At 40.8% G+C, this 52,027-nt stretch carries 49 protein-coding genes and 8 tRNA genes; 18 read left to right on the top strand and 39 right to left on the bottom strand.

From position 1 onward, the window contains the following. Positions 1-48: 48 nt before the first annotated feature. From C9J51_RS17775 to C9J51_RS17790, 4 genes are all read left to right on the top strand, one after another. Positions 49-125, top strand: a tRNA-Asp gene (locus C9J51_RS17775). A 37-nt stretch (positions 126-162) separates the two neighbouring features. After that, a tRNA-Trp gene (locus tag C9J51_RS17780) sits at positions 163-239 on the top strand. A gap of 954 nt (positions 240-1,193) precedes the next feature. Further along, positions 1,194-1,529 (top strand): DUF1904 domain-containing protein, encoded by a 336-nt coding sequence (locus C9J51_RS17785; protein WP_045038188.1) that lies wholly within the window; start codon positions 1,194-1,196, stop codon positions 1,527-1,529. A 96-nt stretch (positions 1,530-1,625) separates the two neighbouring features. Then, entirely contained in the window at positions 1,626-2,492 is an 867-nt protein-coding gene (locus C9J51_RS17790) for an endonuclease/exonuclease/phosphatase family protein (RefSeq protein WP_045038187.1), read from the top strand. Here the strand turns inward: C9J51_RS17790 and C9J51_RS17795 are convergent. The 3 genes from C9J51_RS17795 to gloB all read right to left on the bottom strand — a co-directional run bounded on the left by C9J51_RS17795 (position 2,489) and on the right by gloB (position 5,561). Further along, the gene (locus tag C9J51_RS17795) at positions 2,489-3,178 is read right to left on the bottom strand and encodes a Yip1 family protein (RefSeq protein ID WP_045040746.1); all 690 of its coding nucleotides are present in this window, start codon (positions 3,176-3,178) and stop codon (positions 2,489-2,491) included. The genes C9J51_RS17790 and C9J51_RS17795 overlap by 4 nt on opposite strands. Next, complete coding sequence (locus C9J51_RS17800) at positions 3,175-4,731, bottom strand: LysM peptidoglycan-binding domain-containing protein (protein WP_045038191.1); 1,557 nt, start codon at positions 4,729-4,731, stop codon at positions 3,175-3,177. Before C9J51_RS17800 ends, C9J51_RS17795 begins: the two co-directional genes overlap by 4 nt. Before the next feature lie 71 nt (positions 4,732-4,802). Then, complete coding sequence (gene gloB / locus C9J51_RS17805) at positions 4,803-5,561, bottom strand: hydroxyacylglutathione hydrolase (RefSeq protein ID WP_045038185.1); 759 nt, start codon at positions 5,559-5,561, stop codon at positions 4,803-4,805. Between the two features lie 41 nt (positions 5,562-5,602). Here gloB and C9J51_RS17810 point away from each other — a divergent pair, with 41 nt between their 5' ends. Next, the gene (locus C9J51_RS17810; RefSeq protein WP_045040747.1) at positions 5,603-6,361 is read left to right on the top strand and encodes a methyltransferase domain-containing protein; all 759 of its coding nucleotides are present in this window, start codon (positions 5,603-5,605) and stop codon (positions 6,359-6,361) included. Between the two features lie 8 nt (positions 6,362-6,369). Here the strand turns inward: C9J51_RS17810 and rnhA are convergent, their stop codons facing one another. Beyond that, positions 6,370-6,834, bottom strand: a complete 465-nt coding sequence (gene rnhA, locus C9J51_RS17815; protein WP_045040748.1) for a ribonuclease HI — start codon at positions 6,832-6,834, stop codon at positions 6,370-6,372. 51 nt (positions 6,835-6,885) lie between these two features. Here rnhA and dnaQ point away from each other — a divergent pair, with 51 nt between their 5' ends. Both dnaQ and C9J51_RS17825 read left to right on the top strand, forming a co-directional pair. After that, positions 6,886-7,605, top strand: a complete 720-nt coding sequence (gene dnaQ / locus C9J51_RS17820) for a DNA polymerase III subunit epsilon (protein WP_045038182.1) — start codon at positions 6,886-6,888, stop codon at positions 7,603-7,605. Between the two features lie 58 nt (positions 7,606-7,663). After that, positions 7,664-8,830: a TIGR03503 family protein gene (locus C9J51_RS17825; RefSeq protein ID WP_082301559.1), complete on the top strand. Its 1,167-nt coding sequence runs from the start codon at positions 7,664-7,666 to the stop codon at positions 8,828-8,830. Between the two features lie 52 nt (positions 8,831-8,882). Here the strand turns inward: C9J51_RS17825 and fadE are convergent, their stop codons facing one another. Then, a complete protein-coding gene (fadE, locus tag C9J51_RS17830; RefSeq protein WP_045040750.1) occupies positions 8,883-11,336 on the bottom strand; it encodes an acyl-CoA dehydrogenase FadE in 2,454 nt (817 codons plus the stop codon). 490 nt (positions 11,337-11,826) lie between these two features. On the opposite strand from fadE, the gene dauA reads away from it, so the two are divergent. The 3 genes from dauA (at position 11,827) to C9J51_RS17845 (ending at position 15,084) form a co-directional block, all read left to right on the top strand. After that, positions 11,827-13,518: a C4-dicarboxylic acid transporter DauA gene (gene dauA / locus C9J51_RS17835; protein ID WP_045040751.1), complete on the top strand. Its 1,692-nt coding sequence runs from the start codon at positions 11,827-11,829 to the stop codon at positions 13,516-13,518. A gap of 101 nt (positions 13,519-13,619) precedes the next feature. After that, the gene (lpcA, locus tag C9J51_RS17840; protein WP_045038178.1) at positions 13,620-14,198 is read left to right on the top strand and encodes a D-sedoheptulose 7-phosphate isomerase; all 579 of its coding nucleotides are present in this window, start codon (positions 13,620-13,622) and stop codon (positions 14,196-14,198) included. Positions 14,199-14,286: 88 nt separating this feature from the next. Beyond that, a complete protein-coding gene (locus tag C9J51_RS17845) occupies positions 14,287-15,084 on the top strand; it encodes a class II glutamine amidotransferase (RefSeq protein WP_045040752.1) in 798 nt (265 codons plus the stop codon). A gap of 80 nt (positions 15,085-15,164) precedes the next feature. Here C9J51_RS17845 and purN read toward each other — a convergent pair whose 3' ends face one another. Together purN and purM are read right to left on the bottom strand one after the other, a co-directional pair. Beyond that, positions 15,165-15,806, bottom strand: coding sequence for a phosphoribosylglycinamide formyltransferase (purN, locus tag C9J51_RS17850; protein ID WP_045038176.1), 642 nt, complete (start codon positions 15,804-15,806; stop codon positions 15,165-15,167). Positions 15,807-15,810: 4 nt separating this feature from the next. After that, positions 15,811-16,851, bottom strand: a complete 1,041-nt coding sequence (purM, locus tag C9J51_RS17855; RefSeq protein ID WP_045038175.1) for a phosphoribosylformylglycinamidine cyclo-ligase — start codon at positions 16,849-16,851, stop codon at positions 15,811-15,813. 201 nt (positions 16,852-17,052) lie between these two features. On the opposite strand from purM, the gene upp reads away from it, so the two are divergent. After that, the gene (gene upp, locus C9J51_RS17860) at positions 17,053-17,679 is read left to right on the top strand and encodes a uracil phosphoribosyltransferase (RefSeq protein ID WP_045038174.1); all 627 of its coding nucleotides are present in this window, start codon (positions 17,053-17,055) and stop codon (positions 17,677-17,679) included. Positions 17,680-17,771: 92 nt separating this feature from the next. On the opposite strand, the gene C9J51_RS17865 is transcribed toward upp, so the two are convergent. Beyond that, the gene (locus tag C9J51_RS17865; RefSeq protein WP_045040764.1) at positions 17,772-19,019 is read right to left on the bottom strand and encodes a uracil-xanthine permease family protein; all 1,248 of its coding nucleotides are present in this window, start codon (positions 19,017-19,019) and stop codon (positions 17,772-17,774) included. Positions 19,020-19,294: 275 nt separating this feature from the next. Here C9J51_RS17865 and C9J51_RS17870 point away from each other — a divergent pair, with 275 nt between their 5' ends. After that, complete coding sequence (locus C9J51_RS17870; protein WP_244907485.1) at positions 19,295-20,452, top strand: DUF2066 domain-containing protein; 1,158 nt, start codon at positions 19,295-19,297, stop codon at positions 20,450-20,452. 91 nt (positions 20,453-20,543) lie between these two features. Here C9J51_RS17870 and C9J51_RS17875 read toward each other — a convergent pair whose 3' ends face one another. From C9J51_RS17875 to bepA, 4 genes are read right to left on the bottom strand one after another with little or no spacing between them, the layout of a single operon-like run. Further along, positions 20,544-20,966 carry a DUF2069 domain-containing protein gene (locus C9J51_RS17875; RefSeq protein WP_045038171.1) on the bottom strand — a complete coding sequence of 141 codons (423 nt, stop codon included), beginning with the start codon at positions 20,964-20,966 and terminating at the stop codon, positions 20,544-20,546. 14 nt (positions 20,967-20,980) lie between these two features. After that, the gene (gene wrbA / locus C9J51_RS17880; RefSeq protein ID WP_181314838.1) at positions 20,981-21,595 is read right to left on the bottom strand and encodes an NAD(P)H:quinone oxidoreductase; all 615 of its coding nucleotides are present in this window, start codon (positions 21,593-21,595) and stop codon (positions 20,981-20,983) included. Then, positions 21,592-21,948 carry an arsenate reductase (glutaredoxin) gene (gene arsC / locus C9J51_RS17885; RefSeq protein ID WP_045040755.1) on the bottom strand — a complete coding sequence of 119 codons (357 nt, stop codon included), beginning with the start codon at positions 21,946-21,948 and terminating at the stop codon, positions 21,592-21,594. Before arsC ends, wrbA begins: the two co-directional genes overlap by 4 nt. A 29-nt stretch (positions 21,949-21,977) precedes the next feature. Then, complete coding sequence (bepA, locus tag C9J51_RS17890) at positions 21,978-23,441, bottom strand: beta-barrel assembly-enhancing protease (RefSeq protein ID WP_107275258.1); 1,464 nt, start codon at positions 23,439-23,441, stop codon at positions 21,978-21,980. A gap of 164 nt (positions 23,442-23,605) precedes the next feature. Between bepA and C9J51_RS17895 the strand changes: the two genes are divergently transcribed. Together C9J51_RS17895 and C9J51_RS17900 are read left to right on the top strand one after the other, a co-directional pair. Then, positions 23,606-23,860, top strand: coding sequence for a sulfurtransferase TusA family protein (locus tag C9J51_RS17895; RefSeq protein ID WP_231579443.1), 255 nt, complete (start codon positions 23,606-23,608; stop codon positions 23,858-23,860). Between the two features lie 5 nt (positions 23,861-23,865). After that, positions 23,866-24,936 (top strand): AI-2E family transporter, encoded by a 1,071-nt coding sequence (locus C9J51_RS17900; protein WP_107180524.1) that lies wholly within the window; start codon positions 23,866-23,868, stop codon positions 24,934-24,936. 74 nt (positions 24,937-25,010) lie between these two features. Here C9J51_RS17900 and bcp read toward each other — a convergent pair whose 3' ends face one another. Continuing rightward, positions 25,011-25,475 carry a thioredoxin-dependent thiol peroxidase gene (gene bcp, locus C9J51_RS17905; RefSeq protein WP_045038168.1) on the bottom strand — a complete coding sequence of 155 codons (465 nt, stop codon included), beginning with the start codon at positions 25,473-25,475 and terminating at the stop codon, positions 25,011-25,013. Between the two features lie 77 nt (positions 25,476-25,552). After that, positions 25,553-26,089, bottom strand: coding sequence for an ACT domain-containing protein (locus C9J51_RS17910; protein WP_045038167.1), 537 nt, complete (start codon positions 26,087-26,089; stop codon positions 25,553-25,555). Between the two features lie 359 nt (positions 26,090-26,448). Here C9J51_RS17910 and dapA point away from each other — a divergent pair, with 359 nt between their 5' ends. Then, positions 26,449-27,327, top strand: coding sequence for a 4-hydroxy-tetrahydrodipicolinate synthase (dapA, locus tag C9J51_RS17915; RefSeq protein WP_045038166.1), 879 nt, complete (start codon positions 26,449-26,451; stop codon positions 27,325-27,327). Between the two features lie 49 nt (positions 27,328-27,376). After that, a complete protein-coding gene (gene bamC / locus C9J51_RS17920) occupies positions 27,377-28,387 on the top strand; it encodes an outer membrane protein assembly factor BamC (protein WP_045040756.1) in 1,011 nt (336 codons plus the stop codon). Between the two features lie 87 nt (positions 28,388-28,474). Here bamC and lipA read toward each other — a convergent pair whose 3' ends face one another. The 12 genes from lipA to leuS all read right to left on the bottom strand — a co-directional run bounded on the left by lipA (position 28,475) and on the right by leuS (position 41,601). Beyond that, complete coding sequence (gene lipA / locus C9J51_RS17925) at positions 28,475-29,446, bottom strand: lipoyl synthase (protein ID WP_045040757.1); 972 nt, start codon at positions 29,444-29,446, stop codon at positions 28,475-28,477. Further along, the gene (gene lipB, locus C9J51_RS17930) at positions 29,443-30,093 is read right to left on the bottom strand and encodes a lipoyl(octanoyl) transferase LipB (protein WP_107237920.1); all 651 of its coding nucleotides are present in this window, start codon (positions 30,091-30,093) and stop codon (positions 29,443-29,445) included. The genes lipA and lipB overlap by 4 nt, the downstream gene beginning before the upstream one ends. 221 nt (positions 30,094-30,314) lie before the next feature. Further along, a complete protein-coding gene (gene ybeD / locus C9J51_RS17935; RefSeq protein ID WP_045038162.1) occupies positions 30,315-30,596 on the bottom strand; it encodes a DUF493 family protein YbeD in 282 nt (93 codons plus the stop codon). 216 nt (positions 30,597-30,812) lie between these two features. Continuing rightward, positions 30,813-31,985 (bottom strand): serine hydrolase, encoded by a 1,173-nt coding sequence (locus C9J51_RS17940; RefSeq protein WP_045038161.1) that lies wholly within the window; start codon positions 31,983-31,985, stop codon positions 30,813-30,815. A 228-nt stretch (positions 31,986-32,213) separates the two neighbouring features. Further along, on the bottom strand, positions 32,214-33,104 hold the full coding sequence (locus C9J51_RS17945; protein WP_045038160.1) for a septal ring lytic transglycosylase RlpA family protein: 891 nt from the start codon (positions 33,102-33,104) through the stop codon (positions 32,214-32,216). 3 nt (positions 33,105-33,107) lie between these two features. Continuing rightward, on the bottom strand, positions 33,108-34,229 hold the full coding sequence (rodA, locus tag C9J51_RS17950) for a rod shape-determining protein RodA (RefSeq protein WP_045040758.1): 1,122 nt from the start codon (positions 34,227-34,229) through the stop codon (positions 33,108-33,110). Beyond that, entirely contained in the window at positions 34,229-36,184 is a 1,956-nt protein-coding gene (gene mrdA, locus C9J51_RS17955) for a penicillin-binding protein 2 (RefSeq protein ID WP_107180525.1), read from the bottom strand. Before mrdA ends, rodA begins: the two co-directional genes overlap by 1 nt. Before the next feature lie 6 nt (positions 36,185-36,190). Next, a complete protein-coding gene (rlmH, locus tag C9J51_RS17960; protein WP_045038159.1) occupies positions 36,191-36,661 on the bottom strand; it encodes a 23S rRNA (pseudouridine(1915)-N(3))-methyltransferase RlmH in 471 nt (156 codons plus the stop codon). A gap of 6 nt (positions 36,662-36,667) precedes the next feature. Then, positions 36,668-36,985, bottom strand: a complete 318-nt coding sequence (gene rsfS / locus C9J51_RS17965; protein WP_045038158.1) for a ribosome silencing factor — start codon at positions 36,983-36,985, stop codon at positions 36,668-36,670. Positions 36,986-37,207: 222 nt separating this feature from the next. Further along, a complete protein-coding gene (gene holA, locus C9J51_RS17970) occupies positions 37,208-38,236 on the bottom strand; it encodes a DNA polymerase III subunit delta (RefSeq protein WP_045038157.1) in 1,029 nt (342 codons plus the stop codon). Further along, positions 38,233-38,886 (bottom strand): LPS-assembly lipoprotein LptE, encoded by a 654-nt coding sequence (locus tag C9J51_RS17975; protein ID WP_045040759.1) that lies wholly within the window; start codon positions 38,884-38,886, stop codon positions 38,233-38,235. Before C9J51_RS17975 ends, holA begins: the two co-directional genes overlap by 4 nt. Positions 38,887-39,027: 141 nt before the next feature. Further along, positions 39,028-41,601, bottom strand: coding sequence for a leucine--tRNA ligase (gene leuS, locus C9J51_RS17980; protein WP_045040760.1), 2,574 nt, complete (start codon positions 41,599-41,601; stop codon positions 39,028-39,030). 169 nt (positions 41,602-41,770) lie between these two features. On the opposite strand from leuS, the gene C9J51_RS17985 reads away from it, so the two are divergent. After that, positions 41,771-42,340 (top strand): zinc ribbon-containing protein, encoded by a 570-nt coding sequence (locus C9J51_RS17985; RefSeq protein WP_045038154.1) that lies wholly within the window; start codon positions 41,771-41,773, stop codon positions 42,338-42,340. An 84-nt stretch (positions 42,341-42,424) separates the two neighbouring features. Here C9J51_RS17985 and C9J51_RS17990 read toward each other — a convergent pair whose 3' ends face one another. The 7 genes from C9J51_RS17990 to mtgA form a co-directional block, all read right to left on the bottom strand. Beyond that, positions 42,425-43,192, bottom strand: coding sequence for a lipid-binding SYLF domain-containing protein (locus C9J51_RS17990; protein ID WP_045040761.1), 768 nt, complete (start codon positions 43,190-43,192; stop codon positions 42,425-42,427). A 122-nt stretch (positions 43,193-43,314) separates the two neighbouring features. Next, positions 43,315-44,868 carry an apolipoprotein N-acyltransferase gene (lnt, locus tag C9J51_RS17995; RefSeq protein ID WP_107275260.1) on the bottom strand — a complete coding sequence of 518 codons (1,554 nt, stop codon included), beginning with the start codon at positions 44,866-44,868 and terminating at the stop codon, positions 43,315-43,317. 3 nt (positions 44,869-44,871) lie between these two features. Further along, on the bottom strand, positions 44,872-45,744 hold the full coding sequence (gene corC / locus C9J51_RS18000; RefSeq protein ID WP_045038152.1) for a CNNM family magnesium/cobalt transport protein CorC: 873 nt from the start codon (positions 45,742-45,744) through the stop codon (positions 44,872-44,874). Positions 45,745-45,826: 82 nt separating this feature from the next. Next, a complete protein-coding gene (ybeY, locus tag C9J51_RS18005) occupies positions 45,827-46,288 on the bottom strand; it encodes an rRNA maturation RNase YbeY (RefSeq protein WP_045040762.1) in 462 nt (153 codons plus the stop codon). Beyond that, positions 46,288-47,385 (bottom strand): PhoH family protein, encoded by a 1,098-nt coding sequence (locus C9J51_RS18010; RefSeq protein WP_045038150.1) that lies wholly within the window; start codon positions 47,383-47,385, stop codon positions 46,288-46,290. Before C9J51_RS18010 ends, ybeY begins: the two co-directional genes overlap by 1 nt. Before the next feature lie 112 nt (positions 47,386-47,497). Then, the gene (miaB, locus tag C9J51_RS18015) at positions 47,498-48,925 is read right to left on the bottom strand and encodes a tRNA (N6-isopentenyl adenosine(37)-C2)-methylthiotransferase MiaB (protein ID WP_045038149.1); all 1,428 of its coding nucleotides are present in this window, start codon (positions 48,923-48,925) and stop codon (positions 47,498-47,500) included. 169 nt (positions 48,926-49,094) lie between these two features. Then, on the bottom strand, positions 49,095-49,823 hold the full coding sequence (mtgA, locus tag C9J51_RS18020; RefSeq protein ID WP_045040763.1) for a monofunctional biosynthetic peptidoglycan transglycosylase: 729 nt from the start codon (positions 49,821-49,823) through the stop codon (positions 49,095-49,097). A gap of 169 nt (positions 49,824-49,992) precedes the next feature. On the opposite strand from mtgA, the gene C9J51_RS18025 reads away from it, so the two are divergent. Then, the gene (locus C9J51_RS18025; RefSeq protein WP_107275259.1) at positions 49,993-51,153 is read left to right on the top strand and encodes a 2-octaprenyl-3-methyl-6-methoxy-1,4-benzoquinol hydroxylase; all 1,161 of its coding nucleotides are present in this window, start codon (positions 49,993-49,995) and stop codon (positions 51,151-51,153) included. A 162-nt stretch (positions 51,154-51,315) separates the two neighbouring features. Here the strand turns inward: C9J51_RS18025 and C9J51_RS18030 are convergent. The 6 genes from C9J51_RS18030 to C9J51_RS18055 all read right to left on the bottom strand — a co-directional run bounded on the left by C9J51_RS18030 (position 51,316) and on the right by C9J51_RS18055 (position 52,026). Further along, positions 51,316-51,400 (bottom strand) — tRNA-Leu (locus tag C9J51_RS18030). Positions 51,401-51,436: 36 nt separating this feature from the next. Then, positions 51,437-51,513, bottom strand: a tRNA-Met gene (locus C9J51_RS18035). Positions 51,514-51,551: 38 nt separating this feature from the next. Next, positions 51,552-51,626: transfer RNA gene (locus tag C9J51_RS18040), tRNA-Gln, on the bottom strand. 41 nt (positions 51,627-51,667) lie between these two features. Beyond that, positions 51,668-51,752: transfer RNA gene (locus tag C9J51_RS18045), tRNA-Leu, on the bottom strand. Positions 51,753-51,833: 81 nt separating this feature from the next. After that, positions 51,834-51,918 (bottom strand) — tRNA-Leu (locus tag C9J51_RS18050). Positions 51,919-51,951: 33 nt separating this feature from the next. Next, positions 51,952-52,026 (bottom strand) — tRNA-Gln (locus tag C9J51_RS18055). Position 52,027 lies beyond the last annotated feature (1 nt).

The following is a 52,027-nucleotide window of genomic DNA, read 5'->3' on the forward strand; positions in this document are numbered from 1 at the left end:
TTATAAAGGTAGAGACAACAAGTTGCATTTATGCTGAATAGACACTGCGGAGTGGTAGTTCAGTTGGTTAGAATACCGGCCTGTCACGCCGGGGGTCGCGGGTTCGAGTCCCGTCCACTCCGCCATTTATTTAAGACACAGTTAAGTCTTTAAAATAACTACAGGGGTGTAGCTCCAACTGGCAGAGCAGCGGATTCCAAATCCGCGTGTTGGGAGTTCGAATCTCTCCACCCCTGCCATCTTCAAGAAAGCCTCGACAGTAATGTCGGGGCTTTTTTACGTTTGTATTATTATGATCGAGTGTGTGGAATGTTAACTGACAGAGCAGCGGATTCGCCATTCCGAAAATCAGCGCGTGTTGGGAGTTCGAGTATCGTAACCCCTGCCATATTAAAGAAGGATCATATCGAAAGATATGAGCCTTTTTGCTATCTGTAATTTATGAATATAGTTCTTACTGACAGAGCAGCGGATTCGCCATTCCGAAAATCAGCGCATGTTGGGAGTTCGAGTATCGTAACTCCTGCCATCTTCAAGAAAGCCTCGACAGTAATGTCGGGGCTTTTTTACGTTTGTATTATTATGATCGAGTGTGTGGAATGTTAACTGGCAGAACAGCGGATTCGCCATTCCGAAAATCAGCGCGTGTTGGGAGTTCGAGTATCGTAACCCCTGCCATATTAAAGAAGGCTTATATCGAAAGATATGAGCCTTTTTGCTATCTGTAATTTATGAATATAGTTCTTACTGGCAGAGTAGCGGATTCGCCATTCCGAAAATCAGCGCGTGTTGGGCGTTCGAGTATCGTAACTCCTGCCATCTTCAAGAAAGCCTCGACAGTAATGTGAGGATTTTTTACGTCTGTATTATTGTAATAGATTAAGTGTGACCGTAATTGGCAGAGCAGCGGATCTCGCCATATCGAAAATCAACACCTGTTGAGTGTTACTTAAATGCTTAAGGTTTATAATTAACGTATTAAAAAGTGACGTTATTAAGTGATATAACTGACTATTCTAATAATGATCTTTTACTTATTATTTAATAGAAAATAAGACTGTGACTTTAGGCGATGTTATTCATGATAATGAGAATATAAAATCGTGAAGATGATGATGAATAATAAAAATTCGAGATCGAATGATGTTCAGTGGTAATCTAATAGAGTAAATAGTCAATTTTTTGGAGTTTTTATGCCACATCTTCGTTTTCGTGCGATTGCATTTGATACCGTAAAACATCTATCAACATCATTAGTTGATGATTTACAGCCATTAATGAAATGTCCTCGTGAAGATTTTACATTAGAGCATATTCCAGCCTCATTTATTTTTGATGGTGAAGTCTCTGATGCTTACCCGTTTGTTGAGGTGTTTTGGTTTGATCGAGGTCAGGAGATTCAAGATCTTGTTGCTGAAACGATTACGGTCGCAGTGAGAAAAGCGGTTGCGGATATTAATCAAGACGTGGCTGTTATTTTTACCGCATTAACAGCTTCAATGTATTACGATAATGGTAAGCACTATTAAGCCATAGTTATTCTGATATTGGTTTTGTTATTTTTAATTTTATGATGATATTATGCCATTGATGTAATGGGCTAAGTTGTCTGTGTAGGCGTTATTATGGCACGTAGAACAAAAACAAAAGTGGTTGCTGGCTTAGGTGTCGTGGCTGGCGCGTTGGGGTTAGGGGCGTTTAATTCATCATTTGATGTAACGATGCAACCTGAAGTGACAAATGAAGTTTTTGCCCCTCATTTCACTTATCGTTGTATTGAAAGTGAAATCGCTCCACCACTTGATAATAATGGTGTATTAACGGTTGCTGTATGGAATATTTATAAACAACAACGACCAAATTGGCGTCAAGCATTAGAATCGTTTTCTCAACAGAGTGATTTGGTGTTATTGCAAGAGGCGAGTTTAAATACTGATCTTAAAAACTATTTAGATGCGCATCATTGGCAAGTTCGAATGGCTAATGCATTTAGGTTTCTTGATACGCCTGCTGGGGTGATGAATTTATCACGAGTATCTTCGCGTCAAACCTGTGCTTATCTGGCGATGGAGCCATGGTTACGCTTGCCTAAATCAGCACTCTTATCACAATTTACATTATCTGATGGTCAAACTCTTGCGGTGGTTAACCTTCATGGGGTTAATTTTGCCATTGGTTTAAATGAATATAAGCAGCAATTAGACAGTTTAAAATCGGTTTTAGAACAACATCAAGGACCGATTATATTAGCGGGTGATTTTAACACTTGGCGTAAAGCACGGATTAAAGTTGTACGATCTTTTGCGCATTCATTGGGGTTAAAAGAAGTGCAATATCATAATGATCAACGAGTACGAGTGTTAGGTAAACCGTTAGATCATCTTTATTATCGTGATTTACAATTGATAAAATCAGAAGCACCTAAAACGGATGCTTCTGATCATAATCCATTATTAGCGACGTTTAAACTAACGCAATCAGTAATGTATTAAGCTGAAATAATGAGTAGTGGCCATACAATCAAGGTTAATAACCAAGGAAGTACCGCGACAATGATTGCTTTGGCACGATCAAGATCAGTCCAAGCACTCACGGCTGCATAAGTTAAAGCGATATACCATGGTGCTAATAACGGCATGGTAGTCGCTAATGCTGCCCAACGATTATTTAATGGTAATTTTAGAAGGCCATTAACACTATTTAAGTCTGCGGCATTAGGCAGAATACTATTGGTGTTAAACACAACATTAATATAACTGGCAATGTCACCGATAAAAGAGGGCAACATAATAAAACAAGCGGCGGCAAGCCATTTTCCGTAGCTGTGTTGATGGTGGCTACTTTTAGTGGCTAACTTTAACCATAACGCCAGTACAAAAATCACCGCTGTTCGGCCGGTGATATCACTAAACACCTCACCTGCAAGTAAGACTTCTCGGGTTAACCAAGCTTGTTGCGTATTACCACCAATATTACCTAGTTGAGCCTGTATTGTTTGTTGTAGCCATGGCATATCAACGTGGTTAAAGTAACTGCCCCATAAAATGAATGAACCTAAAATAATCATTAAATAAGGTAAAATTGCCCATTTCGGTCGTTCATAGATAGCAGCAAAGCATTCTATTGGTGAACGGAAAATATCGATAACCGCGACTATTGGGTTTTTAGATGGCGTCATGCTTGTACCTTACGACGATCAATCACTAATTTTAGCTGTTGACCTTGTTTAATATATTTATTGTTAGCTAGATTATTCCATTTTTTAATCTCAGCAACAGAAACATCATAACGTTGAGCGATAACACTTAAACTATCCCCATTTCGCACTTTGTAATGGATTGTTTTGTGGTTAGCGGCGGTTTTCTTTGATGTCGCTGTTGTCGATACTTTTAAGCGCTGCCCTTGATGTAACACCGCATTTTTACTTAGGCTGTTAAGTTGTTTAAGTTTCACCACACTGGTTTTGTGCTTACGGGCAATATCCCATAAATTATCACCTGATTGCACTACATAATGCTGTGCTTCCACATGGACTGCGGCCCGATGCTGGCGATTTACTAATGAGATGGGTGATGCTGGAATGGTCAGTGATTGGCCAATACGAATATTGGTAGTTTTAAGCTTATTCACTTTTTGAATTGCTTTAATGCTGCTGTGATAACGTTTTGCAATTAGCCCTAGGCTTTCACCTGATTTAACACGGTGATGATGAGTTATCATACTTGCGTTACGGTTTTGTGCTAATTCACGTCTAAAGCGCTTCACTTTATTGATTGGTAATAATAAATGATTAAGACCATTAGGGGCTGTGACACCACGGCGATAAGCGGGGTTTAGATCTTTTAATTCACGGGTGCTAATACCTGCAAATTCCGCCGCAATGGTAAGATCCATTTGTACGCCAGGTTTAACGACAGCGATAACTGGCTTATTACTGATGGGTTCGATGTGGAAACCGTATTTTTTAGGGTGCATGATAATATCAGCAACCGCATACAGTTTAGGCACATAACTACTGGTTTCATTGGGTAAATCAAGCGCCCAATAATCGGTTGGTTTACCTGCGGCTTTGTTTTTACGGATAGCACTAAAAACACGGCCTTCGCCAGTATTATAAGCCGCTAATGCTTGTTGCCAGTTACCATCAAATTTCTTATTTAAATACTCAAGTAAATTAAGTGCTGCGGTGGTAGATTTTACGACATCACGGCGACCGTCATACCAGCTATTTTGTTTTAAGCCAAAACGGCGACCCGTATCAGGAATTATTTGCCATAGACCAGCGGCAGCCATACTTGAGTATGCATGTGGATCAAATGAGCTTTCTACAATTGGTAAAAGAGCCAGTTCTAGCGGCATGCCTCGTTTTTCAACTTGTTCTGTGATGTAGTACAAGAAAGGTTGAGCACGTTGAGCAATAATTTCAAGATTACGTGGGTTCTTTAAATACCAATTTCGGTAATATTGGACACGCTTGTTATTAGGAATTTTTGTGGTGATCTGCATCGCGATGCGATCCCATACATCTTGCTGTTGTTGAGGCGTTAGTTTTACTGTAATCGGCTGTGGTTTTTTGATCACAGGAACAACAGGTACTACAGTTACAACAGGAGTATTAGTTGGTTGCTCAACGACAGTTTTTGTTTGGTTCGTATCGACCTGCGTTGTCTCTTTTGTAGTCTGACAACCTGCGATAACAAGTACACTTGCTAAAAGAATTTTGAATTTCATGACAGTCGTTTGTAGCCAAAATGGTTGGTGATAATACTTGCCCAACCACCTTGGTTACAAGGGAAGAAATGTTAAAACTCGTCTTTCCAACGTCTAAGTGCTGCAAATGTCTCAATATCTGAGCTATCGTACGCTTTATCAGCAACAGAACGTTTAATACTTGGCTGATCGCAACGTAAAAATGGGTTAATAAGTTTTTCATTACTAAGAGTGGTAGGTAACGTGCTTTGACCATTTGCGCGTAGACGATTAACTTGATCACGGTAGCGTTGTAAGTGAGCGTTATCTTGTTCTGCGACTAAGGCAAAAGCGAGATTACCTGCGGTGTATTCGTGAGCACAATAGATGTTCGTTTCATCAGGTAATGATGCTATTTTTTGTAGTGAATTAAACATTTGTGCTGGTGTACCTTCAAAGATACGACCACAGCCAGCAGAGAATAATGTATCACCACAAAATAGTTTTTCATCACCGACATAAGCAACATGGCCTAAAGTGTGTCCGGGGACACTCAGCACCATAAAGCGTTCACCAAAGATATCAACTTGATCGCCATCTTCTACAGGGCGAGTAATACCTGGAATCGGCTCATCATTAGGGCCAACAACTTTGGTCGCTGGAAAGCGACGTTTTAGCTCACTGATGCCACCGACATGGTCATGATGGTGGTGAGTGATGAGGATTGCATCTAGAATTAAATTGTCTTTCTCAATGGCCTCTAGAACCGGCGTGGCATCCCCTGGATCAACAACGACACAATGATTGTCTGGGTTTTGAATCAGCCAGATGTAATTGTCTTTAAATGCGGGTATGCTTTTAACAGTTAACATGAATTTTGTCTCCAGCTCTATCAGGTGTTGAGCAGTATCTTATGAAGCCAGCGCGTACAGTAACACACATTGAAGTTCCTTATACATGGTCGAATGTGATCAATGGTGAATGGGTAGCAGAATTACTACAAGCGCGACTCGATGAGTGGTGCCCTAAATTATTTGGCTATCATATGTTAAAGCTTGGTGGCCTTAGTGCAGAGCTGACCAGTAGTCATTGTAATATTCAACATCAAATTAGTGTTGATAGATTGAGCCCAAAACGGACAATTGTGGCTGATGCTTTAGAATTACCCTTCATTGAAAAATCATTTGATGCGTGTTTGTTGATGCATCAATTGGATTATGCTGTTGATCCTCATGGGTTGTTACGTGAAATTGATCGCGTGATGGTTGATGATGGTTATTTGGTTCTAAGTGGTAATAACCCTTTGAGCCTATTAGGGTTACGAGGATTGTTACCGTGGAATCGTCATCAAGCACCGTGGACGGGAACAATGTATTTACCGTTTCGAATTAATGATTGGTTACGGTTATTAAATTATGAAGTGGTGTATCAAGAAACGTTTGCGATAGTTCCCGCTACTCGGCACCTTGCTTGTGCAGCATGGCTTGAACATGTTTTATCGGAACCATTATCTGCGGTGGGTAGTTTATATTTTATTGTGGCGCGTAAACGTACTTGTCCATTAAAGTTGATTAAACCAACATGGAAATTACGGCGACAATTGGCACCGTTGCGTATTAATTGCCGTACGCAGGTTGAAAAAACATGTACCAAAACGCCGCCACGATCGTAAATTTAAGCCTAGTTTGGTTGATAACCCGTGTCTGCTTGCGTTGGATTTTCAGCACCAGTACGCGCTAAAACATCACAACGTTCATTTTCTGGATGACCAGCATGACCTTTAACCCAATGCCATTGAACCTGATGACGTTGGGTTTCTTGATCAAGCTGCTGCCAAAGATCAGCATTTTTTACGGGTTTCTTATCCGTAGTTTGCCAACCTCGCTTTTTCCAATTATGGATCCATTGCGTAATTCCCTGACGCACATATTGACTGTCAGTGGTAAGATCAACACTGCATGGTTGTTTTAAACTTGCAAGTCCCATTATTGCAGCAAGCAATTCCATGCGGTTATTAGTGGTCATTGAATAACCGCCACTAAGCTCTTTTTCGTGTTGTTTATATCTTAATACCGTGCCATAGCCGCCGGGACCTGGGTTACCTAAACACGATCCATCGGTGAAAATTTCTACCTGCTTTATCATTGTGGGTAGTTTTGCCTTAGATAAAAACTTAAGTCTGACACATTAACTACTATGAAAGCCACAAACCAACGCATTATTGTATTTGATACAGAAACAACGGGTATGAACATGACTGGCCCTCATTATGAAGGTCACGGTATTGTTGAAATTGGTGCGGTAGAGATTATCGACCGAAAATTAACGGGTAATACGTTCCATGTTTATATCAAACCGGATCGAACGATTGATCCAGAAGCGATTGCTGTCCATGGTATAACGGATGAATTCTTACGTGATAAGCCAGTGTATGCTGATATTCACCAAGAGTTTATGGATTTCATTGATGGCGCTGAGCTGGTCGCACATAACGCATCGTTTGATACCGGTTTTATGGATTATGAATTCCATAAGATGGGCGCATCAATTGCAAAAATAGAAGATATCTGTCAAATAACGGATACCTTAGAAATGGCGAAAAGGCTGTTTCCGGGTAAACGAAATAACCTCGATATTTTATGTTCACGTTATGGTATTGATAACTCACATCGTACCATGCACGGCGCATTACTCGATGCTGAGATTCTAGCTGACGTTTATTTGATGATGACCGGTGGTCAAACATCATTACGTTTAAGCAGTGGTAACGATTCAACTACAGAGACGAGTATTCGGCGTTTAGAGAATAGTCGAAAAGTATTAAAGGTTATTCATGCAACGGCCGATGAACTAACAGCACATCAAGATAGGCTTGATCTGATTGGTAAAAAGGCAGACGTTATCTGGCGTCTTTAGAGGCAGTATATTGCGGCGGTTATGGTTACTTATGTTCTGTGTTTCGCTCTGTGGTTGGATGTCAATTTCAAACGCTTGGGCACAAACAGAAGCGAGATTAACGTGGCTTGATAATCGCTTTCGCGTTGATCCTGAAATAGAGCAAATAACGTTTGTTGTTACTCGAGAACAATCGAGTCAGTCGGTGGTGTTAGTCGCCCCTGATGGATGCAAGTATTATGCCAATCGCCATTCTAAAGCAATGTCATGGTATAGCGATAAAGGGATGGATATTATTTCGATTAACCATCCTATGGCTGGGCCGTGGCAAGCATTGGGTAAAGTGTCAGTGAATAATGGCATTAGGTTCATCTCTAATGTTCAATTACAGGCTGATGCTTTACCTGCGCAATTGTACCAAACAGAAGTTTTAAAATTTAGTGCGAAGCTAACGCAAAATCAACAACCATTATTGTTACGTGATTATTTAGATCGGGTGCGATTAAAGGTAATATTTTATCCGCTGACATCAGTATTACCGAATCAAGCGAATGACTCTGCACCGATTGAGGTGGGACAATTTGCGGATGATGGGCAAGAGTATGATGAAGTCGCGGGTGATGGTATCTTTACGGTGGCACTGAATGTGGATGTCGAGCCTGGTAAGTATCGCGTTGAAATTGCATCAACCAATGGGGTGTTTAAACGTGTAGTTGAGCAAACGGTGCTTGTTTATCCTGCACCTATCACGACCTCATTTGTACAAAGTCATCAACCATTAACGCCACATAGCGTTAATATTGAGGCTAAAGCCGATCAGACGCTTGCAGGGTCATTGGCTGCTTATTTGGTGGTTAAACAACCCCAGCAAAAGCCGACAATTATTCAACAAAGCTCCCGCCTTCAACAATCACACTTAGCAATCTCATGGCCTAATGATGCCCAAATAGGTAAAGCATGGTGGCGAGGTTGGGCGTATGTGACTGATTCATTGACTCAGCGAGAGTTGGTATTTCGTTTATCCCAACAAAACTATACCCAAGTTGCTGCCGTCGCTGTTGATTTTAGTGCGTCTTTAGCGCAGCAACAGGCAAAAAGGCAGTTAATTGTTCTTCATGAGCAACAACAACAACGGTTATTTTGGGTTGTCGTTACTAATATCGTCATCGTTATAAGTGTGCTGGTGGTGTTATTGATATGGCGACGTAAACGAGTCGTTCAAAGTGATTTAATTGTGCCTAAATAAGCAAGTGATGCTCAGAGACTTTTGCCTTTGAACATCACAATGATGCGCTTATTTAAGCGGCACTATCAATTGAGGCTGTGGTTTGAAGCGGGTTAATCGCTAATTGTGTTGGATCAAAGTCATCAACATTGATGGTGTCTAACCGTCCAGCTTCTGCTCGGTGAAGTAATTGCGCTTCCTCGATGGTGATCACGCCGAGTTCTAATCCTATTGCTGCAACCTTGCCTAATTGCATGAACGGTAACGGTGTCTTCGCGGCTTGACAGACACGGTCATAAATTGGCTCGGCGGCAAGAATATCAACTAGAGCAACCTCCATCATTCCAACCGCATTATTTGTTGTTGCTTCTAAAAATTGACCACGACCAATACGATCTCGTGTGGCTGATGGGGTTTGAATTACGCGTGCTAGCTGATGATCTAATTCATCACTCGGTTGGCGGCGACGTAACCCTGTTGGTAACATAATAAACCGTAATCCTTGCGCAATGACTTTATTGGGAAAGTTAGCTAAGAAATGATCAATGGCGACTTCTGCTTGATAAAGTGCATCTTGTAATCCCCAATGTACTAACGCGATGTCTTCCGCTTGTCGACCTTCATCGGTATAGCGTTTTAGTGTGGCTGAGGCTAAGTATAATTGACTCAATACGTCACCTAAACGGGCCGATAAACGCTCTTTACGTTTAAGTGAGCCACCCAATGTTGCCATTGAGATATCGGCTAATAATGCGAGGTTTGCGCTATAGCGATTCATTTGTTGATAATAGCGATAGGTTGCATCGTTATAGGGAGCTGATGAGCCTCGACCATCGGTTAAGCCTAACCAAAAACTACGGGCTATATTACTCAAGACAAACCCAATATGATTAAATACCGCGTTATCAAATTGGTTAAGTGCTTGCTGTTGATCGTCAATATAAGCAGCATTGATCTCATCTAACACATAAGGATGACAACGAATCGCCCCTTGACCAAAAATGATCATTGAACGGGTTAATATATTCGCGCCTTCAACGGTAACAGCAATAGGGGCACCTTGATAATTTCGAGCAAGGAAGTTACTCGGCCCCATACAAATCCCTTTTCCTCCGACGATATCCATTGCATCAATAATGCTTCGTTGACTACGATGGGTGCAGTGGTATTTAACGATGGCTGAAATAACCGAGGGCTTTTCACCTAAATCTATACCCGTGACGGTTAATGTTGTTGCGGCATCAAGTACATAAGCATTACCGACAATACGGGCTAAAGGTTCTTCAATGCCTTCCATTTTACCTATTGGTAATTTAAATTGACGACGAATACGCGCATAAGCACCGGTTGCCATTGCGGCTGTTTTTAAACCGCCGGTGGTGTTTGACGGTAAGGTGATGCCTCGTCCAACAGATAAGCATTCAACTAACATTTTCCATCCTTGGCCTGCCATAGTTTGACCTCCAATGATGAAGTCAATTGGAACGAATATTTTATCACCTTGGGTTGGACCATTTTGGAAGGGAATATTAAGTGGAAAGTGACGACGGCCAATCTTAACCCCATCAAGATCGGTTGGGATTAAGGCGCAGGTGATACCAATATCCTTTTTTTGACCAAGTAAAAAATCGGGATCAAATAATTTAAATGCTAAGCCTAACACGGTTGCGACAGGGGCTAAGGTGATGTAACGCTTATTCCATGTCAGCTCCATTCCCAGTATTTCTTCACCTTGCCAGATGCCTTTTTTGACGATACCAAAATCAGGAATAGACCCTGCGTCCGAACCTGCTTCTGGGCTAGTTAGAGCAAAACAAGGGATTTCATCACCCGCAGCTAGACGTGGTAAGTAATAATCTTTTTGTGCTTCAGTGCCGTAGTGTTGTAATAACTCTCCTGGACCTAAAGAGTTTGGTACACCAACTGTTGAAGATAAGACCGCTGACACTCCGGTTAATTTTTGTAATACCAGAGATTGTGCATAAGCTGAAAACGCTAATCCGCCATATTGCTTTTTAATGATCATGGCAAAAAATTTATGCTGTTTAAGTTGCAGCCATACTTCAGGCGGCAGATCAGCGAGATCATGAGTGATATGGAAATCATTGACCATACGGCAAATATCATTGACTGGACCCTCTAAAAAAGCGTGTTCTGCTGGCGTTAGGGTCGGAGCCTGAATGGCATGAAGTTTGTTCCAATCGGGGTTACCACTAAAAAGATCGGCTTCCCACCATACCGTACCTGCGTCAATTGCTTCTTTTTCAGTCTGTGACATTTGAGGCATAATATTTTTAAAGTGCTTAAGTGCTGACTGAGTTATAAGTTTTTTACGTAATAGGGTGATATTTAGTGGTAAGGCAATCGCAGCAAACGTTAACCAACTAATAATTCCTGTAACATTTATTAGAGTACCTAACACTAATAATGCGGCAATTATAGTCGTAAAAAGAGGACGAGATATTCGGTGATAGGCGAGGACACCAAGCACACAGATAAAGCTAATTAGGTATATAAATGTCAGCATAGCGATTCTCCGTAATCATATAGCAGTACAGTGTATTGTATATAAAGAAGGTTCGTTCTTTGACCCTATTTTTAACACATCATTACGCGGTGTTTTTTTTAAGCATGATGGCCCTTAAATTCAAGGTAAGAGGTCTAACCACTTATAATTGATTGTAAGTTATTTTTTAAATAAATGTAAAATATTTAATTGATGAATCAATGGCGGATAAGAGAGTAAAAAACACCAAAACAGCGGTTTTACTTGCATTGATCGAGATCATTAGTGAATTTATTTTCACTTGCGAATTATTAGTGAAGCGTTAACATATAGCACTATTGTGATACCGTTCACGTTATTTTGGTTGTGTGTTTTTTGTACAATCAATAAGTGGCTAGTATTTCCGTTTGTTGCCTTTCCCGATTTCCGACTGACAGTTGCCCGCCGGACCCTCTTTCGGGTTGACATCAATGCCTATTTTTTTATGTGCAATAAGCACAGGGGTTTTGTTGTGTTGATTTTTCAAGCTCTCTCTCAATCGTGGAAACAGGGATATTCCTTTTCCAAGTTGCGTGCCGATTTAGTATCAGGTGTTACAGTTGGTATTGTGGCTATTCCATTAGGTATGGCATTATCAATCGCTGTTGGTGTTCCTCCCCAACATGGTTTGTATACTGTTATCGTTGCGGGTTTTTTAGCAGCGTTATTGGGTGGTTCACGGTTTAACATTACCGGACCAACGGCAGCTTTCGTTGTAATCCTATTACCAATAACACAGAAATATGGCTTATCAGGCTTAATGCTTGCGACCATGATGTCTGGGGTTATCTTATTGCTGATGGGCATATTTCGACTTGGGCAACTAGTGACGTATGTTCCTTATCCGGTAACAACAGGTTTTACCGCAGGGATTGGCTTTGTTATTGCATTTTTACAGTTAAAAGATCTTTTGGGCCTGCATGTTTTAGGGAGCCCGATTCATTTTCCTGAAAAAGTGATGGCGTATTCACATGCCATATCAACCACTAATTATGCTGACGCACTGGTCGGTATCATTACGATCATGACCTTTATCCTTTGGGCTAAACTGAAAACTCGCGTTCCACCTCATTTAGTTTCTTTATTTGTGGGTACAGTTTTAGCACTTGCTTTAAATCATTTTAGTATTGAACATGTAACGCTACTTGGTGAGAAATTTAGCTATACCATTGGTAATATTGTTGGTCACGGTATTCCTCAAGAAGCACCACAATTTATACCATTATGGAAATCAAGTACTTTTAACTGGGCAACAATGATTGAGTTAATGCCTTCAGCGTTAACCATCGCAATTTTAGGTTGTATTGAGTCTTTATTGTGTGCTGTTGTTGCTGATGGTATGACCAGTACTAAACATAATCCTAATGCGGAATTGGTTGGTCAGGGTATTGCGAATATGGTTGTGCCATTCTTCGGTGGTATTCCTGCAACGGCGGCTATTGCTCGTACAGCGACTAATATCCGTTCAGGCGCTTTCTCTCCGATCTCTGGTATTATTCATGCTATTTTTGTATTAGCAGCAATGATAGCCTTAGCGCCTTTACTGTCTTATGTTCCAATGAGTGCTTTAGCGGGTTTACTTATTATGGTGGCATGGAACATGTCAGAGGCACCACACTTTGTGCACACATTAAAAGTGGCACCTCGTCGTGATGTTGCTGTTTTAATGACATGTTTTATTTTGACTGTTGCATTTGATATGGTTGTTGCGGTAATTGTTGGCTTATTATTAGCTGGCGTATTGTTTATTCAACGTATTGCAACGTTAACGACTGTTACTATTACTGATGATAAACATCCGCACCTTAATTTTGGTAGTGATGTAGTGGTGTATGACATTAATGGTCCGTTATTCTTTGCTGCGAGTGAGAAAGCATTTTCTGTAATTGAACATGCGGCAATGGAAACACGTGCTGTTGTGCTTGATTTTAGTGATGTATCAACCATTGATATCACGGCTATTCATGCTCTTGAATCTGCATTGGATCGGTTATCTACTTTACCGGTTTATTTGCTAGGAGTATTACCGCATGTTGAACGTAAATTAGAACATGCTGGTGTATTTGAATTAACAAATCTTCATTTAGTACATTCAATTACGCAATTACAGCAAATTTTAGTGGTTAATTCAGACAAAGCATCACATCAAGAGTCGACACTGTAAGTTATTTGTATGTAAACTGCGATTAACGATGTATTACAGCATCAAGCGAGCATATTGCTCGCTTGATTTGTATTTAATGGAAAACATTGAGAGAGCAGCTTATGTATAAAGATCTGATCCGCAGCGAATTGACTGATGCCGCTGACGTCCTTAACCGTTTTTTAAATGACGATAAAAACTTGGCTGATATTGAAGCAGCAGCAAAATTGTTAGCTGATTCATTCAAACACGGTGGTAAAGTTTTATCGTGCGGTAATGGTGGTTCTCATTGTGATGCGATGCATTTTGCCGAAGAATTAACCGGTCGCTATCGAGATGATCGTCCTGGTTTTCCCGGAATTGCAATTTCAGATCCGAGCCATTTATCTTGTGTTAGTAATGATTTTGGTTATGAATATGTATTTTCTCGCTATTTAGAAGCTGTCGGCGCTAAAGGCGATGTATTGTTTGGATTATCAACCTCAGGCAACTCGGCTAATATTCTTAAAGCAATTGAAGCTGCGCAAGCTAAGGGAATGAAAACCATCGCCTTAACAGGTAAAGATGGCGGTAAAATGGCAGGATTAGCGGATGTTGAAATTCGAGTTCCGCATTTTGGTTATGCCGATCGCATTCAAGAAATTCATATTAAAATTATTCATATTTTAATTATGTTAGTTGAAAAAGAAATGGAAAAATAATCGTCGATTGGTTATGAATAAATCAAATAATAACAGCGATTATTGATCTTTAAATAAGCATGATTCAGCGAAAAGAGCAGAAATAAAAATGTGTGAATTATTAGGCATGAGTGCCAATGTGCCAACAGATATTTGTTTTAGCTTTACCGGTTTAATGCAACGAGGTGGTAATACAGGACCGCACCGTGATGGATGGGGAATTACCTTTTATGAAGGTAAAGGTTTTCGTACCTTTAAAGATCCCAATCCAAGTTGTAAATCACGTATTGCTGAATTGGTGCAACAATACCCAATAAAAAGTCGTGCTGTTGTGAGTCATATTCGTCAAGCTAATCGTGGTGGGGTCAGTTTAGAAAATACCCATCCTTTTACACGTGAAGTTTGGGGTAATTATTGGACCTTTGCTCATAATGGTCAATTGACAGGTTATGAACAATTAGTGACAGGCCGCAATCAAGCGGTGGGGGATACTGACAGTGAAATTGCATTCTGCTGGCTAATGAACCAATTAGAAATTCGTTTTCCAGTATTACCTGCTGATATGACGCCCGTGTTTAGTCATTTTGCAGAGTGTTGTGACACATTACGCCAATTGGGTGTGTACAACATGCTACTGAGTAATGGTGACTATGTTCTGAGTTATTGTACTAATAACTTACATTGGATCACTCGTCGCGCACCGTTTGGTAAAGCATCATTAATTGATGAAGATGTAACGATTGATTTCCAACGTGAAACAACCGCTAATGATGTTGTTACTGTGATAGCAACTCAGCCTTTAACAAACGATGAAAGCTGGCAGAAGATGGTACGCGGTGAATTCCGTGTATTCCATTTTGGTGAGACGGTTTACCACGCTATTGCCGCTGACGGTAATGATTGTTAAGCAGAATTAATCGTAGTTATCAGTCACAATAAAAAGGCGATCTTAATAAGATCGCCTTTTTTGTGAGCATCAAATAATGATTATTGTGCGGCGTAACCTTGTGGCGGTAGTTGATTACCATCTAACACCGCATACCCATTTTGCATTGATAATCGCTGAGTTAGCAGCCATTGAATAACTAATGGGTAGATATTATGTTCTTGTCGTTGCACACGCTCAATAACATCGTCGACACTGTCTGTTGTAAAAATGGGGACTTTAGCTTGTAAAATAACGGGGCCACCATCTAACTCTTCGGTAACGAAATGGACACTGGTGCCATGTTCGGTATCCCCCGCATCAATAGCGCGCTGGTGGGTGTTTAATCCCGTATATTTAGGTAATAAAGAAGGATGAATATTAAGCATTCTTCCTTGATAATGGTTGACGAAATCGGCAGATAAAATCCGCATAAACCCTGCTAACACAATCACATCAGGTTGATAAGCATCAATTTTTTCAATCAAAACTTGATCATAATCTTGACGGTTGGCGTAATTAGTTGCCGCAATAGACACGGCTTCTATGTTGGCAAGTTGGGCTCGCTGAAGGCCATAAGCATCGGCTTTATTTGAGATCACAGCAGCAATACGGCTATTTTTGATGATGCCATTGGTGCAACTATCAATAATTGCTTGTAAATTACTGCCATTTCCTGAGATTAAGACAACAATATTATGCATAACTTTAGTTAATCTCTACTTGCTCTTCATCCGCCGTGGCTGTAGCAATATTACCGAGCAGCCATGCGTTTTCGCCTTCTGCTTGTAAAATTTCAATTGCTAGTGCTGCTTGTGCTGGTGGTAAAGCAATGACTAAACCGACACCACAGTTGAAGGTTCGGTACATTTCATGGGTATCGACATTACCCGCCTGTTGTAACCAGTTAAAAATAGCAGGCCATTGCCAGCTGTTGCCATCAATAACCGCTTTGGTTCCTTGTGGTAATACGCGGGGAATATTTTCCCAAAAACCACCACCAGTGATATGAGAAATAGCGTGAATATCGCAATTTTCAATCATCTTTAGCGTTGATTTTACATAAATTTTAGTGGGGGTTAATAAGTGCTTAGACAATGTTTTACCGTCAAGCTCTTGATTAATATCCGCTTGAGATACTTCTAAGATTTTACGTATTAATGAATAACCATTTGAGTGAGGGCCACTTGATCCAACTGCAATCAGGGCATCGCCTGCGCTGACTTTTGAACCATCAATGATATCTGCTTTTTCAACGACACCGACACAGAAACCGGCTACGTCATAATCTTCGCCGTGATACATGCCCGGCATTTCAGCAGTTTCACCACCAATAAGCGCACAGCCTGATTGGATACATCCTTCACCAATACCAGCGACAACACTTGCTGCGGTATCAATATCAAGTTTACCTGTAGCGTAATAATCTAGGAAAAATAAAGGTTCAGCACCTTGTACAATCAGATCGTTAACGCACATAGCAACTAAATCAATGCCGATGGTATCGTGTTGTTTTAAATCCATAGCAAGGCGCAATTTTGTGCCGACGCCATCGGTTCCGGAAACTAAAACGGGTTCTTTGTATTTAGTAGGAAGTGCACATAAAGCACCAAAACCACCAATGCCACCCATGACTTCAGGACGGTGAGTGCGTTTAACTATGCCTTTAATACGGTCAACTAACGCATTACCAGCATCGATATCAACACCAGCATCTTTGTAACTAAGAGAAGAGTTTTTGTTGCTCACAGATGATCCCTCAAACGTATTAAAGTAAAAAACCAGCGTATAATACCAGCAGTTATTACATCAAGGCAAACGTTTGCGTCAATTTGTTGTAGCAATTAAATTTTAATCAATTACGCATTTGAGACTATCGGCAATCGATTGGCTTGGTATATAATGCTGCGATTTTTATATTTTTTTATAATTTAGTTCCCAGGAGTCAAGATGAAAGTCGTTGAGGTGAAACACCCACTGGTTAAACATAAGATCGGTCTTATGCGTGAAGGTGATATTAGCACTAAGCGTTTTCGTGAATTGGCAACCGAAGTTGGTAGCCTACTAACATATGAAGCGACTTCAGACTTCGAAACAGAAAAAGTGATGATTGAAGGCTGGAATGGTCCAGTTGAAATTGATCAGCTAAAAGGTAAAAAAGTGACTGTAGTACCAATTCTTCGTGCTGGTTTAGGCATGATGGATGGTGTATTAGAGCATATGCCAAGTGCACGTATCAGTGTTGTTGGTATCTACCGTGATGAAGAAACACTAGAGCCTATTCCGTACTTTAATAAATTAGCCTCACATATTGATGAGCGTATTGCATTGGTTGTTGATCCAATGTTGGCGACTGGCGGTTCAATGATCGCTACGCTTGATCTATTAAAAGAACATGGTTGTACGCAATTTAAGGTATTGGTACTTGTTGCTGCGCCTGAAGGTATTGCGGCTCTAGAAAAAGCGCACCCAGATGTAGAGCTATACACAGCAGCTATTGATGATAAGCTAAATGATAAGGGATACATTATTCCTGGTCTTGGCGATGCGGGTGATAAAATTTTCGGTACTAAGTAATTGTAGTATTGATTATCGCTGATAAAAAAACCGGACTGAGATGTCCGGTTTTTTTGTTTTTATTGATCATTTATAAATAATAATGGTTTTAATTATAAATGTTCAGTGTCTTCAACTTGGAGGCTCGTCGTCTTTTCACCTAAATCATGCGGCAGAATAAGGTTTAATAATATTGCGACAATACCACAGAGGCTGATGCCCTGAAGGCTAAATTCACCAATGCCAAATGCCATTCCACCGATACCAAATACAAGCGTTACAGCGACAATGACTAAGTTTCTTGGTTTATGAAGATTAACTTGATGGGTAATTAAAGTATTAAGACCAACCGTTGCGATTGAACCAAACAATAAAATCATAATACCGCCCATAACTGGTACTGGAATGGTTTGTAATATTGCGCCAAGTTTGCCGACAAAAGCCAATACAATCGCAGTGACCGCAGCCCATGTCATGATCACAGGATTAAATGCTTTGGTCAGCATAACGGCACCTGTGACTTCTGAATAGGTTGTATTTGGCGGAGCACCGATTAATGATGCGGCAATCGTTGCAATACCATCACCCGCCATGGTGCGGTGAAGTCCCGGTTTTTTTAGGTAATCTTTACCCGTTACGTTGGAGATTGCTAGCATATCCCCGACATGCTCAACCGCAGGGGCTATCGCAACAGGGATCATAAATAACACCGCGTTGATATTGAACTCAGGGAATGTGAAATTAGGCATAGCGAGCCAGCTTGCTTGGATCACTGGTGTAAAATCGACAACCCCAAAACCAAGACTGGTAATATAACCCGCAGAGATACCCCCGACGATAGGAACTAGCTTTAATATTCCTTTCGCAAATACACTTAAGCTTATCGTCACTATCAGTGAAATTGCTGAAATCCATAGTGCCACATTATGGGCAACAAGCTGTACGTCACCCCCTCCCGTTTTACCTACCGCCATATTTACAGCGGCTGGTGCTAAACCTAAACCAATTACCATGATCACCGGCCCGACAACAACGGGGGGTAATAAACGATGAATAAAACCAATACCGCGTACTTTAATGATGATACCCATAATGACATAAACAATACCTGCCATCATCAATCCGCCCATGGTGCTAGCAACACCCCATGTTTGGATGCCATACATCATAGGAGCAATAAAAGCGAAAGATGAGGCGAGGAAAATGGGTACAGAACGTTTAGTCACTATCTGAAATAATAGTGTGCCAGCACCTGCGCCAAATAAGGCCACATTAGGATCAAGTCCGGTTAGCAACGGAACCAGAACTAATGCCCCAAATGCTACAAATAACATTTGGGCACCTTGAAGAATCTGCATCATGATATTCATCTCTCAGTAAAAAAATCGCGCAATCCTAGCATGGAAGCAAACGATAACCTAGATGAATAAAAGACAAAAAATGCTCATAATTGTTCAAATTTAGAACGAGTGGCGATTTATTTGCATGAGAGCCGTTATTGCGTTGTTCAAAATGTGAGATATAAAATTATATTGCCAAAATTGTGACATGAATTTTTTATTCTCTGCGCTATGATACGGCACCAATAGTAAAATCTGTTGTCTGCTTTAATGGGTCTATTTTTTTTGAGTTAATCATGAGTCTTACTATGTTGCGATTTGCATTATTATTTTTAGCGGTATTGGCATTGCCAGTACAAGCTGCGACGGTGAATGATCTTTATCAAACCCAAGTTACTTTGATTGGGAATGATCAACAAGCAGATCAAGCCGCACGTGAACAAGGATTAGCGAATGTGCTGGTAAAAATATCAGGTAACACTGATATTCTTAATAACGCGGTAATTAAAACAGCGATTACCAATAGTGGTCGTTATGTTAGTCAATTAGGTTATAGTCAAGTTGCTGGTCAACGTGCTATTAACTTAAGCTTTGATAAACACCAAATTAAGCAGTTGCTGATTAAATCAAAAGCAAGTATTTGGAAAGATCAACGTCCTAATATTCTGGTATGGATGGTTGATAGTGATGGTCAACAACGCAATATTTTGTGGGATCAATCAACTAATGCATTGGTGAATGACACTAAACAAGCGGCTGATAGTCGAGGTTTACCACTAATGTTCCCTGTTGGAGACATGTCAGAGACAACGGCGGTTAATGCGTCAGATTTATGGGGTGGTTTTATTGATCCGATTGCATCCGCTAGCACAAACTATCATGCTGATGGGTTATTGTTGGTGAAAGCGCAACAACAGCCAGACGGAAATGTTAGCTTAAATTGGCAGTTTTACCCTCAACAACCAAGTAAGATTGCAACAACAGAGATACAGCCGATTAGCGGAGCTACATCGGGTACGTTAGCACAAACATCAACTAACATGATTAATCAAATCACGGATTATCTAGCAAATAAATATGCCGTTGTTTTAGGTGGTGTTGCAGGGGGAAATATCAATATTGAAGTTGATAATATTGACTCTACTGAAAACTTTTTTGCGTTAGAAAAAATGCTTAATGGTTTAACGACAGTGCATAGTGCTAATGCGATGCGCATTAAAGGTAACAGTGTTATTTTTCAATTGAATCTTCAAGGTTCTGAGCAGGCGTTCCATCAAGAAATTAGCCATGATGATCAAGTGCGTCAAACACAATCTGGCGTAGCTTTTGCGGCTGATCCTGCGGCATCAACACCAGTAGCAGCAACTTCGACAGCGGTAACTACACCGTCTTCTGTACCTGCCGTGAATGCATTAACAGTAACACCACAAAATATTTATTATTGGAATAGTTGATAACGCCGCATTATAGCGTGATCGTTAAATGTAAGCCTCGGTAGTGATATCGAGGTTTTTTTTATGTTTTTTAAACGGTGGCTGCGGTGAATTAATCGTGATAACGGGTTCGTTCTTCACGCTCAACTTGTGATAATCGTTTTAATTTTATGCCAAGCTCTTTGGCACGCAAACGCGCAAAAAGAATGTTATTAACAAAACAGATACTAACGATAATCAACTCGATGGCAGCGAGTGTTCGTTCACCATCATTGAGGACGATAAGCGTGACGGCATGTAGAACATAAAACATTAAAATAAAATTTGCCCAGGCGTGGGTATAAGGTTTTGCGGCAAATATTCCGGGTAAGGGTAACAATAAGGGGATGACCCATAATACGGTGATGATGAATGCGGATAATTGAGGGTGAGGCGACAACAATAATTGCCATAGGCCAATAAAAATAATCAAACTGCAATGACTGAATAATGCAGTTTGACGACAGAAATAGGTCAATCGTTGCATTTTTGGCATGAAGATTCCTTTTCTTAGCCGTTTAATTTACATGCTGTGGTTGCTAAGCGCCGTCCAATGGCTTGAGCAAGTGCTATTTCATCTGGGTGTAATTGTTTATTTGTGCCGTTATTAACATGCGATGCGCCATAAGGTGTACCGCCATGGTGCGTTGTATGTAACAACGGTTCAGAGTAGGGAATACCAACAATTAACATTCCATGATGTAACAGCGGTAACATCATAGATTGTAACGTTGTTTCTTGTCCTCCGTGTAATGATGACGATGAGGTAAACACACAGGCTGGCTTATCGATTAATGTGCCTGATAGCCATTCACCACTGGTACTGTCTAAAAAGTGCTTGAGTGGGGCTGCCATATTGCCAAACCTGACCGGACTTCCCATCGCTATTGCTGCACATTGCTTGAGATCATCATGAGTGACAATGGGGTCGGACACTGTCGCTGGCTGAGATGTGGTTATTGATTGAGATGTGGCTGCCATCGTCGTTAGCGTTGAAATGTCAGCCACGGTTCTTAGTACCGCTTCACAACTATCGACTTGTTCGATGCCACGGCCAATATGACGTGCTAATTGGCGCGTATTACCATGAAGACTGTAATAGAGCACTAAGACTTTAGTCATTATAAAATACTCAATACATGCTCAGGTGGACGACCCATTGCGGCTTTATTGCTATCACTGTTAACCACAATTGGTCGTTCAAGTAATTTAGGGCATGACACTATTGCTTCAAATAAAGCGTGATCCGTTAGTGTTTCCGCATCGAGTTGTTGTTCCTTGTATTGTTGTTCTTTCGTTCGCATCATTTCACGGACATTGCTATAACCGAGTTGGCGATAAAGCTGTTGAAGTTGTTCCATTGTCGGTGGTGTGTCTAAGTAATGAATTACTGTGGGAGTAATTCCTTGCTCTGTCAGTATGGCTAATGTTTCGCGGCTTTTTGAACAACGCGGATTGTGATAAATCGAAATAGTCATCGTTAATTCCTTATAAATAAAAAGAGCCACTAAAAAGAAGAACGTAAAGCTTCAAATTTGGCTTGTTGAAGGCGAAGTTGATCCAATCGCGCATCATAACGCGCTTGATCGAGTGAACCTAGTTTTGCGCGTTGAGCCGCTTGCGTGTAGTTACTGATTGCCAGCCCCCATTGTGCCCGTAATGCGGCTAACTCGCCCATTGCTGCGAGTTCACCATCTCGTTGATTTTGTTTAGCATAATTTTGCGCTAATAATGCCCAACCATTAATATCATTGGGGTGCTGATAACTATAACGGGTCAGTATGTTAATACTTTGTTGGTAACGTTTAGCTTCAAATAATGCATTGGCTAAATTTAGTTGTAATACGCTACTTTCTGGTTGATATTGCAAGGCACTATCTAAGCGGTTTATCGCTTTGTCATAGTGTTTTTGATATAAATTCAGATCAGTGATTGCATCTATATAAAATAAATTATTGGGTTCGGCGGCAAGGAGTGGCAATAATAATTGCTGAGCTTTTGTATATTGGCCGCTATCAAGATAAACCAATGCTTTACCATAATTTAACTCTTTACGTTGATTGGCTGGGGCTTTTTTAAGTTCAGCATTAAACCAATTCAAGGCTGATGTTTGGCTAAAACCAATATTACGTGCCACCATCCGTGATTTTGCTAATAGGTAACGTTCAGAGGGCGGTAATCTCACCACCGAATAACTATTTGCACGTAAGCGACTGTCAGTTATACGAGATTCTGGTAATGGGTGACTAAGTAACATTGCTGGTAATTTAGTGGTATAGCGGTATTGTTCGGCTAAACGTTCAAAAAAATGTGGCATGGCTTGTGGATTAAAACCTGCCTTGGCGAGGGTAGATATGCCAATTCGATCCGCTTCTTTTTCATTACTACGAGTATGATTTAACATACCTTGCATAGATATCGCTGTTGTTGCATGTAATGCCGCCATCCCCGCTTCTGGTGCCGCAATCGTTAATAGTAACGCTCCCAACATTGCTGCCATTGTTGCTGGATTTTTTTTCGCTTGATCTTCTAATGAACGCGCAAGGTGACGTTGGGTGACGTGAGCAATTTCATGTGCGATAACTGATGCGAGCTCACTTTCGGTTTTAGCATGTAAAAATAATCCTGAGTGAATACCAATATTGCCCCCAAAGAGTGCAAAAGCATTAATCTCATGGTTTTTAATTAAGAAAAAATTAAAAGGGGTTTTAACACCATCAGCATTGGCCGCTAATTTATGCCCAAGATCTTGAATATACTCTGATAATACGGGGTCATTAATAATGGGACGGCTAGCGCGCATTATACGCATGTACATCTCACCATATTCAATTTCTTTATCAATGGTCAGGGTTGATGCTGCTGTGGTACCAATATCAGGCAAAGAGGCATTATTCGCTATAACTGGCAAGCTTGTTGTTAACAAGGCAGACAGTAAGAGGTAAGTTGGTGCTTTAGCAAATTGGAACATATAAGTAATACAACCACCATGTCGATTAATAGGGGATAACGGGGGTAATTATTGATAACCTTCTGCGTTGTTATGACAGCGAATTTTAGCTTAGGTTCGCTATTGTAATATTTCGTCTTGTGGTTATCTCGCTTATTCCTTGCGGTTAAGGTTACAATACGATAATGGATAATCACTGTCACGCAATTGGAATGGAAATCCTAACTCTTGATCTCATGGCCCACCGTTGTCCATTGGCATTATTGATGGCAAAGCGAAAATGTCGCGATTTATTGTCGACCCAGAAACTTGCAATTAAGGTTTTAGCTGACGGCACTCAAATGGATATTATTCGTTATTTGAAAAACAATGGATTTATTCTTGATATACAGGCTGAAAATACCTCTCAGCTGGTTATTTTTGTGAAAAAAGGACTGTAATTCTCATGCTGCATATGTTTAAAAGTTGGTATCAGCGCCGATTCTCTGATCCTCATGCTGTGAGTTTAATGATCATTTTAGCGGGGGCTTTTTTAACCTTATATTTCTTTGGTGGGTTAATTACGCCATTGTTGGTTGCGATTGTGCTGGCGTATTTGCTGGAATCTCCCGTGGCACGTTTTACCCATTGGGGTCTGCCTCGTACATTTTCTGTTGCGATTGTGCTGATTATTTTTGCAGGGCTAATGGTGTTAGCTTTGTTTGGCTTAGTACCGACTATTTGGCACCAAATTACCAATTTAAGTGCTGATGTGCCGAAAATGTTTAATGATTTACAGATTTATGTTTCAAGTTTACCTGAGCGTTATCCCGATTTTGTACAACCACACCAAGTAACCGTATTAACCGATACTTTACGTGAAAAAGTATTAGCCGTTGGCGGCAGTGTCGTTAAAGGATCGCTATCTTCATTAGTGAGTTTAGCCACTCTTGGGGTGTATTTGATTTTAGTGCCATTATTAATCTTCTTTTTACTTAAAGATAAAGACACGATTCTACGTTCATTTATTGACGTTTTACCGAGTAATCGCCGACTAGCGAGTAAAGTGAGTGCTGAGATGAATCAGCAAATCTCTAATTATATTCGCGGCAAAGTGATCGAGATTTTCATTGTTGGTATCGCAAGTTATATCGTGTTTGTGGTGATGGGACTTCAATATGCAGCTTTGCTCGGGGTATTAGTGGGGTTATCCGTTTTAATCCCTTATATCGGTGCGGCGGCGGTGACGATACCCGTGGCGATGGTTGCATTATTTCAATGGGGCTGGACACCAGAATTTTGGTGGTTACTTGCAGCCTACGGCATTGTACAAGCATTAGATGGTAATGTTTTAGTTCCTGTACTGTTTTCAGAGGCGGTTAACTTACACCCAGTGGCAATTATTGTTGCGGTATTAGTGTTTGGTGGGTTGTGGGGTTTCTGGGGGGTATTCTTTGCGATTCCATTAGCAACCTTAGTTAAAGCTGTGTGGGGCGCATTAGTGATGAAAGAAACGGCACCGCCAGTAAGTTATTAATATTGGTTATGTAATGATTGCTAATAAAAAAGGCCGATAGCGGCCTTTTTTTATCGCTGAAATTTAAAACGATATTATTGATTAAGGTAATCAAGCACGACTTGGTGGTGATCTTTGGTTTTGAATTTATCAAACACGTGTTCAATCTTGCCATGCTCATCAATTAAGAAACTGATGCGATGTAAACCGTCATAAATTTTACCCATGAACTTTTTCTCACCCCAAACACCAAATTGATCAGCTACTGCATGATCTTCATCTGATAATAAGGTGAAGTTAAGATTATCTCGCTCAATAAATTTGGGTAAACGTTTTACAGGATCAATGCTGATACCTAAAACCACCACGTTATGTGCTTCAAGTTCGGCTTTACTGTCGCGTAACCCACATGCTTGAACGGTACAGCCTGGGGTCATTGCTTTGGGATAAAAATAGGCCAGTACTTTTTTACCTTTAAAATCACTTAAGCTAACGGGTTGGTCGTCTTGATTGAGTAATGTAAAAGCAGGGGCGAGCATTCCCGATGTTAATGTATTCATGCAGCGGTCCTTATTAATAAGTTATAAACACAAATTTAAGATGTGTTGTTATGGTGGACTGTTGAAAGAGAATAATATCAGTGATGACCAATAAAGTTTACTGTTCCATGAGCATTAAGCTGATGACAAAGCGCTTCATATTCTTGTTGTAAGCTTATTAAATTACAATCTTCAGGTAAATTGGTACTGATTTGGAGCACTAATTGATTGTCTATATCATCATGGCCATTTTCAATGGTATTGGCACTGAGGGTTGAAATATCAAGTTTTCGACTCGCGATAAAATGCGTGAAATGTTTAATTAATCCAGGGCTATCTTTTGCTTCAATATGAAAATCAGCTGTGTATGGAAAGAAACGAGAAATATGTTTATTGGTGCGTTTCATTACCGTGATTAAGTCGTGTTCTTGACCTTTAAGAGGCAATGTTGATTCGATTCTTGAGATCGCATTGCTATTGCCAGAGAGCAACATAATTAGCGTGAATTCAGAGCCAAAAAGAGCGATTCGACTATCAATGATATTACAGCCACTGTTTGCGACAAGATGGGTGATCTCATCGGTGATACCTGGACGGTCAGTACCTACCGCTGTTATTACGAGGTAATGTTCCATATTTGGCGCCATATTTTAGTGATCATTACTAGCATGTTAGCACAGACTGATTATTCAAAAGAGCGCAAATCATCATCAATAATCACAATTTTTTTTATTAAAAATTGTATGGTTAACAATAATAATGACTTAAAAATTTTTTTTTGACGCGGATAAACGTTAAACATTACTGATGAGCTTAAAATGAATACGATAAAGCGCGTTAGTTAACGGTTTTCAGTCACCCTTTGCTTGAGTTTATAGTCATGCAAAAGTACCATGACTTACAAACTAGCTATATACCGTAACCATTTTTAATGATTGGTTGTTAATGTTGTTAGTTTAGAATTGTTACGATATATAAAACAGGGGAGACGGACATGTTTTCAGGAAGCATGGTAGCACTATTAACACCATTTGATCCTTCAGGTGAAGTTGATTATATCGGCTTGAAAAAGTTGGTTGATTACCATATTGCAGCGGGTACTACTGCGATTATTGCCGTTGGAACAACGGGTGAATCAACAACGCTAACGGTTGATGAGCATATTAAAGTTGTTTTAAAAACATTAGAGTATGTTGATGGTCGTATTCCCGTTATTGCGGGAACGGGTGCGAATGCAACCCATGAAGCTATAACGATTACTAAACTGTTTTCTGGTACGGGAATTGCTGCCTGCCTAAGTGTGACACCATACTATAATAAACCGACTCAAGAAGGTTTATACCAACATTATAAAGCGATTGCTGAATCGACTGATATACCACAAATTTTATATAATGTACCCGGCCGTACTGCGGTTGATTTATTGCCAGAAACTGTTGCTCGTTTAGCAAAGCTTGACAATATTATTGGTATTAAAGATGCAACGGGTGATATTACTCGCGTTAAAAAAACACGGGAACTTTGTGGCGCAGATTTTATCCAACTAAGCGGTGATGATGCTACAGCGGTTGATTTTGTTGCTGAAGGTGGTCATGGCGTTATTTCTGTTACTGCAAATATTGTTGCAGCAGAAATGGCGACAATGTTTAATCTTGCCTTAGCGGGCAATATTGACGCTGCTCAAGAAATTAATCAACGCTTAATGCCGTTACATACCAAACTGTTTGTTGAAGCGAATCCTATTCCAGTAAAATGGGCCGCTTATCAAATGGGATTAATTGAACACGATAACTTACGACTTCCGCTTACTGTTTTAAGCGAATCACAGCAGCCTATTGTTAAACAAGCACTTATTGATGCAAAAGTATTATAATACTTTTATTAATTAGCGGTTGTAACAATCAAGGAGCGCAGGAGCATAAATGAATTATAAATACCGGCTAGCATTAGCCGCCGTCGTCGTGACAACGATCACCGCATGTTCTGGTGGTACGGACAGTCGTCGACAGGCCGCGCAAGATTTTAATTATCTTAATACGCCATCACTTGAAAGTTGGACGTTGCCGGCAGGTGCTCAACCTTTTAGTAATACTAACTATGCGATTCCACAACGTGTTTATAAAGGTGAAGTAGGTACTAAGGTTGATATTCGTCCACCATTACAGGTGCTAGAGTTGATTCCTGGCGTAAGTTCTGCCATTGATCAGCAAGGCGTAACCTTGTTTATGCCATCGTCAAATGAATTAATGAAGATCTGGCGTGTAACACAACAGCTGCTCTCTGATAATAAAGTCGGTATTATAAAACAAAGTGCTGATCGTATTGATACCGATTGGGTTTCTTGGACTAATGACGACGAATATACCAAGATCAGTAGTCGTTATACGATTGAAAAAACGCCTAACATTAATAGCTACCGTATTACGCTAACTGATTGGCGTGAAAACGGAGAAGTTAAACCTGTTAGTGCAGAGAATAAGCATCGCTATAGCATTTTAATGACCAATTTAGTGATGTCTAAGTATGATAATATTTCTCGTGAGCAAGCGCGTTTATCGGCGGCTGAGCAATTGAAAAATATTCCAATTGTAATGGGTACTGACCGTAGTGGTTTACCGATTATTATTGCCCGTGCATCGTATGAGGATATATGGGAACGCTTGCCTGCAATGTTACAAAAGTTAGGCTTTACCGTTGAAGATCGTAACCGTTCACAAGGTTTAATTGACGTTAAATACCGTCAGCCTGATGATGCGTTTTGGACTCAGTTAGGCACGAAACCAATGAATTTAACCAACGATAAATACCGTATTTTGGTTGGTGATTTAGGTAATCGTACTTCATTGAACATTACTGATAATGAAGGTAAACCAGTAACAGTTTCTGTATTAGATTCTATTGCTCCTGTATTTGGCGCTGCTTTTGCTAAATAATTAACCTGTTATCTTGGTTATTAAAAAACCGCTTTAGTGAATCACTAAAGCGGTTTTTTTATGGAAATTAACGAACGAATTAATTCATTATTTAATTTCAACACCTTGAGCTTGTAAGTCGGCATGGTAAGACGATCGAACAAATGGACCACAAGCGGCGTGAGTAAAACCAAGATCTAATGCGATTTGCTTTAATTCATCAAACTCTTCAGGTGGTACGTAACGTTCAACCGGTAAGTGATGACGACTTGGCGCAAGGTATTGACCAAGAGTTAGCATGGTAACGCCATGAGCGCGTAAATCTGTCAGTACCTGAATGATCTCTTCTTTAGTTTCACCCAGTCCCATCATGACGCCTGATTTTGTTGGCACTGTTGGATGAATTTCTTTAAATTTCTTTAATAGATCCAATGACCATTGGTAATTCGCGCCAGGACGAGCCTTGCGGTATAAGCGTGGGGCCGTTTCTAGATTATGGTTAAACACATCTGGCGCTGTATCGTGAAAAATTTCTAGTGCGCGATCCATGCGACCACGGAAATCTGGCACTAAGGTTTCAATATGAATTTGTGGGCTTTTTTCACGAATTGCATTAATACAATCAACAAAGTGTTGCGCCCCACCATCACGAAGATCATCACGATCGACTGATGTTACAACCACGTAACGTAGCTTCATATCCGCAATGGTTTGTGCTAAATGACTTGGCTCTTCAGCATTGGGTGGCAATGGTCGACCATGAGCTACATCACAAAACGGACAACGGCGAGTACAAATAGCACCTAAAATCATAAAGGTAGCAGTACCGTGATTAAAACATTCAGCTAGATTTGGACATGATGCTTCTTCACAAACAGAATGAAGGTTGTTTTTGCGTAGGGCTGATTTTATTTCTTGAATGCGTTTGCTGTCAGATGGCAGTTTTATTCTCATCCATGAAGGTTTACGTAACACTTCTTTGGGTGCTTCTTCTTGGGCTACATTACGTACCGGAATTAATGCCATTTTATCTGCATCACGGTATTTAACGCCTTGTTCAATTTTAATTGGTTTGCTCATAGTTGATTGCTTTCCGTCATCCACTCGACCTGTGAGTAGTCGAGTAATTTTGTTAATTCTTCAATGAGTACCGGCTGAACTTCCATCAGTTCATTCGGGCCATTTAATAACGCGGTTTGCGTCATTTCCATTCCAGCATAGCCACAAGGGTTAATACGTTGGAACGGGGCCAAATCCATATTTATATTAAGTGCCAGACCATGAAAAGAGCAGCCGCGTCTGATCCGTAATCCTAATGAACATATCTTTTGATTGTCGACATAGACACCAGGTGCATCAGGGCGAGCATTAGATGTAATCCCAAATTGAGATAATGTATTTATAATTGTGTTTTCGATGTGGCTGACTAGGTCACGAACACTGATTTTTTTTCTGCGTAAGTTAATCAATATATAAGCAACTTGCTGACCTGGACCATGATATGTCACCTGACCACCACGATCACTTTGAACGACTGGAATATCACCTGTGTTGAGCAGATGTTCTACCTTTCCAGCTTGACCTTGAGTAAAGACGGGGTGGTGTTCAACCAACCATACTTCATCGACTGAGTTATCAGTGCGGTCATTGGTGAATTGATGCATAGCATCAAAGGTAGTTTGATAATCACAACGGCCAAGATTTCTAATAATAAGAGATTTTTGCAAATTTGTGCCTATTTATTGATATAACGCAAAGCGCCATTTTATGACTGTGAACCAAGTCATTATACCTAAACTGTCCAAAGATGCATGATTAACCCGTAATTCAGTGCTTATTAATAGTTTGAAAGGGGGTATTGAAGGGGCAAAAGATAGTAAAAGAAAAGAAAGATGAGGGGATAAAGAGAAAAATGGCGACCCAGAAGTGGTCGCCATAGAGATTACTGCTATAGCACAACACGCACGATATCGATCGCACCAAGTTCTTTGTACAGTGTTTCGATTTGTTCAACATTAGTTGCATTTACAGTGACAGAAACTGCGGTATAAGTTCCTTTACTGCTTGGCTTAGAGGTTGGAACGTAATCGCCAGGGATCGTTTTTTGGATAACTTCAACAATACGATCGGCTAATTCTGGTTTGTTTTCACCCATGACTTTGAAAGCAAAGCTACAAGGAAATTCCAATAGGTCTTTTAGTTTTGGTTGTTCTTGCTTTTGTTCTTGCATATAGAACTCCACAGTTGCGTTTATTCAAATTTAGGCCGTGTTATGGATCACAAAACACGAAGTATATTGGCATCTTAATGCGTCATTAGTTGGAACACAAGAACACAATTGAAGAGAGAGTACGAGGTTATTGCAAAATAGGTATGCAAGCTTGAGAAGCAAAAAAAAGCCGCCATCGGCAGCTTTTTTATGAGTGTTTTTGGTCGTGATTACGGCTTAAAACCAGCTTTGGACTAGCATCATTACATAATCAACTAAGCGACTAAAAAAGTTGCCTTGTTTTACTTCACTAAGAGCAACTAAAGGGTATTGAGCAATATCAGTATCACCTAAACGGTAATAAAGGGTGCCCATTACTTCACCTTTTTTAATTGGCGCTTTTAGTTCTTTAGTTAATACGAAGCTTGCTTTTAAATCTTTTGCTTGGCTACGTGGAATCGTAACGTAAGTGTTTTCATTAACACCAAGATCGACTTTATCTGTATCACCCATCCAGACTTTTTCAGTCACAAATGTTTGATCTTTCTTATAGGGCGTTAAGGTTGTGAAGAAACGGAAACCATAGGTTAATAGTTTCTTACTTTCAGCAAGACGAGCATGTTTACTTGCTGTTCCCATTACCACTGAAATAAGACGCATGTTGCCTTCAGTGGCAGTACTTACCAAACTGTAACCTGCATTATTGGTATGGCCTGTTTTTAGACCATCAACATGCATGCTTTGATCCCACAATAAACCGTTACGGTTATATTGGGTTATGCCGTTATAAGTGAATGACTTTTCATCATAGATCTTAAATTCATTAGGAAGATCATGAATAAGTGCACGTGCAAGAACAGAAAGGTCATAAGGGGTGGTGTATAAGTTTGGATTATCTAAACCGTGCACATTGGTAAAGTGGGTTGATTTCATGCCAAGATTTTTTGCCCAGCTATTCATCAACTCAACAAACGCTTGTTGTGAACCTGCAACGTGCTCGGCCATTGCAACACAAGCATCATTACCTGAATCAACAATAATACCGCGGTTAAGATCAGAGACTTTTACTGTTTTACCCACTTCTAAGAACATCTTAGAAGAACCTGGGAAGTTTTTAGCCCAAGCATTTTTACTGATAACGACATTATCATTGGGAGAGATATTGCCATTTTTAATTTCTTGACCAATAACATAACTGGTCATCATTTTGGTTAGGCTTGCAGGCGCTAATTTTTCATTTTGGTTATGACCAGCAATGATTTTGCCTGAGTTGTAGTCAATAAGAACATAACCTTTAGCCGCAATTTGTGGAGCTTCAGGTACTACTGCTGGTGATGCAGCAACAGTAGCTGAAGCCAGCAGGGTGGCGGAGATGGCTACAGAACGGAAAAGCACAGCTGTTTTCTTCATGATATATCTAACTTTAATTAATCTGTGGCTAAAAAGTGGGCTCACTATAACAGATAACACATTGGCAATCAGTGTCAGAACAGAAGTTTCCAAAGTCCTGACATTAAGGCGTTAAGATTAGCATGGCTGTTATTGTTATGGGGAAGCGCTATAAAAAGCCTATAGTGTTATGATTTTAATAACAAACTATAGGCTATAACTATGATTACAAAATAACAATAAGGTTCATTATCGTTTTTCAGTGATCATAAATGCTTGCGGATAATGCTTGTTTTTTATTTGAGCGAGCAATAAATCTGCATCTTTGTGATCTAAAAATGGCCCTAATCGAATGCGGAAAACAGCTCGATTCGCAATTTTTTCAATATCAACACTGGTGCTATAACGTTTTTTTACTTCTTTTTGCATTTGATCCGCTTTTTGCTGGGTATTCACCGCTGCTAATTGGATAAAATATTGAATAGGGATTGGTGCTTTTTTTATTTCAGCTGAAGTTGATGGCTTTGGTATGGTCAACACTTCGATTTTTACTGGAGCAGTACCATAGCTGATAACGCCTAATTTAGAGGCCGCAGCCATACTTAAGTCAATAATACGACCATCATGAAATGGACCGCGATCGTTAACACGCACAATCACTGATTTATGATTTAAGGTATTTGTTACTCGTACAAAGCTCGGTAATGGCAGAGTTTTGTGTGCCGCTGTCATTGCGAACATATTATACACTTCGCCATTGGCTGTTTTATGACCATGAAACTTTTCGCCATACCATGAGGCAAATCCAGTTTCGGTATAGCCTTTAGGATTTTTAATTATATGGTAGCGTTTTCCACGTAAGGTGTAGTCCTTATTACCACCACGGCTATAAGCTTCGTAGTGAGGAGTAATTAATTTTACTTTTGAAAAATTAGGGATGACAGTCGGGGCGCGATCATCTTTAAGAGAATAACGTCCTGCATTAGGATCATCAGTGTTAGGTTTGGTGACTTTAACGATTTTAACCACTTTAACTGGTTTAACCGTTGTATCTGGTTTTGTTTGTGGCTGTTGGGTTTGTTCAGGCGAAGAACTACACCCAGCAAGAATTAGGAAAAAAACTACAAATAGTGAACGCATTTATTAGGTCGCCTTCGACAACATTTTTCTATGAGTGTGAATAGACATCAGAATACCAAAACCAGCCATAAGAGTAACCATTGAGGTTCCACCATAACTGACTAAGGGAAGAGGAACACCTACAACAGGCAATAATCCACTTACCATTCCGATATTAACAAAAATATAAACAAAAAAACTGAGTACGATACTGCCAGCCATCATTCGTCCAAACGCAGTTTGAGCTCTACTTGCAAGTAACAATCCTCGTCCCAATACAAATAGATACATTGCTAGTAAACCAATAATACCTACAAGCCCCCATTCTTCAGCGATCACTGCAAAAATGAAGTCAGTATTACGTTCAGGAACAAATTCTAATTGTGATTGCGTACCATGAAGCCAACCTTTACCAGTGATTCCTCCTGAACCAATGGCTATCTTTGATTGAATTATATGGTATCCCGCACCTAAAGGATCAGATTCAGGATTAAATAAGGTCATTACGCGAGTACGTTGATAGTCGTGCATCAGGAAGAACCATAACACAGGAATAAAGGCACCGAGTAATACCAATGCACCAATTATCACTCGCCAGCTAATTCCTGACAGAAACAGGACAAATATCCCTGATGCGGCAATCAAAATTGAAGTACCAAGGTCGGGCTGTTTAGCAATTAAAATTGTTGGCGTGAAAATTAATATCAAGGCGACAAAAATATGGGTAAATGTGGGTGGCAATGGACGGTTGCCTATAAATCTTGCCACCATTAATGGCACTGCAAGTTTAATTAACTCTGAGGGCTGAAAGCGAATAAAGCCTAAATTAAGCCATCGTTGTGCGCCTTTTGATACTTCACCAAAGGCAAGTACACTAACGAGTAGTAATAATCCGATCCCAAATAAATAGGGTGCCCATGCTTCATAGCGACGTGGGGCGATTTGGGCTAATAGTAACATCACACCAAGTGACAATACCATTCGCATTGCTTGGCGCTCCATCATTGGTACGCTTTGACCGCTAGCACTGTACATGATCACCAATGAAAAACTCATAATGGCCAATAAACCGAGTAATAATGGGATATCAATATGTAAGCGTTCACTTATGCTTGGTTTTGCTCCTGTTGTTGCCATGATGCTCATTAATGTACTTCCGCGGTGGCTTTTGTTGGTGCTATTAATGGTAAAGGGACATTGGCTGGTGGTTCAATTAACATATAGTCAAATATTTTACGGGCAATTGGACCACCATTACTTGAGCCACCACCGGCATTTTCTAACACCATTGAGACCACAACTTGTGGTTTTTCAAACGGTGCAAATGCGGTAAATAAAGCATGGTCACGTAAATGTTCTTCTAATTCATCAGCATTATATTTTTGATTTTTAGCTAAACCAAATACCTGCGCTGAGCCTGATTTTCCCCCTGCTTGATAAGGGGTATTGTAAAAGGCTTTACGTGCTGTACCACGATTTCCATATAATACGCGGTGCATTCCCTCACGCGCAATTTCCCATGTTTTAGGGGTTACCCCTGTGATAGGCGGAAAGTTCTCAAATGTAGCCGGTGCTTCTACGTTATCATCAATGATATTTTTAAGTAGGTGTGGGCGATGTACAACACCACTATTAACCAGTACCGATGTGGCTTTAGCTATTTGTAATGGCGTCGCCGTCCAATAACCTTGTCCGATACCCACAGGAATAGTATCCCCTTGATACCACGGGCGTTTATGGCGTGTTTGTTTCCATTCACGGGTTGGCATATTGGCTCTACTTTCTTCGTGAATATCAATGCCTGTGTATTCGCCATAACCAAATTTATTCATCCACGTTGAAAGACGATCGATACCTAAATCGTAGGCAACCTGATAAAAGTAAGTATCTACTGACTCTTCAATTGCTTTATAAATATTGACTCGACCATGACCCCAACGTAGCCAGTCACGGAATTTACGGCTAGTAGAATTAGGGATTTGCCACCAACCGGGATCATTACGGGTGGTATTGGGTGTGATCACCCCTTCGGTTAGTGCTGCAACGGCAATTAGTGGCTTAACCGTTGATGCGGGTGGATAAATACCAAGCGTAACGCGGTTTACTAATGGGCGATCTGGATTATTCAGTAAGGCATTGTATTTCTTGCTTGATATACCACGTACGAACAAATTAGGATCATAACTTGGGCTTGAGACCATGGCTAAAATAGCATCATCTTTAGGATCTAATACCACGATAGATCCTCGCTTATACTTGATGATCTCTTTGCCAGTGATCGGATCTACCGTATGTTCAATTAATAGATTTTGAACATATTGTTGCAGCTTAATATCAATATTGATCTTGATATCTTTACCTGGAATAGGCGGAATATATTTTAGGGTACGTATAACACGGCCACGGCTATTAACTTCAACTTCTTGGTAGCCAGAAGTGCCATGTAATAATTCTTCATAATAACGTTCAACACCCAATTTCCCCATATCTCGAGTGGCTTTGTAATTACTCAGTTTTCCTTCTTTATCCAGCTTTTTAAGGTCGCGATCGTTAATTTTAGCGACATAACCCAATACATGCGTTAAGGCATCACTATAAGGATAATAGCGTTTTAAGTGGGCTTTTACTTCTACGCCAGGCAAGCGATGTTGATTAACAGAAAATAGCGCAACTTGCTTTTCATTAAGGTGATCAAGAATAGGGACTGATTTAAAGCGACGAGTACGACGGCGTTCTTTTTGGAAATTAGCAATATCTTCGTCAGTGATGCCCATGATCTGTTTAAGATCGGCAAAGGTTTGATCAAGCTCAGAAACTTTTTCCAGGGTAATTTCAAGACTATAGATAGGTCTGTTTTCGGCTAAAATCACACCGTTACGGTCGTAAATTAGGCCGCGATTAGGGGTGACGGGAACAATTTTAATACGATTATCATTAGAGCGGGTTTGATAGTCCTGATGTTGTTCAACCTGAATATGGAACAGATTAAACAGCAGCAGGCCTACAAGTATTGCGATACCAATAAATGAGACAAGAGCTCGACGAAAAAACAATGCCGACTCAGCGCGATGATCGCGGATCTGGGTTCGCTTTTGTCTCATTTATGATTATTCCCTGTGGTACGGATGGTTAGCCGTGACACTCCATGCACGGTATAAGCTTTCAGCCATAACCACGCGTACCAATGGGTGTGGTAAAGTCAATGGTGATAATGACCAGCTTTGTTCTGCCGCTGCTTTACATGCAGGAGAAAGTCCTTCAGGTCCGCCGATCAAAATTGATACATCGCGTCCGTCTAGTTTCCATGCATCCAATTGTTGTGCCAATTGTCCTGTATCCCAGCGTTTACCGGGAATATCCAGTGTGACAATTCGGTTGCCTTTAGCAACTGCAGCTAACATAGCTTCGCCTTCTTTTTGTAGAATGCGAGGAATATCAGCATTTTTGCCACGCTTTCCCGCTGAAATTTCAATTAATTCCAGAGGCATATCTTTTGGGAAGCGGCGGCTATATTCTTTATAACCGTCCTCAACCCATTTTGGCATTTTAGTACCAACAGCAATCAGTTGAAGCTTCATGGTCAATTAGCTCCAAAGCTTCTCCAGTTGGTATAGCTCACGTGCATCTTCTTGCATGATATGTAACATAACATCGCCCATATCAACAATAACCCATTGACCTTCTTTCTCGCCACTGATGCCGAACGGAGGGTAATCAACAAGTTTAGATTCTTTATTTACGTGATCTGCCACAGAAGCTACGTGGCGATTAGATGTACCAGTACAGATAACCATAAAATCGGTGATGCTTGATTTACCGCGAACATCAATAGTTACGATATCTTGTGCTTTAATGTCGTCAATTTTATCAACAATGAAATCGTGTAGTTCTTGAACCTGCAAAGGGATTCCCTCACTTGAGTGTTAGTATAGTAGTGGTCGATTGACGCTATAACTAGCATCGATAATGTCAAATAGACATACTGACCATGAATTGTGCCGCAGTATACCATGCTCTTATCAGACAGCGATAAGCGGACAAGGTTCCAACGGTGTTTTTTCGCATGTTTGTTTAGTGATTTAGTTCAAATAGGCAAAAAGTCGCGATTTTGACCTGTATTAAAATTAATTTCGTGGCTGTAAATGGGTCGTAATGCCGCACATCTCAGCACATAAGCAACTTAGGGCTGACCACGGCTGAGTGTCATAATCGGTTTTAACCTGAATTTCCAATAAGGTTAGTTGGCGAATAATCGTTACTAACGTTGTTAAAGACAGTCGATGTAACGCCCCGATATACATTTCACGTCGGTTTTGCCACACTCTAAATTGTTCAAATATTAGATTGAGTGGCGTGCCTTTTTTACCCATTTCTTGCATTTTATACAGCTGAGTTAATTCTCGCTGTAGTGTTCGCAGTAAAATAGTAGCTTCTACACCTTCAGCTTGTAATTGACGCAATATGCGTTGGCTACGTTTAGCTTGTCCGGCTAACAATGCGTCAATTAATTGAAATGGCGTGTAGTGATTATGGCGACTTAATGCTTCTTGTAACCGTACGATAGTAAGAATGCCATCGGGGTACAGGAGTACTAATTTATGTAAACTTTGTGATAAAGCCAGTAAATTACCTTCATGCCACTGCGCGAGCATTTGTACCGATTCATGATCGGGTTTTAAGCCTAATTGTTGACAACGACCTTGAATAAAACGCGGCATTTGGCGCGGATCAGGGGTATTGCACGGTACATATAGACCAATATTATCAAGTGCTTTAAACCATTTAGTCGTTTCTTGCTTTTTATTGATTCTAGGACCTGTGAGGATCAATAAAATATCAGGATTAAGTGCCGCTATCACTTCCAGTAATGCTTTGGCTTGGTTGGCATTTAACCCGGTTTCAGCAATTTCAAGTTCAATAATTTGTTGGGCTGAAAATAAGCTCATGGCATTGCAGCAATCTAACACCGCATTCCAATCAATACTATTGTCGATCGTAAAGCTGTGGCGTTCAAGATAACCGTGTTGCTGGGCGATATGCTTGATGCTATCGCCTGCTTCTTGTTTTAATAATAGCTCATTACCAAACAGTAAATAAGCCTGACGCAGGCCCTTTGTTAGCTGCTGCGTCAGTTGTTCTGGGTAAACTCTCATTGTGCGTTATGATCTTGTTTTTTATATATAACCGCAGGCGTAGTGGTGATGGTTGTGGTACTGCCATCTTTAATAGAAACTTTTTGATTATGCAAAATTTGGTTTAATTCTGCATTTAATTTATCTTCTTCCATCTTATTAAACACTGTGGTCAAACGCGCTAGTTTACGCATGATTTGTTGTGCGGCTTGTTCACGCATTACATCAACTAATTCATCACGTTCTACTGATTTTGCTAATGCTGAAAGTGGGTTATCTAAGAAAGTTCGAGTGACTTTAGTGCTAAATTGTTCAATACCTTGATTCGGAATCGTCACAGTATAGTTAACCGTTAAGGTTAAATCGTATTCTGCTTTACCGTTATTTTGATACAAAGATAACGTACTATCGCCGGTTGATTCACTGGTGATATTAAGGTTTGGTACGGTTGCTGCTGGTTTTACTTCTTCAATACCATGCAGTTTAAATTGGTATTTTACCATACGGGTTAATTTTCCGTAGGGGTCAAAACTGGTTAATGATAGCTTAGCGATCCCTTCTGGTAGCATGTAGTTGCCACGAAGATGAAAGCCGCAAGAAGCTGTTGTAAGCGCGAGAAGAGTGATGATAAGTAGTCGAGTTAGGCTGTTGGCCGAGAAAAAACTTTTCACGAAAGTCAGCTCCTTGAAAGAAAAGAAGGTGCGCAGGGCGCAGAATCAAATATGACCATAATTATAAAGATCCCCGCAGAAGCGGGGATCTTTAAGGCTCTTGTCTTTGTTAGATAGACCAACAAAGCAAAGTAACCTTGATTAGTTTGCTACGATGTTTAGCAGTTTTCCTGGTACATAAATTACTTTACGTACTGTATTGCCATCAGTGAAGCGTGCTACACCTTCATCAGCCATTGCTAACGCTTCTACTTGCTCTTTGGTAGCGTCTGCCGCAACCGTTAATTTAGCACGTAGTTTACCGTTAACTTGGACAATGATCAGTTTTTCATCTTCAACCAATGCTGCTGCATCAGCTTGTGGCCATACTGCATGGTCAATGTCTGTTTGACCCAGTGCTTGCCACATTTCAAAACAGATATGTGGTGTCATTGGGTAAAGCATAGTAACAATTGCTTTCAGTGCTTCATCAAGAATAGCACGATCTTGTACTGATTCTTGTGGCGCTTTAGCTAACTTGTTCATTAATTCCATGATGGCAGCAATCGCAGTATTGAATGTCTGACGACGACCAATATCATCACTTACTTTAGCGATCGTTTTGTGAATATCACGACGAAGTGCTTTTTGAACGCTGCTTAATGCTGTGGTATCAACGGTTTCAGCTGTGCCTTTTTCAGCATGCTCACGAACCAGTTTCCAAACACGCTTAAGGAAGCGGTTTGCACCTTCAACGCCAGATTCTTGCCACTCAAGTGTCATATCAGCCGGTGATGCAAACATCATAAATAAACGTACTGTGTCAGCACCGTATTTATTTACCATCTCTTGTGGATCAATACCGTTGTTTTTAGACTTAGACATTTTGATCATGCCTGAGTGTTCAACGTTATGACCTTTAGAATCTACCGCTGTTGTGATACGGCCTTTGCCGTCACGTTCAACTGTTACATCTGTTGGTGCAACCCACTCTTTACCACCTTTATCAGTGGTGTAGAAGAACGCATCAGCCAATACCATGCCTTGACATAGTAGTTGCTTAAACGGTTCGTTAGAGGTTACGTAACCCGCATCACGAAGTAATTTGTGGAAGAAACGTGAGTACAATAGGTGCATACACGCGTGTTCAATACCACCAACATATTGATCAACAGGTAGCCAGTAGTTCGCCTTAGCAGGATCTAGAATATCATCAGCTTGTGGTGAACAGTAACGTGCGTAGTACCAAGATGACTCCATGAAGGTGTCAAAGGTATCCGTCTCACGCAGTGCTGGTTCGCCGTTAAAGGTCGTTTTAGCCCATTCTAAGTCAGCTTTAAGCGGGCTAGTTACGCCATCCATTACCACATCTTCTGGAAGAATAACGGGTAGTTGATCGGCAGCAACAGGATGTACTTGACCATCTTCAGTCGTAACCATTGGGATTGGTGCACCCCAGTAGCGTTGACGTGAAACACCCCAGTCACGAAGACGGAAGTTAATTGTTTTCTTGCCTTTGCCTTCCGCTTCAAGTTTGGTTGCAATTGCATCAAACGCTTGCTGGAAGTTTAGACCGTCGAATTCACCTGAATTGAACAACACACCTTTTTCAGTGAATGCTGTTTCAGAGATATCAAATTCGCTACCGTCTTCTGGCTTAATTACCGCCATGATGTCGATGTTGTACTTAGTCGCAAATTCAAAATCACGTTGATCGTGAGCTGGAACTGCCATTACTGCGCCTGTGCCGTAATCCATTAATACGAAGTTAGCAACGTAGACAGGTACTTCACGACCATCTAGTGGGTGGATAGCTGTAAAGCCAGTATCCATGCCTTTCTTTTCCATTGTTGCAAGTTCAGCTTCAGCAACTTTGGTGTTACGGCATTCATCGATAAATGTTGTTAGGGCTGGATTGTTTTCAGCCGCTTTTGCTGCAAGAGGGTGACCTGCGGCAATGCTAACAAATGTCACACCCATTAGGGTATCTGGACGCGTTGTGTAAACTTCTAAATCGTTTTGACCTTTAACGTTAAAGGTTAATTCAACACCTTCAGAACGGCCAATCCAGTTACGCTGCATGGTTTTTACCATTTCAGGCCAACCATCAAGGGTATCAAGGTCGTCAAGTAGCTCTTGTGCATACTCAGTAATTTTAATGAACCACTGTGGAATCTCTTTTTGTTCTACAGGGGTATCACAACGCCAGCAACAGCCGTCTTCTACTTGCTCATTCGCTAGTACGGTTTGGTCGTTAGGACACCAGTTTACAGACGATGTCTTTTTGTAAACTAGGCCTTTGTTGTACAGTTTAGTAAAGAACTCTTGTTCCCAACGGTAGTACTCAGGAGTACAGGTTGCGAATTCACGGCTCCAATCATAACCAAAACCTAATAGCTTAAGTTGGTTCTTCATGTACTCGATATTTTCGTAAGTCCAAGGGGCTGGCGCAGTGTTATTTTTTACTGCTGCGTTCTCTGCTGGTAGACCAAATGCATCCCAACCAATTGGCTGCATGACATTTTTGCCTTGTAAGCGCTGGTAGCGAGAGATAACATCACCGATAGTGTAGTTACGCACGTGACCCATGTGCAAGCGACCACTTGGGTACGGGAACATGGACAGACAGTAGAATTTTTCTTTATTAGGGTCTTCACTAACAACAAAGGTCTTATTGTTATCCCAATGTTCTTGAACTTTTTGTTCAATGTCCTGTGGACGATATTGTTCTTGCATCGATGACATCCAGAATTTTGTGAGTTTAATACAAACACATTCATTGTAATCGACATAGGATAACCAAAGGTAAAGGTGTCAACAATAGCTGATAGCGATTCGGCGACCTTAATCTTACATTTGGCCGTAATTACGTAATTATTTCGCACATTGGTGGAGGATTAATCCCATGACTAAGCAACAAAAGCATTATGAAGCGGTATTAGAAAAAGTAACTGAAGCGCTTAAGCATAGCCCAGAAGAGCTAAAGAAGTTTTTTAAGATGACAGAGCTTTACGGTAAAGCTGCCAGTGATATGACAAAAGATGAGTTGGCATTGATCGAAGCGTACATCAAAAGTGATCTTAAAACGACCGAGCTTTATGGTAAAGCTGCTAGCGATATGACTAAAGATGAATTGTCATTAGTTGAAGCTTATGTCAAAAGTGATTTGAAAACCTTTACAGAAGAAGTAAAAAGCAGTTCACAGCCGTTTAGCGAAAGTCCATTTTATAAGTTAGTCAGTGAAAGTATTTGGAAGAACTTGGCTGAAGTTACTGATAAAACCCAATTAGAGTGGATTGAAGTAATGGATGATATTCAGCATAAAGGTGTTTATCAAGCGGGTGAGTTAGTGGGTCTTGGTAATCTTGTGTGTGAGCAATGTGGCCATACCGAAATGATCACTCATGTGACTCGCATTGAACCATGTGTAAAATGTGGCTGTAAACATTTCTCTCGTTTACCATTAAATCCATAAACGCTGAAAAATGTGACGTTATAGTAAAATAAAACGCAGCCGCTTAAGGGCTGCGTTTTTATTTGTGAGAACCAAAACGATCAATTAATAGTCTGGTTTTTCAATGACATCAACGACAACAGCCGTGTTTTCCGGTTTAATAGTATCGGCTGCTTTTTGCATTCGTTGTGATTGTTGATATTGTCTTTGTTGTGGTTGAGGTACTGTTGGCGACTGCTTATATTCTTTGTTAAATGTCGGCAGAACATCATTGTAGCCTTTGATCTGGCGAGTAGCAGCCGTCATTGGTTCATAAGTAAACTTTTGCCCCGCTAATGATGCTTCGATCATGGCACCACCTTTAGCCTGAGTGAAGATAGCAACGCCATTGATGTAGCTTTGAGTCATGTAGTCGCTGCCCGCATTCATTCCTGCGCCTGCGGTGCCGATTTTAGCTGAAGCGCCTTCTGTTAAAGCGACTGCGGATGCTTGAGCATCTAATTCTAAGCCGCCATCAATAAAGCGATCGTAAGCGCGTTTATCTTGGAAGAATAGAATCTCACTAAAGGCCTGACCTCCAAATTGTAGCCCAATTGAAATTTGATAAAGTTTAGCAAATCCCATCGCTTGATTGGCTTTAAATACGACCCCTGAGCCATAAGCACCCCCAATCCAAAATCCACCTTTACCCACCGATGGGAAAACAGCATATCCATAAGCAGAATGGAAAAAAGGTTGTGTTTGTGGCGATTTATAAAAGAGTGCAAGTGTGTCTTTAGTATCATTTTGCTGTTCTTGAGCAAGTACTTGTGCTGATAGCATCAACATCAATAATGAGCACAAAGTCGCAAAAATTTTATGTGTCGTTTTCATCTATCATTCCTTATCTCGCCGTGGGTATAGATACTCACAGGATCGCGATTGTTACTAGCCAATGAATTTACAATAAACTTGCCGTAAAAAAGAAGGTGAAGTTATTAGCTTCACCTTGAATTTTATTCTTTTTCCGTTAGACGTACATCACGAAAATGTCCGCGTTTACGTCGAACAAGTAGCCAAGATAATGCTAATGCCCATAAACAGTAACCGTATAACGGCCAACTGCCCAAGGTGGTATAAGGTGTCATACCAATGGTTGGGATCACTTTATCTTTTAATACGCCAGTGACAAATTGCGGTAATTCCTTAGTGATATGACCATTATGGTCAACCACTGCGGTAATACCCGTATTTGTTCCACGTAATAATGGTTTACCAAGCTCAAGCGCGCGCATTTGGGCAATTTCCATGTGTTGGAATGGACCAATAGAATGGCCAAACCATGCATCATTAGAAAGCGTAAGCAGTAACTCGGTTTTTTTAGTGACGTTTTGGCGGATTTGCTCACCAAACGCAATTTCATAACACAGCGCAGGTGCAATTGAATAACCATGGGCTTGAATATTCGGTTGAATATAAGCACCGCGGCTAAACGATGACATCGGCAGATTAAAAAACGGTGCTAATGGTCGTAGGATACTGGCAAACGGTACAAATTCACCAAAAGGTAATAGATGGTGTTTAGTGTAACGGGTTGCAGTATTGTAGTTATACGGACCATCAGCATCAACACCGAGTGTTAAAATATTATTGAAAAACTCGCCGTCTGATTTTTGATCTAAAATACCGGTAATAACGGTACTGTTATTGGCACGTGCTGCTGAATCAAGATTTTGTAAGAAGGTGGGAATATCTTCTTCAAGCGCAGGAATAGCGGCTTCTGGCCAAATAATCAAATCTGCACCCCAATTATCACGGGTGAGATCCATATATTTCATTAACGTTGGCCAGCGATGACTGGGTAGCCATTTCTCTTCTTGCGAAATATTGCCTTGAATTAAAGCAACGCTAACACTGTGCTTGGGATCGGGTTTTACCCACTGTGGAATACCCGCTAATACGGCTAATATTACCACTAACACCGCAACCATGAATGGACGCCAGTTACGGTAGTAAAGGGTTGCAGTTATTGATCCAGATATAAGCACTAATGCGAGAGTGATCCCTTCGACACCAAAAATGGGTGCGAAGTGTGCCAATGGCGTATTAAGTTGGCTGTATCCCATCCATAACCAAGGAAAACCCGTGAATAACCAACCACGGATCCAATCAAGTACCAGCCAAATTACCGGGCCTGAAAGCAATAATTGATGAAAAGGACGTTGGCGGTTAAAGCGATTAAATAAATAGCCAAATAACGCGGGGTATAACGCTAAATAACTAATTAATAGACACATTAAGAACATGCTAGCAATTTTAGGCATACCACCAAAGGTATCGATGCTGACATGCACCCAGCTAATGCCGGTACCAAACATGCCTAGACCATAAAAAAAGCCAATCAGTGCTGAACGTTTAGGCGGTTGCTTCTGTAATAAAAGGAAAAACAGAATCAGTGTTAGTGGCGCGATAAATGCGTAGTCATAAGGAGCAAAAGACAAGGTCGCAATCGCACCAGCAGGGACAGCTGCAAGCAACTGTCCCAATGAGATGAGTGTTTTTTTTGTCATCATTTACGGAGTAATGGTAGGTTGAAATGCTTCGTCAGGTACAGTTACTTGTAACTGGATAACACGGCGGTTATCAGACGAGGTCACTTTAAATGAATAACCATTAACTTCAATAACTTCACCGCGCGATGGCAAGTGACCAAAACTCATCATGACTAAACCGCCGACGGTATCGACTTCTTCATCACAAAATGAGGTGTGGAACAGTTCATTGAAATCTTCAATGGTTGTTAGGGCTTTGACCGCGTAAGTATGCTTACTTAACTGACGAACTTCTTGCTCTTCTTCGTCGTCAAATTCATCTTCGATTTCGCCAACGATTTGTTCAAGAATATCTTCAATAGTGATAACACCGGATACACCACCAAACTCATCAACCACAATTGCCATGTGGTAACGCTCTTCGCGGAATTCTTTTAATAGGCGATCAACGCGCTTACTTTCCGGCACGACAACGGCTGGACGTAATACTTTGTCGATATCAAAAGGTTCACTGTCAGGTAATAAATAACGCAGTAAGTCTTTGGCTAATAAAATGCCTTCAACATGGTCTTTATCATCACTAATAACAGGGTAGCGAGAGTGTTGAGCTTCAACAATTAAATCAATAAGATCTTCTAGCTTCTGAGAACGCTCGATAGTCGTCATTTGTGAACGTGGGATCATAATGTCACGTACACGCATTTCTGCTATTTCCATCACACCTTCGAGCATGTCGCGGGTGTCATGATCTATCAAATCGTTTTCTTCCGAATCACGGAATACTTCAACTAATTCTTCACGGTTTTGTGGTTCACCTTGAAAAAATTGGCCAATACGTTCAAAGAAGGACTTTCTACTCGGACCTTCAGTTGTTGGAGAGTTATCTGCGTTCATTATTTACTTTATCAACTAAGTGGACATTGCCACGGAAATGCAGCTTGGTTTATCAAGCTGCGGAATATTTGTTGGTATATTACTACTTTTCAGAAATGTAAGGGTCGATAAAGCCCATGTTTTGCATGATTTCAGTCTCTAATGCTTCCATTTCTTCAGCTTCATCGTCTTCGATATGATCATAACCTAGCAGATGGAGACTGCCGTGTACAACCATATGTGCCCAATGCGCATTAAGTGGCTTTTGTTGTTCAAGCGCTTCAGCTTCTACAACTTGACGACAAATAATGAGATCGCCAAGTAAGTTCATTTCGATTTCTGGTGGCGCTTCAAACGGAAAAGAAAGTACATTTGTTGGTCGATCTTTGCCTCGGTACTCAAGGTTGAGTGCGTGGCTTTCTTGCTTATCAACTAATCGAATAGTGACTTCAGCATCGGCTTGAAATGGGGTGACTGCGGCATTTAACCATTGCTGGAATTCAGCCTCAGTCGGTAGCCCTGTTTCGTCTGCTGTTGCAAGTTGTAGATCAAGATAAATCGCCATTAGTTACTCTTTTGTGATTCAATTTTAGCGGCAGTCGCGACGGCGAATAAGGCGGCATCTTTGGCGTCTTGTTCTGTACGACGACGTTGTTCTGCTTGTTTACGTTGTTTTTGATCGTCACTTTCCCAGATTTCATAGGCTTGAACAATGCGAGCGACAACAGGGTGGCGCACGACATCATTGGCTAAGAAAAAGTTAAAGCTAATCTCTTCAACATTTGATAATACTTCAACCGCATGACGTAAACCTGAACGCGCGCCACGCGGTAAATCGATTTGAGTGACGTCACCGGTGATCACTGCGCGTGAATTAAAGCCAATACGCGTTAGAAACATTTTCATTTGTTCAACGGTGGTATTTTGGCTTTCATCTAAAATAATAAAAGCATCATTAAGGGTTCGACCACGCATATAAGCTAACGGTGCGACTTCAATCACATTACGCTCAATGAGCTTTTCTACGCGTTCAAAACCTAGCATTTCAAACAAAGCATCATAAAGCGGGCGTAGGTATGGATCGACTTTCTGGCTTAAATCTCCGGGTAAGAAACCCAATTTCTCTCCGGCTTCAACAGCAGGACGAGTAAGCAGAATACGGCGAACTTCTTGACGCTCAAGGGCATCAATGGCAGCGGCAACGGCAAGGTAAGTTTTACCAGTACCGGCAGGGCCAACACCAAAGGTAATATCGTGGGTTACAATATTAGCAATATATTGGGCTTGGTTTGGCGTGCGTGGTTTTATGATCCCTTTTTTGGTTTTGATATGGATTTCTTTACCAAAAGGGATGCTTGTTTCTATGGTTTGTTCTAAAACGCCAGAGGCTTTAATCGCCAGATGAAGTTGGTCGGGTTCAATATCAGGAATATTGTTATGTACGGGAGCCGTATCAACGTATAAATCTTTTATGATATTAGTCGCAACATCAGCAGTGTGTGGTTGACCCACGACGCTAAAATGGTTGCTGCGATGATTGATTTCAACACCTAGACGACGTTCTAGCTGTTTGATGTTGTCGTCGAAAGGACCACAAAGGCTGGAAAGACGCTGGTTATGGGCGGGTTCCAGATCAAATTCTACAGTAATTATCTTGCTCAAGGTTTGCCTCTCATTGAGGTCGCCTAGATGTAGGCGACCATATTTTCAGGGCATGCGACTTACTTTGAATAATCGTTATTACTGCTTGTTGTTCAACGGCAGTGAATCACTCTTATTCAGGAGTATATACGCCTACACCTAAGTCATCTTCACGGCGCGTTTTTGCCATCATTGCTGCTGGTGACATTGCAACGCGAAGATCCATTTCTGCTTCAGTGCGAATAAGTTCGCCACGTAATGAGTTGGTAAATACGTCAACGATTTTTACATCGACAAATTGACCAATCAATTCAGCAGAGCCTTCAAAGTTTACAATACGGTTGTTTTCAGTACGTCCGCGTAGTTCCATTACATTTTTACGTGATGGACCTTCAACCAAAATACGTTGTTCTGTGTCTAGCATTTGGCGTGCATGACGCATTGCTTGGCTATTGATTTGCTGCTGTAGGGCGTAAAGACGCTCTTTCTTTACTTCTTCAGTCAGATCACAAGGGTAATCTGCCGCTGGTGTGCCTGGGCGCGGTGAGAAGACAAAGCTGTAGCTAATATCAAAATCGATATCACGAATCAGTTTCATGGTATCTTCGAAATCTTGATCCGATTCGCCAGGGAATCCAACAATAAAGTCTGAACTCATGGTGATATCTGGACGCACTTTACGTAACTTACGAATTTTTGACTTGTATTCAAGTACCGTGTGAGGGCGCTTCATCATCGTTAGAATACGATCTGAACCACTTTGTACTGGTAGGTGTAAGTAGTTAACCAGCTCAGGGGTATCTTTGTAAACGTCGATAATGTCGTCAGTAAACTCAATTGGATGACTGGTTGTGTAACGTACACGGTCAATACCGTCAATCGCAGCGACTAAGCGTAGTAGCTCAGCAAAGCTAGCAAGTTCACCATCAAATGTTGGACCACGGAATGCATTCACGTTTTGGCCAAGCAGGTTAACTTCACGTACGCCTTGATCGGCTAGTTGAGCAATTTCAAATAATACGTCATCAATTGGGCGGCTAACTTCTTCGCCACGAGTGTAAGGCACTACACAATACGTACAGTATTTAGAACAACCTTCCATGATAGAGACAAATGCAGTTGCACCGTCAGCACGAGGCTCAGGTAAGTTATCGAATTTTTCAATCTCAGGGAATGAAATATCCATTACTGTTTTTTCATTTGATTGAGAGCGTTTAATCATCTCAGGCAAACGGTGTAAGGTTTGTGGACCAAAGATAACATCAACGTAAGGTGCGCGTTTGCGAATAGAATCACCTTCTTGAGTCGCTACACAGCCACCAACGCCGATCACTAGATCAGGTTTTTTATCTTTTAGTTTTTTCCAACGGCCTAGCTGGTGGAAAACTTTTTCTTGTGCTTTTTCACGGATCGAACAGGTGTTAAGTAGCAGAACATCTGCTTCTTCTGGGATTTCTGTTAACTCGAAGCCATTAGCAGCATTAAGAAGATCGGCCATTTTTGATGAATCGTATTCGTTCATCTGGCAGCCCCAGGTTTTAATCAGCAGTTTCTTCGCCATCTCTCTTCGCTCGTAGTGTTGATTCATTACATTCAGAATTACGGGCTGACAGGTCGCATTACGTTATTTTTAGGGTAATGCCCTGTAGCAAGCCGCGTATTGTACTGCTTTAAACTCGGTCTGACTAGATCATCACCACCCTGAAAAAAGTGTGGTCTTTTGTCGTTGACTAGCGATAGAGATTAAATGATTTAAAAAGTGATTGTTCATCATAGACCTTATTTAGCGTAACCATACCTAGTTGACGCATTTGTTTACGGATCCATAATGTTCGTTGATAGACATAATTACTCATTGGACTGGCTTTTATTTTATACGGATTGGGTAATACCGCGGCCAGTTGTGCTGCTTGTTGAGCGCTAAGTCGACTCGCTGGAATATGGAAAAAATGCTCACTAGCTGCTTGAACACCATAGATCCCTGGACCAAATTCAATGACGTTTAAGTAGGTTTCTAAAATACGATCTTTGCCCCAAATAACCTCCATCCATAATGCAAAATACAATTCGATACCTTTACGGACAAAAGAATGGCAGGGAAATAAAAATACATTCTTAGCGGTTTGTTGAGTAATAGTACTTGCGCCTCGGCTAGGGCCATTTTTACCGCTGTGTTCAAGGACAAAGAGGGTTGCATTAAGATCGATACCATGATGTTCTGGAAATGTTTGATCTTCTGAAGCGATCACCGCTAATTGCATATTTTTTGAAATCTTATCCAAATTAACCCATTGATGATGTGTTTGCTTTGGATAACCTTGTGGCGGAAATAGAGTACGGCTAATTTCCCAGCCCCAAAATGGTGGGTTGATAAATTTTAAAATAATGATTAGCACAATAGGCACAATTAACGCGCTTAAAATAAGTTTAATAGTAAAACGTTTAAAGCCTGCCAGCATGGTGGTTGGATTCCTGTCAGCGATGAGAGGGAGTCGCTAATGGGCGATTAGCGATGAATACATTATGGTAGTACCCCAATAACCGTATTTTCTTATACAATCATCTAACACAATGGTTTGAAAGATTATAACCAAATAATAAGCTTGGGCATAATAGGTAGGTAAAGATATGGAACAATATGATGTCATTGTTGCCGGTGGCGGTATGGTGGGGGCCGCTACCGCCATTGGTTTAGCTCAACAAGGGTTAGAGGTGGCGGTGATAGAAGGTTATGCACCACAGCCCTTTATGTCAGCCCAAGCGATGGATTTACGCGTATCGGCTATTTCTCCACGTTCAGTTGTACTCTTGGAACAATTAGGAGCGTGGCAAGCGGTGATGGCGATGCGCTTATGTCCTTTTAAACGTCTCGAAACATGGGAGAATCCTGAGTGTCGCATTCGGTTTAATGCCGATGAGATGCAACTGCAACAATTAGGTTATATCGTCGAAAATCGTGTCATTCAATTAGCGCTATGGCAGCAATTTGAACAGTATGACAATATTACTTTATTGTGTCCTGCAACCATGGTCGCAGCGACTGCGATTGATGAGGGTTATCAGGTCGAATTAGACGATGGTTCACTGCTTAATTGTGGTTTACTCATTGGTGCTGATGGCGCTAACTCTCAAGTACGCCAGCAAGCGAATATTGGTATTACCGCGTGGGATTATCGTCAGCATTGTATGTTGATTAATATTGCGACGCAGTTACCACAGCAAGATATTACTTGGCAGCAGTTTACGCCTGCGGGGCCTCGGTCATTTTTACCTTTGCCAGGCCATCAAGGATCACTTGTTTGGTATGACTCTCCTGCTCGAATTCGTCAATTATCAGCAATGCCTGCCGCGCAATTACACGCTGAGATTGTGGCAACGTTCCCGAGTGAATTAGGTGAATTTACTGTGCTTAATCATGGCAGTTTTCCTTTAACTCGTCGTCATGCGCAAACATACTATAAACCTAATGTGGTGTTATTAGGCGATGCTGCGCATACGATTAACCCATTAGCAGGGCAAGGGGTTAATTTAGGCTTTAAAGATGTCGCTTGTTTATTAGAAAAAATCAGCCAAGCGGGTAATGAGTGGCAACAACCTCAAGTTCTGGCTAATTATGAACGTTGTCGTCGCCCTGATAATTTGATTATGCAAACTGGAATGGATTTTTTCTACAGCACGTTTAGTAATAATATTGGGCCATTAAAGTTACTGCGCAATGTAGGATTACGGGCCGCTGATCATACTGGCGCGATAAAAAAACACGTATTGAAGTATGCAATGGGAATATAACGATAGTATTGAATGTCTTTTGTAACGAAAATAAAAACAAAAAGCCGAGTAAAATTAATTACTCGGCTTTTTATTTATTCTTTTACTTGCCGTCGTCATCAATGGAGATGATCACTATATTGCAGATAAAAGAAAACCTACTCAAAGAGTAGGTCTCTAATATGGTGCGGAAGGAGAGACTTGAACTCTCACACCTTACGGCGCTAGAACCTAAATCTAGTGCGTCTACCAATTCCGCCACTTCCGCAAATTTTTTATCTCTTTGAACATTATCAAAAGAGAATGGTGGCTACGACGGGATTCGAACCTGTGACCCCATCATTATGAGTGATGTGCTCTAACCAACTGAGCTACGTAGCCAACATAGAATACTGAAATGAATCAATACTCTTAAAGAGTGGCAGGTCTACCTGGATTCGAACCAGGGTATGACGGCATCAAAAGCCGTTGCCTTACCGCTTGGCGATAGACCTACAGTGCTTATTTTCATAAGACTTTCACAAGCTAGAGAAAATGGTGCGGAAGGAGAGACTTGAACTCTCACACCTTGCGGCGCTAGAACCTAAATCTAGTGCGTCTACCAATTCCGCCACTTCCGCATATTGTCAGTTATAAATAACCGTATTTCTCTAGTGTATTGTTTAAATCAGTAATTGGTAAAAAGCCGATTTAAAGAATAATGGTGCGGAAGGAGAGACTTGAACTCTCACACCTTACGGCGCTAGAACCTAAATCTAGTGCGTCTACCAATTCCGCCACTTCCGCAATGATTAACTGTCGCAACAATTAATCTAAATATGGCAGGTCTACCTGGATTCGAACCAGGGTATGACGGCATCAAAAGCCGTTGCCTTACCGCTTGGCGATAGACCTA

The organism is Photobacterium iliopiscarium, from assembly GCF_003026395.1.
Lineage (GTDB): Bacteria > Pseudomonadota > Gammaproteobacteria > Enterobacterales > Vibrionaceae > Photobacterium > Photobacterium iliopiscarium.

Excerpts from the sequence above, each read along its gene's own strand:
- C9J51_RS17785 (WP_045038188.1), top strand. The coding sequence starts at position 1,194 with ATGCCACATCTTCGTTTTCGTGCGATTGCATTTGATACCGTAAAACAT.
- C9J51_RS17790 (WP_045038187.1), top strand. The coding sequence starts at position 1,626 with ATGGCACGTAGAACAAAAACAAAAGTGGTTGCTGGCTTAGGTGTCGTG.
- C9J51_RS17795 (WP_045040746.1), bottom strand. The coding sequence starts at position 3,178 with ATGACGCCATCTAAAAACCCAATAGTCGCGGTTATCGATATTTTCCGT.
- C9J51_RS17800 (WP_045038191.1), bottom strand. The coding sequence starts at position 4,731 with ATGAAATTCAAAATTCTTTTAGCAAGTGTACTTGTTATCGCAGGTTGT.
- gloB (WP_045038185.1), bottom strand. The coding sequence starts at position 5,561 with ATGTTAACTGTTAAAAGCATACCCGCATTTAAAGACAATTACATCTGG.
- C9J51_RS17810 (WP_045040747.1), top strand. The coding sequence starts at position 5,603 with ATGAAGCCAGCGCGTACAGTAACACACATTGAAGTTCCTTATACATGG.
- rnhA (WP_045040748.1), bottom strand. The coding sequence starts at position 6,834 with ATGATAAAGCAGGTAGAAATTTTCACCGATGGATCGTGTTTAGGTAAC.
- dnaQ (WP_045038182.1), top strand. The coding sequence starts at position 6,886 with ATGAAAGCCACAAACCAACGCATTATTGTATTTGATACAGAAACAACG.
- C9J51_RS17825 (WP_082301559.1), top strand. The coding sequence starts at position 7,664 with ATGTCAATTTCAAACGCTTGGGCACAAACAGAAGCGAGATTAACGTGG.
- fadE (WP_045040750.1), bottom strand. The coding sequence starts at position 11,336 with ATGCTGACATTTATATACCTAATTAGCTTTATCTGTGTGCTTGGTGTC.
- lpcA (WP_045038178.1), top strand. The coding sequence starts at position 13,620 with ATGTATAAAGATCTGATCCGCAGCGAATTGACTGATGCCGCTGACGTC.
- C9J51_RS17845 (WP_045040752.1), top strand. The coding sequence starts at position 14,287 with ATGTGTGAATTATTAGGCATGAGTGCCAATGTGCCAACAGATATTTGT.
- purN (WP_045038176.1), bottom strand. The coding sequence starts at position 15,806 with ATGCATAATATTGTTGTCTTAATCTCAGGAAATGGCAGTAATTTACAA.
- upp (WP_045038174.1), top strand. The coding sequence starts at position 17,053 with ATGAAAGTCGTTGAGGTGAAACACCCACTGGTTAAACATAAGATCGGT.
- C9J51_RS17865 (WP_045040764.1), bottom strand. The coding sequence starts at position 19,019 with ATGATGCAGATTCTTCAAGGTGCCCAAATGTTATTTGTAGCATTTGGG.
- C9J51_RS17870 (WP_244907485.1), top strand. The coding sequence starts at position 19,295 with ATGAGTCTTACTATGTTGCGATTTGCATTATTATTTTTAGCGGTATTG.
- C9J51_RS17875 (WP_045038171.1), bottom strand. The coding sequence starts at position 20,966 with ATGCCAAAAATGCAACGATTGACCTATTTCTGTCGTCAAACTGCATTA.
- arsC (WP_045040755.1), bottom strand. The coding sequence starts at position 21,948 with ATGACTATTTCGATTTATCACAATCCGCGTTGTTCAAAAAGCCGCGAA.
- bepA (WP_107275258.1), bottom strand. The coding sequence starts at position 23,441 with ATGTTCCAATTTGCTAAAGCACCAACTTACCTCTTACTGTCTGCCTTG.
- C9J51_RS17895 (WP_231579443.1), top strand. The coding sequence starts at position 23,606 with ATGGATAATCACTGTCACGCAATTGGAATGGAAATCCTAACTCTTGAT.
- C9J51_RS17900 (WP_107180524.1), top strand. The coding sequence starts at position 23,866 with ATGCTGCATATGTTTAAAAGTTGGTATCAGCGCCGATTCTCTGATCCT.
- bcp (WP_045038168.1), bottom strand. The coding sequence starts at position 25,475 with ATGAATACATTAACATCGGGAATGCTCGCCCCTGCTTTTACATTACTC.
- C9J51_RS17910 (WP_045038167.1), bottom strand. The coding sequence starts at position 26,089 with ATGGAACATTACCTCGTAATAACAGCGGTAGGTACTGACCGTCCAGGT.
- dapA (WP_045038166.1), top strand. The coding sequence starts at position 26,449 with ATGTTTTCAGGAAGCATGGTAGCACTATTAACACCATTTGATCCTTCA.
- bamC (WP_045040756.1), top strand. The coding sequence starts at position 27,377 with ATGAATTATAAATACCGGCTAGCATTAGCCGCCGTCGTCGTGACAACG.
- lipA (WP_045040757.1), bottom strand. The coding sequence starts at position 29,446 with ATGAGCAAACCAATTAAAATTGAACAAGGCGTTAAATACCGTGATGCA.
- ybeD (WP_045038162.1), bottom strand. The coding sequence starts at position 30,596 with ATGCAAGAACAAAAGCAAGAACAACCAAAACTAAAAGACCTATTGGAA.
- C9J51_RS17940 (WP_045038161.1), bottom strand. The coding sequence starts at position 31,985 with ATGAAGAAAACAGCTGTGCTTTTCCGTTCTGTAGCCATCTCCGCCACC.
- C9J51_RS17945 (WP_045038160.1), bottom strand. The coding sequence starts at position 33,104 with ATGCGTTCACTATTTGTAGTTTTTTTCCTAATTCTTGCTGGGTGTAGT.
- rodA (WP_045040758.1), bottom strand. The coding sequence starts at position 34,229 with ATGAGCATCATGGCAACAACAGGAGCAAAACCAAGCATAAGTGAACGC.
- mrdA (WP_107180525.1), bottom strand. The coding sequence starts at position 36,184 with ATGAGACAAAAGCGAACCCAGATCCGCGATCATCGCGCTGAGTCGGCA.
- rlmH (WP_045038159.1), bottom strand. The coding sequence starts at position 36,661 with ATGAAGCTTCAACTGATTGCTGTTGGTACTAAAATGCCAAAATGGGTT.
- holA (WP_045038157.1), bottom strand. The coding sequence starts at position 38,236 with ATGAGAGTTTACCCAGAACAACTGACGCAGCAGCTAACAAAGGGCCTG.
- leuS (WP_045040760.1), bottom strand. The coding sequence starts at position 41,601 with ATGCAAGAACAATATCGTCCACAGGACATTGAACAAAAAGTTCAAGAA.
- C9J51_RS17985 (WP_045038154.1), top strand. The coding sequence starts at position 41,771 with ATGACTAAGCAACAAAAGCATTATGAAGCGGTATTAGAAAAAGTAACT.
- C9J51_RS17990 (WP_045040761.1), bottom strand. The coding sequence starts at position 43,192 with ATGAAAACGACACATAAAATTTTTGCGACTTTGTGCTCATTATTGATG.
- lnt (WP_107275260.1), bottom strand. The coding sequence starts at position 44,868 with ATGACAAAAAAAACACTCATCTCATTGGGACAGTTGCTTGCAGCTGTC.
- corC (WP_045038152.1), bottom strand. The coding sequence starts at position 45,744 with ATGAACGCAGATAACTCTCCAACAACTGAAGGTCCGAGTAGAAAGTCC.
- ybeY (WP_045040762.1), bottom strand. The coding sequence starts at position 46,288 with ATGGCGATTTATCTTGATCTACAACTTGCAACAGCAGACGAAACAGGG.
- miaB (WP_045038149.1), bottom strand. The coding sequence starts at position 48,925 with ATGGCGAAGAAACTGCTGATTAAAACCTGGGGCTGCCAGATGAACGAA.
- mtgA (WP_045040763.1), bottom strand. The coding sequence starts at position 49,823 with ATGCTGGCAGGCTTTAAACGTTTTACTATTAAACTTATTTTAAGCGCG.
- C9J51_RS18025 (WP_107275259.1), top strand. The coding sequence starts at position 49,993 with ATGGAACAATATGATGTCATTGTTGCCGGTGGCGGTATGGTGGGGGCC.